The 53,886-nt window shown below is 69.0% G+C and carries 54 protein-coding genes and 1 tRNA gene (2 of these 55 running past the window's edge); 30 read left to right on the top strand and 25 right to left on the bottom strand.

What is annotated here, in order from left to right:
* From ACG04R_RS04555 to ACG04R_RS04545, 3 genes are all read left to right on the top strand, one after another.
* On the top strand, positions 1 to 501 hold the 3' portion of the coding sequence (locus tag ACG04R_RS04555; RefSeq protein ID WP_394407257.1) for a replication-associated recombination protein A. 807 nt of this gene lie to the left of the window's left edge; 501 of the gene's 1,308 nt are visible here — the last part of the coding sequence; its start codon lies beyond the left edge, outside the window; it ends in the stop codon at positions 499 to 501.
* Entirely contained in the window at positions 479 to 1,387 is a 909-nt protein-coding gene (locus tag ACG04R_RS04550; protein WP_394406717.1) for an amino acid ABC transporter substrate-binding protein, read from the top strand. Before ACG04R_RS04555 ends, ACG04R_RS04550 begins: the two co-directional genes overlap by 23 nt.
* Positions 1,388 to 1,452: 65 nt before the next feature.
* Positions 1,453 to 1,902, top strand: a complete 450-nt coding sequence (locus ACG04R_RS04545; protein ID WP_394406715.1) for a DUF6368 family protein — start codon at positions 1,453 to 1,455, stop codon at positions 1,900 to 1,902.
* A 43-nt stretch (positions 1,903 to 1,945) separates the two neighbouring features.
* Here the strand turns inward: ACG04R_RS04545 and ACG04R_RS04540 are convergent, their stop codons facing one another.
* Both ACG04R_RS04540 and ACG04R_RS04535 read right to left on the bottom strand, forming a co-directional pair.
* Entirely contained in the window at positions 1,946 to 3,286 is a 1,341-nt protein-coding gene (locus ACG04R_RS04540) for a sigma-54-dependent transcriptional regulator (RefSeq protein ID WP_394406713.1), read from the bottom strand.
* Positions 3,279 to 5,117, bottom strand: a complete 1,839-nt coding sequence (locus tag ACG04R_RS04535; protein WP_394406711.1) for a sensor histidine kinase — start codon at positions 5,115 to 5,117, stop codon at positions 3,279 to 3,281. Before ACG04R_RS04535 ends, ACG04R_RS04540 begins: the two co-directional genes overlap by 8 nt.
* A 302-nt stretch (positions 5,118 to 5,419) precedes the next feature.
* Here ACG04R_RS04535 and ACG04R_RS04530 point away from each other — a divergent pair, with 302 nt between their 5' ends.
* From ACG04R_RS04530 to ACG04R_RS04515, 4 genes are read left to right on the top strand one after another with little or no spacing between them, the layout of a single operon-like run.
* Positions 5,420 to 6,349 carry a branched-chain amino acid ABC transporter permease gene (locus tag ACG04R_RS04530; RefSeq protein WP_394406709.1) on the top strand — a complete coding sequence of 310 codons (930 nt, stop codon included), beginning with the start codon at positions 5,420 to 5,422 and terminating at the stop codon, positions 6,347 to 6,349.
* A 14-nt stretch (positions 6,350 to 6,363) separates the two neighbouring features.
* Positions 6,364 to 7,446, top strand: coding sequence for a branched-chain amino acid ABC transporter permease (locus tag ACG04R_RS04525; protein ID WP_394406707.1), 1,083 nt, complete (start codon positions 6,364 to 6,366; stop codon positions 7,444 to 7,446).
* 13 nt (positions 7,447 to 7,459) lie between these two features.
* Complete coding sequence (locus tag ACG04R_RS04520) at positions 7,460 to 8,245, top strand: ABC transporter ATP-binding protein (protein WP_394406705.1); 786 nt, start codon at positions 7,460 to 7,462, stop codon at positions 8,243 to 8,245.
* 14 nt (positions 8,246 to 8,259) lie between these two features.
* Positions 8,260 to 8,985 (top strand): ABC transporter ATP-binding protein, encoded by a 726-nt coding sequence (locus ACG04R_RS04515; protein WP_394406703.1) that lies wholly within the window; start codon positions 8,260 to 8,262, stop codon positions 8,983 to 8,985.
* Between the two features lie 46 nt (positions 8,986 to 9,031).
* Here ACG04R_RS04515 and ACG04R_RS04510 read toward each other — a convergent pair whose 3' ends face one another.
* The 3 genes from ACG04R_RS04510 to ACG04R_RS04500 form a co-directional block, all read right to left on the bottom strand.
* A complete protein-coding gene (locus ACG04R_RS04510) occupies positions 9,032 to 10,087 on the bottom strand; it encodes a Leu/Phe/Val dehydrogenase (protein ID WP_394406701.1) in 1,056 nt (351 codons plus the stop codon).
* A gap of 86 nt (positions 10,088 to 10,173) precedes the next feature.
* Positions 10,174 to 10,902 carry a 2OG-Fe dioxygenase family protein gene (locus ACG04R_RS04505; protein WP_394406699.1) on the bottom strand — a complete coding sequence of 243 codons (729 nt, stop codon included), beginning with the start codon at positions 10,900 to 10,902 and terminating at the stop codon, positions 10,174 to 10,176.
* 79 nt (positions 10,903 to 10,981) lie between these two features.
* A complete protein-coding gene (locus ACG04R_RS04500) occupies positions 10,982 to 12,010 on the bottom strand; it encodes a CDP-6-deoxy-delta-3,4-glucoseen reductase (protein ID WP_394406697.1) in 1,029 nt (342 codons plus the stop codon).
* A 63-nt stretch (positions 12,011 to 12,073) separates the two neighbouring features.
* Here ACG04R_RS04500 and ACG04R_RS04495 point away from each other — a divergent pair, with 63 nt between their 5' ends.
* Positions 12,074 to 12,934 (top strand): NAD-dependent epimerase/dehydratase family protein, encoded by an 861-nt coding sequence (locus ACG04R_RS04495; protein ID WP_394406695.1) that lies wholly within the window; start codon positions 12,074 to 12,076, stop codon positions 12,932 to 12,934.
* Positions 12,935 to 12,942: 8 nt separating this feature from the next.
* On the opposite strand, the gene ACG04R_RS04490 is transcribed toward ACG04R_RS04495, so the two are convergent.
* On the bottom strand, positions 12,943 to 13,533 hold the full coding sequence (locus ACG04R_RS04490) for a rhomboid family intramembrane serine protease (RefSeq protein ID WP_394406693.1): 591 nt from the start codon (positions 13,531 to 13,533) through the stop codon (positions 12,943 to 12,945).
* A gap of 93 nt (positions 13,534 to 13,626) precedes the next feature.
* Positions 13,627 to 13,711 (bottom strand) — tRNA-Leu (locus tag ACG04R_RS04485).
* Between the two features lie 94 nt (positions 13,712 to 13,805).
* On the opposite strand from ACG04R_RS04485, the gene cysM reads away from it, so the two are divergent.
* From cysM to ACG04R_RS04470, 3 genes are read left to right on the top strand one after another with little or no spacing between them, the layout of a single operon-like run.
* Entirely contained in the window at positions 13,806 to 14,702 is an 897-nt protein-coding gene (cysM, locus tag ACG04R_RS04480; protein ID WP_394406691.1) for a cysteine synthase CysM, read from the top strand.
* Complete coding sequence (locus ACG04R_RS04475; protein WP_394406689.1) at positions 14,699 to 15,241, top strand: NUDIX domain-containing protein; 543 nt, start codon at positions 14,699 to 14,701, stop codon at positions 15,239 to 15,241. The genes cysM and ACG04R_RS04475 overlap by 4 nt, the downstream gene beginning before the upstream one ends.
* Positions 15,242 to 15,245: 4 nt before the next feature.
* Complete coding sequence (locus ACG04R_RS04470) at positions 15,246 to 15,473, top strand: sulfurtransferase TusA family protein (protein WP_394406687.1); 228 nt, start codon at positions 15,246 to 15,248, stop codon at positions 15,471 to 15,473.
* On the opposite strand, the gene galU is transcribed toward ACG04R_RS04470, so the two are convergent.
* Entirely contained in the window at positions 15,474 to 16,367 is an 894-nt protein-coding gene (gene galU / locus ACG04R_RS04465; protein ID WP_394406685.1) for a UTP--glucose-1-phosphate uridylyltransferase GalU, read from the bottom strand.
* Positions 16,368 to 16,452: 85 nt separating this feature from the next.
* On the opposite strand from galU, the gene ACG04R_RS04460 reads away from it, so the two are divergent.
* Entirely contained in the window at positions 16,453 to 17,397 is a 945-nt protein-coding gene (locus ACG04R_RS04460) for an NAD(P)-dependent oxidoreductase (RefSeq protein ID WP_394406682.1), read from the top strand.
* Here the strand turns inward: ACG04R_RS04460 and ACG04R_RS04455 are convergent.
* Positions 17,394 to 20,207: a valine--tRNA ligase gene (locus ACG04R_RS04455; protein ID WP_394406680.1), complete on the bottom strand. Its 2,814-nt coding sequence runs from the start codon at positions 20,205 to 20,207 to the stop codon at positions 17,394 to 17,396. The two genes, ACG04R_RS04460 and ACG04R_RS04455, sit on opposite strands and share 4 nt — an antisense overlap.
* 190 nt (positions 20,208 to 20,397) lie before the next feature.
* Between ACG04R_RS04455 and ACG04R_RS04450 the strand changes: the two genes are divergently transcribed.
* Genes ACG04R_RS04450 through ACG04R_RS04435 form a run of 4 tightly spaced genes read left to right on the top strand, consistent with a single transcriptional unit; the run spans position 20,398 to position 22,928 of the window.
* The gene (locus ACG04R_RS04450) at positions 20,398 to 20,832 is read left to right on the top strand and encodes a Spy/CpxP family protein refolding chaperone (RefSeq protein ID WP_394406678.1); all 435 of its coding nucleotides are present in this window, start codon (positions 20,398 to 20,400) and stop codon (positions 20,830 to 20,832) included.
* Complete coding sequence (locus tag ACG04R_RS04445) at positions 20,829 to 21,125, top strand: ATP-binding protein (protein WP_394406676.1); 297 nt, start codon at positions 20,829 to 20,831, stop codon at positions 21,123 to 21,125. Before ACG04R_RS04450 ends, ACG04R_RS04445 begins: the two co-directional genes overlap by 4 nt.
* A gap of 7 nt (positions 21,126 to 21,132) precedes the next feature.
* On the top strand, positions 21,133 to 21,846 hold the full coding sequence (locus tag ACG04R_RS04440; RefSeq protein ID WP_394406674.1) for a response regulator transcription factor: 714 nt from the start codon (positions 21,133 to 21,135) through the stop codon (positions 21,844 to 21,846).
* On the top strand, positions 21,843 to 22,928 hold the full coding sequence (locus tag ACG04R_RS04435; RefSeq protein ID WP_394406673.1) for an ATP-binding protein: 1,086 nt from the start codon (positions 21,843 to 21,845) through the stop codon (positions 22,926 to 22,928). Before ACG04R_RS04440 ends, ACG04R_RS04435 begins: the two co-directional genes overlap by 4 nt.
* A gap of 3 nt (positions 22,929 to 22,931) precedes the next feature.
* On the opposite strand, the gene ACG04R_RS04430 is transcribed toward ACG04R_RS04435, so the two are convergent.
* From ACG04R_RS04430 to ACG04R_RS04420, 3 genes are all read right to left on the bottom strand, one after another.
* A complete protein-coding gene (locus ACG04R_RS04430; protein ID WP_394406671.1) occupies positions 22,932 to 23,678 on the bottom strand; it encodes a PEP-CTERM sorting domain-containing protein in 747 nt (248 codons plus the stop codon).
* A 212-nt stretch (positions 23,679 to 23,890) separates the two neighbouring features.
* Complete coding sequence (locus ACG04R_RS04425; RefSeq protein WP_394406669.1) at positions 23,891 to 24,868, bottom strand: GMP reductase; 978 nt, start codon at positions 24,866 to 24,868, stop codon at positions 23,891 to 23,893.
* Positions 24,869 to 25,089: 221 nt separating this feature from the next.
* Positions 25,090 to 26,397 (bottom strand): DUF3422 family protein, encoded by a 1,308-nt coding sequence (locus ACG04R_RS04420; RefSeq protein WP_394406667.1) that lies wholly within the window; start codon positions 26,395 to 26,397, stop codon positions 25,090 to 25,092.
* Positions 26,398 to 26,539: 142 nt separating this feature from the next.
* On the opposite strand from ACG04R_RS04420, the gene ACG04R_RS04415 reads away from it, so the two are divergent.
* Positions 26,540 to 27,673: a beta-ketoacyl-ACP synthase III gene (locus ACG04R_RS04415; protein WP_394406665.1), complete on the top strand. Its 1,134-nt coding sequence runs from the start codon at positions 26,540 to 26,542 to the stop codon at positions 27,671 to 27,673.
* 3 nt (positions 27,674 to 27,676) lie between these two features.
* Here ACG04R_RS04415 and ACG04R_RS04410 read toward each other — a convergent pair whose 3' ends face one another.
* The 3 genes from ACG04R_RS04410 to ACG04R_RS04400 all read right to left on the bottom strand — a co-directional run bounded on the left by ACG04R_RS04410 (position 27,677) and on the right by ACG04R_RS04400 (position 31,114).
* Positions 27,677 to 28,969 carry a carbohydrate porin gene (locus ACG04R_RS04410; RefSeq protein ID WP_394406663.1) on the bottom strand — a complete coding sequence of 431 codons (1,293 nt, stop codon included), beginning with the start codon at positions 28,967 to 28,969 and terminating at the stop codon, positions 27,677 to 27,679.
* A complete protein-coding gene (locus ACG04R_RS04405; RefSeq protein ID WP_394406661.1) occupies positions 28,966 to 30,375 on the bottom strand; it encodes a sensor histidine kinase in 1,410 nt (469 codons plus the stop codon). Before ACG04R_RS04405 ends, ACG04R_RS04410 begins: the two co-directional genes overlap by 4 nt.
* Positions 30,376 to 30,448: 73 nt before the next feature.
* Positions 30,449 to 31,114, bottom strand: coding sequence for a response regulator transcription factor (locus tag ACG04R_RS04400; RefSeq protein ID WP_394406659.1), 666 nt, complete (start codon positions 31,112 to 31,114; stop codon positions 30,449 to 30,451).
* Positions 31,115 to 31,221: 107 nt separating this feature from the next.
* On the opposite strand from ACG04R_RS04400, the gene ACG04R_RS04395 reads away from it, so the two are divergent.
* The 3 genes from ACG04R_RS04395 to ACG04R_RS04385 are packed head-to-tail and all read left to right on the top strand — an operon-like array spanning position 31,222 to position 36,769.
* Positions 31,222 to 32,478 (top strand): TolC family protein, encoded by a 1,257-nt coding sequence (locus ACG04R_RS04395; RefSeq protein ID WP_394406657.1) that lies wholly within the window; start codon positions 31,222 to 31,224, stop codon positions 32,476 to 32,478.
* Positions 32,475 to 33,698: an efflux RND transporter periplasmic adaptor subunit gene (locus ACG04R_RS04390; RefSeq protein WP_394406655.1), complete on the top strand. Its 1,224-nt coding sequence runs from the start codon at positions 32,475 to 32,477 to the stop codon at positions 33,696 to 33,698. Before ACG04R_RS04395 ends, ACG04R_RS04390 begins: the two co-directional genes overlap by 4 nt.
* Complete coding sequence (locus ACG04R_RS04385; RefSeq protein WP_394406653.1) at positions 33,695 to 36,769, top strand: efflux RND transporter permease subunit; 3,075 nt, start codon at positions 33,695 to 33,697, stop codon at positions 36,767 to 36,769. Before ACG04R_RS04390 ends, ACG04R_RS04385 begins: the two co-directional genes overlap by 4 nt.
* On the opposite strand, the gene ACG04R_RS04380 is transcribed toward ACG04R_RS04385, so the two are convergent.
* Positions 36,749 to 37,447 carry a hypothetical protein gene (locus ACG04R_RS04380; protein ID WP_394406652.1) on the bottom strand — a complete coding sequence of 233 codons (699 nt, stop codon included), beginning with the start codon at positions 37,445 to 37,447 and terminating at the stop codon, positions 36,749 to 36,751. The genes ACG04R_RS04385 and ACG04R_RS04380 overlap by 21 nt on opposite strands.
* A 42-nt stretch (positions 37,448 to 37,489) precedes the next feature.
* Here ACG04R_RS04380 and sbcB point away from each other — a divergent pair, with 42 nt between their 5' ends.
* From sbcB to ACG04R_RS04365, 3 genes are all read left to right on the top strand, one after another.
* A complete protein-coding gene (sbcB, locus tag ACG04R_RS04375; RefSeq protein WP_394406651.1) occupies positions 37,490 to 38,923 on the top strand; it encodes an exodeoxyribonuclease I in 1,434 nt (477 codons plus the stop codon).
* A gap of 84 nt (positions 38,924 to 39,007) precedes the next feature.
* On the top strand, positions 39,008 to 39,940 hold the full coding sequence (locus ACG04R_RS04370) for a GGDEF domain-containing protein (RefSeq protein WP_394406650.1): 933 nt from the start codon (positions 39,008 to 39,010) through the stop codon (positions 39,938 to 39,940).
* Between the two features lie 113 nt (positions 39,941 to 40,053).
* Positions 40,054 to 40,326, top strand: a complete 273-nt coding sequence (locus ACG04R_RS04365) for a flagellar basal body rod protein (RefSeq protein WP_394406649.1) — start codon at positions 40,054 to 40,056, stop codon at positions 40,324 to 40,326.
* Between the two features lie 57 nt (positions 40,327 to 40,383).
* Here the strand turns inward: ACG04R_RS04365 and ACG04R_RS04360 are convergent, their stop codons facing one another.
* Entirely contained in the window at positions 40,384 to 40,761 is a 378-nt protein-coding gene (locus tag ACG04R_RS04360; RefSeq protein WP_394406648.1) for a ribbon-helix-helix domain-containing protein, read from the bottom strand.
* A gap of 33 nt (positions 40,762 to 40,794) precedes the next feature.
* Positions 40,795 to 41,373, bottom strand: coding sequence for a DJ-1/PfpI family protein (locus ACG04R_RS04355; protein ID WP_394406647.1), 579 nt, complete (start codon positions 41,371 to 41,373; stop codon positions 40,795 to 40,797).
* 150 nt (positions 41,374 to 41,523) lie between these two features.
* Between ACG04R_RS04355 and ACG04R_RS04350 the strand changes: the two genes are divergently transcribed.
* From ACG04R_RS04350 to ACG04R_RS04340, 3 genes are read left to right on the top strand one after another with little or no spacing between them, the layout of a single operon-like run.
* Entirely contained in the window at positions 41,524 to 42,369 is an 846-nt protein-coding gene (locus tag ACG04R_RS04350) for a hypothetical protein (RefSeq protein ID WP_394406646.1), read from the top strand.
* Between the two features lie 49 nt (positions 42,370 to 42,418).
* Positions 42,419 to 42,988 (top strand): sigma-70 family RNA polymerase sigma factor, encoded by a 570-nt coding sequence (locus tag ACG04R_RS04345; RefSeq protein ID WP_394406645.1) that lies wholly within the window; start codon positions 42,419 to 42,421, stop codon positions 42,986 to 42,988.
* The gene (locus tag ACG04R_RS04340; protein ID WP_394406644.1) at positions 42,981 to 44,072 is read left to right on the top strand and encodes an ankyrin repeat domain-containing protein; all 1,092 of its coding nucleotides are present in this window, start codon (positions 42,981 to 42,983) and stop codon (positions 44,070 to 44,072) included. Before ACG04R_RS04345 ends, ACG04R_RS04340 begins: the two co-directional genes overlap by 8 nt.
* Before the next feature lie 53 nt (positions 44,073 to 44,125).
* Here ACG04R_RS04340 and ACG04R_RS04335 read toward each other — a convergent pair whose 3' ends face one another.
* The 7 genes from ACG04R_RS04335 to ACG04R_RS04305 all read right to left on the bottom strand — a co-directional run bounded on the left by ACG04R_RS04335 (position 44,126) and on the right by ACG04R_RS04305 (position 50,597).
* Positions 44,126 to 44,350 (bottom strand): hypothetical protein, encoded by a 225-nt coding sequence (locus ACG04R_RS04335; RefSeq protein ID WP_394406643.1) that lies wholly within the window; start codon positions 44,348 to 44,350, stop codon positions 44,126 to 44,128.
* A gap of 91 nt (positions 44,351 to 44,441) precedes the next feature.
* Positions 44,442 to 47,039: a bifunctional aconitate hydratase 2/2-methylisocitrate dehydratase gene (acnB, locus tag ACG04R_RS04330; protein ID WP_394406642.1), complete on the bottom strand. Its 2,598-nt coding sequence runs from the start codon at positions 47,037 to 47,039 to the stop codon at positions 44,442 to 44,444.
* A 32-nt stretch (positions 47,040 to 47,071) separates the two neighbouring features.
* Entirely contained in the window at positions 47,072 to 47,482 is a 411-nt protein-coding gene (locus ACG04R_RS04325) for a type II toxin-antitoxin system VapC family toxin (protein WP_394406641.1), read from the bottom strand.
* Positions 47,479 to 47,742, bottom strand: coding sequence for an AbrB/MazE/SpoVT family DNA-binding domain-containing protein (locus ACG04R_RS04320; RefSeq protein WP_394406640.1), 264 nt, complete (start codon positions 47,740 to 47,742; stop codon positions 47,479 to 47,481). Before ACG04R_RS04320 ends, ACG04R_RS04325 begins: the two co-directional genes overlap by 4 nt.
* A gap of 127 nt (positions 47,743 to 47,869) precedes the next feature.
* Positions 47,870 to 48,430 (bottom strand): hypothetical protein, encoded by a 561-nt coding sequence (locus ACG04R_RS04315; RefSeq protein WP_394406639.1) that lies wholly within the window; start codon positions 48,428 to 48,430, stop codon positions 47,870 to 47,872.
* Positions 48,431 to 48,552: 122 nt separating this feature from the next.
* Positions 48,553 to 49,554 (bottom strand): HpcH/HpaI aldolase/citrate lyase family protein, encoded by a 1,002-nt coding sequence (locus ACG04R_RS04310; protein ID WP_394406638.1) that lies wholly within the window; start codon positions 49,552 to 49,554, stop codon positions 48,553 to 48,555.
* A gap of 56 nt (positions 49,555 to 49,610) precedes the next feature.
* Positions 49,611 to 50,597: a malate dehydrogenase gene (locus tag ACG04R_RS04305; RefSeq protein ID WP_394406637.1), complete on the bottom strand. Its 987-nt coding sequence runs from the start codon at positions 50,595 to 50,597 to the stop codon at positions 49,611 to 49,613.
* An 89-nt stretch (positions 50,598 to 50,686) separates the two neighbouring features.
* Between ACG04R_RS04305 and ACG04R_RS04300 the strand changes: the two genes are divergently transcribed.
* The 4 genes from ACG04R_RS04300 to sdhA all read left to right on the top strand — a co-directional run.
* Positions 50,687 to 51,406 carry a GntR family transcriptional regulator gene (locus ACG04R_RS04300; protein WP_394406636.1) on the top strand — a complete coding sequence of 240 codons (720 nt, stop codon included), beginning with the start codon at positions 50,687 to 50,689 and terminating at the stop codon, positions 51,404 to 51,406.
* A 93-nt stretch (positions 51,407 to 51,499) separates the two neighbouring features.
* A complete protein-coding gene (gene sdhC / locus ACG04R_RS04295) occupies positions 51,500 to 51,928 on the top strand; it encodes a succinate dehydrogenase, cytochrome b556 subunit (RefSeq protein WP_394406635.1) in 429 nt (142 codons plus the stop codon).
* A gap of 22 nt (positions 51,929 to 51,950) precedes the next feature.
* Positions 51,951 to 52,310, top strand: coding sequence for a succinate dehydrogenase, hydrophobic membrane anchor protein (gene sdhD / locus ACG04R_RS04290; protein ID WP_394406634.1), 360 nt, complete (start codon positions 51,951 to 51,953; stop codon positions 52,308 to 52,310).
* Positions 52,310 to 53,886 carry the 5' portion of a succinate dehydrogenase flavoprotein subunit gene (gene sdhA, locus ACG04R_RS04285; protein WP_394406633.1) on the top strand. Its footprint extends 193 nt past the window's final position, so only the first 1,577 of its 1,770 coding nucleotides appear in the window; its start codon is at positions 52,310 to 52,312; the stop codon falls past the right edge of the window. Before sdhD ends, sdhA begins: the two co-directional genes overlap by 1 nt.

Raw genomic sequence — 53,886 nt, 5'->3', positions numbered from 1 at the left:
CGCATGCTGGATGGCGGCGTGGACGCGCGCTACATCTCGCGTCGGCTCATCCGCATGGCCAGCGAGGACATCGGCCTGGCCGACCCGCGCGCGCTGCGCATCACGCTGGATGCGGCCGAAACCTACGAACGGCTGGGTACGCCCGAAGGCGAGCTGGCGCTGGCCGAGGCCGTTGTCTACCTTGCCATCGCGCCCAAGTCCAACGCCGTCTACAAGGCCTTCAACTCAGTCCGCGCGTTCATCAAGCAGGACCAGTCCCGCCCGGTGCCCGTGCACCTGCGCAACGCGCCGACCAAGCTGATGAAGGAGCTGGGCTACGGCAAGGCCTACCGTTACGCGCACGACGAGCCCAATGCTTACGCGGCCGGCGAGCAGTACCTGCCCGACGGGCTGGAAGGCCAGCGCTGGTACGAGCCGGTGCCGCGCGGCATGGAGGTCAAGATTGCCGAGAAGCTGGCCTGGCTGCGCCAGTTGGACGATGAAGCGTCTGCTGAAGGCTAGCGCGGCGCTGGCGGCGCTGTGCATCGGCCTGGCGGTCCAGGCCGCCGACGGCCCTACGCTCACGCGTGTGCGGGAGACCGGCGTTATCGTCATCGGTTATCGGCCGGCGTCGCTGCCGTTCTCCTACCTCGACGCCCAGCTGCGCCCCACCGGGTACACGGTGGAGCTGTGCGACCGCATCGTCGACGCCGTGCGCCAGAAGCTGCAGCTGCCCGACCTCGAGGTGCGCCGCGTCGAGGTGGCGTCGGCTACGCGCATGCCGCTGGTCATCAACGGCACGCTGGACCTGGAGTGTGGCATCACGACGCACAACGCCGAGCGGGCGCGCAACCAGGCGTTCTCGCTGACCATCTTCGTCGCCGAGACGCGGCTGATGACGCGCGCATCCGAGCGCGTGCAAAGCCTGGCCGACCTGCGCGGCCAGCCGGTAGCCTCGACGATCGGCACCACCAGCATCCAGCATCTGGCCAAGGTGAACGAGCAGCAGGGCTTAGGCATCCGCATCCTCGGTGGGCTCGACGACCCCGAGGGCTTGCAACTCGTGCGCAGTGGCCGGGCGTCGGCCTTCCTGATGGACGACGTCATCCTGCGCGCCGTGCTGGCCCAGCAGGGGCCAGGCGCGGACGACTACCGCATCTCCGACACCGCACTGACCATCGAGCCCTACGCCATCGGCCTGCGCAAGAACGATCCGCAGTTCAAGGCGCTGGTGGACGGCGTGCTGGCCGGGCTCTACCGCAGCGGCGAGATCCACGCGATCTACCGCCGCTGGTTCGAGCAGCCACTGCCGTCGCAGGGGCTGAACCTGAAGCTGCCGATGAGCGCGGCGTTCAGGCGCGTGATCGCCAACCCGACGGACTCTCCCGATCCTGAGAAGTATCGTTAGCGATTCTTGGCGGCTTCGTCTGAATCTGAGGCCACGGGGCCGGCAACAAAAATCAGGATAGCTTGATGTCAGGGTCATCAACACAGGTGCTGCTTCCCGCTCGCTTGACCGAGCAACAGCGCTCTCAGCTCAACGTATTCGTGCGCAGTGCGTCAGGCGCCGCGGAGGTGGAATCGTTTTGGCTGCTGGGGCAACCTTACTCGCTGAGTATCGACGACCCCGGTGAAGAAGCGCTGCGCTTCAACCTGGCCGGCTGGGTCCCTGCACAGGCGATAACGATTTGCTGCCATTGCCGTGGCAAAGCCGGCGACTTGCTCCTGGCATTCATCGCCGCTCGGGTTGCAGAAATGTTCTCGGGCTTGATCGCTCTGGGCTCCCGACTGGAGTCGCACACCTCGAATCCGTCGGTTTTGACCGCTGATGGTCGATATCGCTCTGAAGAGCTTGGTGACGTGCTCACGCCCGCATGCATGAATTACTGGGCCGGCACTCCGGAGTTCAAGATGACCAACTGAACGCAGCTTTCGCCGCGATGTTGATCGTGTCCGCGGCGCGCCTCTATCTGAAGTTGTCCAACTGGATGCCGTGCCGGTTCAGCTTGTCATACAGCGTCTTCCTCGGCGTGCCCAGCAGCTCCATCGCGGCGGGCACCTTGCCGTGTGTGCGGCGCAGCGCCTGCTCGATGAGGGTCTTCTCGACAAGGTCCATCTGCCGCGCCAGATTCAATGAAGGCACGGCCTGCATCGCGGCCTGGGGGTCGAGGTCGTCAAGCGCCAGCACGAAGCGGTCGGCCGCGTTGCGGATCTCGCGCACGTTGCCGGGCCAGTCGTGCGCCATCAGCTCTCGCAGCTTGTCCGGCGTCAGCTCGGGCGACGCGCGCTCGTAGCGCACGCAGGCTTGGGCGACGAAGTGCTCGAACAGCAGCGGGATGTCCTCGCGGCGCTCGCGCAGCGGCGGCAGGGTGAGCGTGGCGATGTTGAGGCGGTAGTAGAGGTCGTTGCGGAACTCGTTGCGCTGGGCCTGCTCCCTCAGGTCGCCCTTGCTGGCGGCGATGAAGCGCACGTTGATCGGCACCTCGTCGTTGGACCCCAGCCGCTCGATGCGCCGTTCCTGCAGCACGCGCAGCAGCTTGATCTGCAGCGCGATGGGCATGGTCTCGATCTCGTCCAGCAGCAGCGTGCCGCCGTTGGCGTGTTCGATCTTGCCGATGCGGCGCTTGGCCGCGCTCGTGAACGATCCGGGCTCGTGGCCGAACAGCTCGCTCTCGAACAGCGCCTCGGGCAGGCCGCCGCAGTTGATGGCGACGAAATGGCGGTCGCGGCGCGGGCTCTGGTCGTGCAGGCAGCGGGCCACCAGCTCCTTGCCGGTGCCGGTCTCGCCGACGATGAGCACGTCGGCTGACGTGCCGGCCAGGTTCAGCACCTGGCGGCGCAGCTGCTGCATGGCCGGGCTCTGGCCCAGCAGTGCGGCCTCGATGCCGCTGGCGCTCTGCAGCTGCGCGCGCAGCTCATCGGCCGAGTGGCGCAGCGTGCGCAGGTCCAGTGCGCGCCGCGCGACGTCCACGAGGCGCTCGGGCGCGAACGGCTTCTCGATGAAGTCGTAGGCGCCGGCGCGCATGGCCTGTACGGCCATCGCCACGTCGCCATGGGCGGTGATGAGGATGGTCGGGATGCTGGAGTCGGTCGCCTGCACGTGCGCCTGCAGTGCGCGGCCGTCCATGCCGGGCAGGCGCACGTCGGTGATGAGGATGACCGGCGCACCGGGTTGCAGGTGGGGCAGGGCCTCCTCGGCGCTGCGGCAGGGGATGACGGCCAGGCCTTCCAGCTCCAGCGTCTGCGTGAGGCTGACTCGCACCGGCAGGTCGTCCTCCACGAACACGACCTTGTAGCCCTCAAACATCTCGGCTCTCCCAACTGTCGACGCTCAGGTCGAACTCGAAACTCATGCCTCGCTCCAGTCTGACGGCGCGCAGCGTGCCGCCGAACTCCTGGACGATCTTGGCTGAAATGACCAGGCCCAACCCCAGGCCTTCGCCGGCCGGCTTGGTCGTGAAGAAGGGCTCGAACAGGTGCGGCAGCTCGGCCTCGCCGACGCCCACGCCGCTGTCCTGCACCTGCACCAGCACGCGTTGCTCCGCATCCTGTGCGGCAACCCGCACGTGCAGGCGGCGCTCGTCGCCCGCCTGCATCGCGTCCATCGCGTTGCCGAACAGGTTGACCAGCACCTGCTCCAGCCGGTTGGCCTCGGCGCGCACACGCAGGCCCGCGGGGATGTCGACGTCGGTCTGCAGGTCCATCGCGCGGCTGCGGTGCTCCAGCAGCAGCAGTGCGTTGCGCACGCAGTCCAGCAGCGGCGTGCTGCCGGTGACCTGCTCGTCGGCCTTGCGCGCGAAGCTCTTCAGCTGGCGCGTGATCTGGCTCATGCGCTCCACCATGTCGTCCATCAGCTGCAGGTTGGTCGCGACGGCGTCCTGCCGGCCGTTCTCGAGCAGCCGCTGCGAGTTGCGGGCCAGCGCCCTCAGCGCGGTCAGCGGCTGGTTCACCTCGTGCGACAGCCCGGCCGACATCTGGCCCAGCACCGCCAGCTTGCTGGCCTGCAGCAGCTCGCCCTCGGTCTGCAGGCGCTGGGCGATCTGGGCCTTCAGCGCGTCGTTGGTCTGGCGCAGCTCGGCGGTGCGGCTGTCCACCAACTGCTCCAGCTGCGCGTGCGCCTGTTGCAGCTGCGTCTGCGCCTGTGTCAGCTGGCGCAATGCGCGGCGCCGTGACGAGAGGTAGAGGATGAGCAGGCCGATGCTGGCGCCGAAGGCCGCGCCGCCCCAGGCGGCGATCTGGGCGCGCTGCCGGACCTCGGTCAGGTCCGACAGCGCGATGAGCCGCAGGCCCAGTGGCACCAGTTGACGCTGCTGCGCGAGCATCGGTTTTGCACCGGGCAGCGGCAGCAGCACCTGCTGGCCCTGGTGTACCTCCAGCGACGCGGGAAGTTCCAGGTCGGCGCCTATGGCCTGCGGGTAGCGCGCGCTGGCCTGCAGCGCCTGGCGGCGCGACGGGTCGGCGTGGCCCAGGACGGTGTACTTCCAGGGTTGCACGGAACTCATGATGACGACGTCCTGGTCGTCAGCCACGAGGATGCGCTCGCCCTGTGAGCGCGCGCCCAGGTCCACCCAGGTGGCTTCCAGCGGCGCGAGATTGAAGCGCACGACGATGACGGCGGTCGTGCGGTTGGCCTGGCGCAGCACATGCAGCAGGTAGAAGTCGGTGCTGCCGGTGGTCGGGTCGGCGGCGAAGAAGTGCGTGCGGCCCTGGGCCTGCGCCTCGGCGAGACGGGGCGGTGGTGTCAGCGGCTCGCTGGCTGACAAGACCTGGCCCTGCGCATCGGCGACGAAGATCTGACTCGTGCCGGCGCGCACGTTGACGCGCGCCAGCATCTGGCTGGCGGCGTGGCGGGCCTCGGCGTCGGCGGGCGTCTGCATCAACGCCCGCAACGTCGGGTCGATGGCCAGCAGGCTGGGCAGCGACGCATGCCGGCCGAGTTCGGCGGAGAGATTGGAGGCGTAGAGCTCGAGGCGCTCCGTGCTCAGCGCGGACAGCTGGTCGCGGCCGCTGCGCTCACTGAGGCGGTGCGCCAGCACGAAGCCCAGCACCATCAGCGCCCCGGTCAGGAACAGATGAAAGCCCGGCCGGCTCAGCAGCCGGGGCAGGCGCAGGGCGCGGGGGCGGGAAGAAGCGGGCACAACCATGGCAGCGGGCGTGTAGTGTGCCCACGGCGCGTCGGCGTTGGCATGCCTCGCGGCGGTTTTTTGAGGCTTGGCGGAGAGTCGCCCGGTCGGCGTGCGGTTTGTGCGGATTTCCGCCCGGTTTTGCCAGCCCGACACTCGTGAAATCCGACCTTGACCCGTCCCGTGGGACGGATCGAACGGTCGACCCTTTCAGACGGTCGGTGAATACCCTTGAAACGGCTCGATTGGCATGAGGGTTGCGATTCGTCCCGGGTCGGTTGGCGCATGCTGCGCCCATCAAAAATTGAAGGCCTTCTATGGACTATGAGACGCTCATCCAGCAGATCATCAACGGCCTCGTGCTGGGGGCCATGTACGCCCTCGTCGCACTGGGCTACACGATGGTGTACGGCATCATCAACCTCATCAACTTCGCGCACGGAGAGATCCTGATGGTGGGCGCGATGATCAGCTGGACGCTGGTCACCGCGCTTGCCGACACCGGCCTGCCGGGCTGGCTGCTGATGGTGATCGGCCTGGCGGGCGCCGTCGTCGTCTGCTCGTTGCTGAACTTCGCCGTCGAGAAGATCGCCTACCGGCCGCTGCGCAACGCACCGCGCCTGGCGCCACTGATCACGGCCATGGGCATGTCGCTGCTGCTGCAGGTGCTGGCGATGATCATCTGGAAACCCAATCCCAAGCCCTTCCCGCTGCTGCTGCCGACCGAGCCATTCGACCTGGGCGGTCCGGTCATCACGGTCACGCAGTGCCTGATCCTGGGCCTCACGGTCTGCATCCTGGCCGCGCTGATGTACCTGGTGAACTACACGCGGCTGGGCCGCGCGATGCGCGCCACGGCCGAGAACCCGCGCGTGGCGGGCCTGATGGGCGTGAAGCCCGACTTCATCATCTCCACCACCTTCGTCATCGGCGCCGTGCTGGCCGCCGTGGCCGGCCTGATGTGGGCGGCCAACTACGGCACCGTGCAGCACACGATGGGCTTCATGCCCGGCCTGAAAGCCTTCACGGCCGCCGTGCTGGGTGGCATCGGCAACCTGGCCGGCGCCGTGGTGGGCGGGGTGCTGCTGGGCCTCATCGAGTCCATCGGCGCCGGCTACCTCGGTGACCTGACGGGCGGCGTGCTGGGCAGCAACTACGCCGACATCTTCGCCTTCATCGCCCTCATCCTCGTGCTGACGCTGCGTCCCTCGGGCCTGCTCGGCGAGCGTGTGGCCGACCGCGCCTGAACGGAGCTCCGGACATGCAAACCAAGAAACTCGTCACCTTCATCGCCTCCGCCGTCGCGCTGATCGCCGTACCGCTGCTCGCGCAGCAACTCGGCAACGGCCCGGTGCGCATCATCGACCTGGCGCTGCTCTACGTGCTGCTGGCGCTGGGGCTGAACATCGTCGTCGGCTACGCCGGCCTGCTTGACCTGGGCTACGTGGCGTTCTATGCGGTCGGCGCCTACATGTTCGGGCTGATGGCCAGCCCGCACCTGAGCCAGAACTTCGAGTCCTTCATGGCCGCCTTCCCCAACGGCCTGCACTCGCCGATCTGGCTGGTCATTCCCATGGGCGCGGGGCTTGCGGCGCTGTTCGGCGTCCTGCTGGGAGCGCCGACGCTGAAGCTGCGTGGCGACTACCTCGCCATCGTCACGCTGGGCTTCGGCGAAATCATCCGCGTGTTTCTGAACAACCTGGAGGACCCGATCAACCTGACCAACGGCCCGCGTGGCATCGGCCAGATCGACTCCTTCCACATCTTCGGCGTGGACCTGGGCAAGCCGCTGGAGATCGCGGGCTACACGATCCCGTCGGTGACGCTGTACTACTACCTTTTCCTGGCCCTGGTGGTCGCCAGCGTCGTCATCTGCTATCGCCTCGAGCAGTCACGCATCGGCCGCGCCTGGATGGCCATCCGCGAGGACGAGATCGCCGCCAAGGCCATGGGCATCAACACGCGCAACATGAAGCTGCTGGCCTTCGGCATGGGCGCCACTTTCGGCGGCGTGTCGGGCGCGATGTTCGCGAGCTTCCAGGGCTTTGTGTCGCCCGAGTCGTTCAGCCTGCAGGAGTCCATCATGATCGTCGCGATGGTCGTGCTGGGCGGCATCGGCCACATCCCCGGCGTCATCCTCGGCGCGCTGATGCTGGCGGCGCTGCCCGAGGTGCTGCGCTACCTTGCGGGCGACATCCAGAGCATGACCGACGGCCGCATCGACGCATCCATCCTGCGTCAGCTGCTGGTGGCCTCGGCCATGATCATCATCATGCTGGTGCGTCCGCGTGGCCTGTGGCCGGCGCCGGAGCATGGCAAGGCTGCCCCCGTGGCCACCAAGTGAGGAGGCGCACTCCATGAGCACCCACGACAACATCGTTCTCAACGTCAGCGGCGCGTCCAAGCGCTTCGGCGGCGTGCAGGCCCTGTCCGACGTCGGCATCCAGATCCAGCGCGGCCAGGTCTACGGCCTCATCGGCCCCAATGGCGCCGGCAAGACGACCTTCTTCAACGTCATCACAGGGCTGTACGTGCCCGACGGTGGCAACTTCTCGCTGGGCGGCACGCCCTACAAGCCGCAGGCCGTGCACCAGGTCGCCAAGGCGGGCATCGCGCGCACCTTCCAGAACATCCGCCTGTTCGCCGACATGACGGCGCTGGAGAACGTCATGGTCGGCCGCCACATCCGCACGCGGTCCGGCCTGTTCGGCGCCGTGTTCCGCACGCCGGCCTTCAAGGCCGAGGAAGCCGCCATCGCGGCGCGGGCGCAGGAGCTGCTGGACTACGTCGGCATCGGCCAGTACGCGGGGTTCAAGGCCCGCACGCTGAGCTACGGGGACCAGCGCCGCCTGGAGATCGCCCGCGCACTGGCGACCGACCCGCAGCTCATCGCGCTGGACGAGCCCGCCGCCGGCATGAACGCGACCGAGAAGGTCACGCTGCGCGAGCTGATCGACCGCATCCGCAACGACGGCCGCACCATCCTGCTCATCGAGCACGACGTGAAGCTGGTCATGGGCCTGTGCGACCGCGTGACGGTGCTGGACTACGGCAAACAGATCGCCGAAGGCACGCCGGCCGAGGTGCAGAGCAACGAGAAGGTGATCGAGGCCTACCTCGGCGCCGGCCACAAGGCTCATTGAGCAGGGCAAAGAACATGGCAGAAGCAAGCAAGCAAACCCTGCTCAAGGTCAGCGGCCTGAAGGTGGCTTATGGCGGCATCCAGGCCGTCAAGGGCGTCAGCTTCGAGGTGCGCGAGGGCGAACTGGTGTCGCTGATCGGCGCCAACGGCGCGGGCAAGACGACGACGCTGAAGGCCGTCACCGGCCTGCAGCCCGCCGCGGCCGGTGAGATCACCTACCTGGGCCAGTCCATCAAGGGCCAGGGTGCCTGGGACCTGGCCAAGAAGGGCCTGGTCATGGTGCCCGAGGGCCGCGGCACCTTCACGCGCATGACCATCGTCGAGAACCTGCAGATGGGCGCCTACAACCGCCGCGACGCGGAGGTGCCGGCCGATATCGACAAGGTCTTCGCGCTGTTCCCGCGCCTGAAGGAGCGCGCCAAGCAGCTGGCCGGCACGATGTCCGGCGGCGAGCAGCAGATGCTGGCCATGGGCCGAGCGCTGATGGCTCGCCCCAAGGTGCTGCTGCTGGACGAGCCGTCCATGGGCCTGTCGCCCATCATGGTGGACAAGATCTTCGAGGTCGTGAACGACATCCACCAGCAGGGCGTGACGGTGCTGCTCGTCGAGCAGAACGCCAGCCGCGCGTTGCAGCTTGCCAATCGCGGCTACGTGATGGAGTCCGGCGAGGTGACGATGGACGGGGAAGGGCAGGCCTTGCTCAACGACCCCAAGGTCCGGGCCGCCTATCTCGGCGAGTGAACAAAAAACGCCCGGCACTGCCGGGCGCTTCGTTTCAGATCTGGCTTCAGGCCGGCTTGACCAGCTTGCTGCGCGCCCAGTCGTCGGCGACGCGGGCGGGCGTCGAATCGGCCGTCTGTACGCGCTGCAGCAGCTCCTCGACGCGCTCGGCGATCCTGCTGACCTCGGCCATGACGGCGCCTTCCTCGCCCTCGCCGCGGTACTCGCGGGCGACGCTGATGATGCCGCCGGCATTCACCAGGTAGTCGGGCAGGTAGCAGATGCCACGGGCCTGCAGCGCATCGCCGTCGGTGGGCGTGGCGAGCTGGTTGTTGGCGGCGCCGGCGATCAACCGCGCGCGGATGTTCGGCACGGTCTTCTCGTTCAGCGATGCGCCCAGCGCGCAGGGCGCCAGCACATCGACCTCGGCGGCCAGGATCTCTGCCACATGCGCCGGCGTCGCACCGAACTGCACGACGGCGCGGGCGACCTTGTCGGCGTCGACGTCGGCCACGACGAGCCGCGCGCCTGCGGCATGCAGGAACTCGGCCAGGTGCCAGCCCACGGCGCCCAGGCCTTGCAGGGCCACGCGCACGCCTTCCAGCGACGAGCGGCCCAGCACCATGCGTGCACCGGCCTGAATGGAAACGAACACGCCCCAGGCCGTCTTGGGGCTGGGGTCGCCACCGAAGGCACCCTCGCGCGGGATGCCGCTGACGAAGGGCGTGACGGCCTGCATGCCGCGCATGTCGGCCGTCGTCGTGCCCACGTCCTCGGCGGTGATGTAGGCGCCACCCAGCGACTGCACGGCGCGGCCGAAGGCGGCAAAGAGGGCGGGGCGGTCGAAGGCGCCTGGCGGCTTCAGGATGACGGCCTTGCCGCCGCCGAAGGGCAGGTCGGCCAGCGCGTTCTTCAGGCTCATGCCTTGCGACAGGCGCAGCGCGTCGTTCAGCGCGTGGAGGTCGGAGTCGTAGTGCCAGAGGCGGCAGCCGCCGAAGGCGGGACCGCGCGCGGTGCTGTGGACGGCGAGGATGGCCTGCAGGCCGGTGGCCGGATCGGTGGCGAGCAGCACGCGCTCGTGGGCGGTCTGGTCGGGCAGGCCGAAGAGGGAGGTCGGGTTCATGCGTTCGGCGCTTTTGGCGCGGCAGTGATGGAAAAACGGCCACGCTTTTGGCGCGGCCGCTTGCCAGTGTATCGGTGTGCCGGCGCTCAGGGGCCCTGGAAGCCGCCCCGGCGGATGGTCAGCACCAACGTGTCGCGCCAACCGCGCTCGCCGGCGGTCAGCGGCTGGATGGGCGTGGTCTCGTGGATGACGCGCTCATCGTCCAGCAGCAGCAGCGTCCACGGCTCGGTCATCGTGAAGCGCTGGCCGGCCGGGCCGTCGGCCTCGAACACACGCGACTCGCCACCCTTGATCTGGTGGCGGGCCACCAGCAGCACGGCGACGAGATCCACGCCGTCGCGGTGGGCGCCTTCGGGCGTGGGGCGGCCGATGCCGTCGCTGGTGTCGATGCGGAAGGGGTGGGCTTCGATGAACCAGGGCTGCTCGCCCTTGAGCCCCGAGGCCGCGCGGGCCAGGCCCAGCAGCAAAGAGCGCCAGACGGGGGATTCGGCCATCTCCTGCGCCAGCGGCACGTACCAGCGCTGGATGCCGCCGTGCAGCGCGTTGTAGTCCACCGGCTGCCAGTGGGCACGGTGAGGCGCCAGCGTCAGCGTGTCGCCGTCGGCGACGAAGCAGCCGTGGCGGCGGAAGCGGTAGCGGCCGCCATCGCGCAGATAGCCGTCGGGCGGCAGGTCGTCCCAGCAGGGCTTGAGCGTGTCGAGCTCGGCGGCGGACACGCCCAGGGCACCGAGCGAAGACGGCGCCAGCACGGCCTCGCCATCACGCCTGAGGGCGCCGACAAGGTCGGCGGGATCGGTCCAGGGCGGCTCGAACATTTATTGAATCAGGTACTTGTAGTTGCGGCCCACATTCGCCCGGCGGCGAATATGACCCTTCACTGCAAACATGGCACCGCTACGCGCCGCCATGTTTGTCGGCTTCCGACGTGAATGCGTCGGCGTAGAACTCGCCTTCCGGCAGGCCGCACTGCGCGACGTAGTCCTTGTGCGCCGAGTCCACGACGATGGGTGCCCCGCAGGCGTAGACCTGGTGGCCGGACAGGTCCGGCAGGTCTTCCATGACGGCGCGGTGGACGAAGCCGGTGCGGCCGGTCCAGCCCGCGTCGGGCTCTGACAGCACGGGCACGTAGCGCAGCGTCGGCCATTCGGCGGCGACCTGCGCGGCCCAGTCGTTCAGGTACAGGTCGGCCTGCTTGCGGGCGCCCCAGTACAGCACCATCGGCCGCTTGGACTCGATGTGGCGGGCACGCTCGATGATGGCCTTGATGGGCGCGAAGCCGGTGCCGCTGGCCAGCAGCACGATGGGCTTCTCGCTGTCCTCGCGCAGGAAGAAGCTGCCGAACGGGCCTTCCATGCGCAGGATGTCCTTCTCCTTCAGCGCGCCGAAGACGTGGTCGGTGAACTTGCCGCCGGGCATGTGGCGGATGTGCAGCTCGATCTGGCCCGGCAGCGTGTGCGGCGCGTTGGCCATGGAGTAGCTGCGGCGCGAGCCGTCGCGCAGGATGAACTCGACGTACTGGCCGGCGCGGAACTGGAAGTTCTGGTTGGCGGCCAGCTGCATCGTCAGCACGGCCACGTCGGGCGCGGGCTTGAGCATCGCGGCGACGCGCGTCGGCAGCTTCAGCACCGGGAATTCACCCGCGCCGGGCACCGTGCGGGCCTCGATCGTGCAGTCGGTCTGGGGGCGGGCGCAGCAGGTCAGCACGAAGCCGGCGGCTTCCTCCTCGGCCGACAGGGCCTTGGGCTGGTGGTTGCCGTGGATGACGGCGCCTTCGAGCAGCTTGCTCTTGCAGGAGCCGCAGGCGCCATCCTTGCAGCCGTAGGGCAGGCCCACGCCGTTGCGGATGGCGGCGGCAAGCAGGGTGTCGTCGCCCTCGGTGGTGTAGACGCGGCCGGCGGGCTGGATGGTGATCTGGTGGGACATGGACGATGCAAAAAGCAGCGGCCCAGGGTGGGCCGTAGACTGGCTCGTATTTTGCCCGAGGCCATGAAACCCAGACTCCTGATCATCGGCTGCGGCGACGTGGGCTTGCGTTTGCTCAAGTTGCTGGCCGGCCGCTGGCGCGTGTTCGCGCTGACGTCCAGCCCCGGCCGCGCGCCGGCGCTGCGCGCGGCCGGCGCCGTGCCGCTGGTCGGCAACCTGGACGAGCCCGCCACGCTGGCGCGGCTGGCCGGCCTGGCCGACCGCGTGTTGCACCTGGCGCCGCCGGCCCGCGATGGCGACGCGGACGAGCGCACGCGCTGCCTGCTGGCCGCGCTGGCGCGCAAGCCGCCCGCGGCGCTGGTCTATGCCAGTACGACCGGCGTCTACGGTGACTGCGCCGGTGATTTCATCGACGAGACACGCGCGCTGAACCCCGCCACCGACCGCGCCCGCCGCCGTGTCGACGCCGAGGCCTGCTTGCGCGCCTTCGGCCGCCGCCATGGCACGCGCGTGAGCCTGCTACGCATCCCGGGCATCTATGCCCGCGACCGTGAAGGTGGCCACCCGCGCGAGCGATTGGCGAAGGGCACGCCGGTGTTGAGGTGGGAGGACGACGTCTTCACGAACCACATCCACGCCGACGACCTCGCCCATGCCTGCCTGCTGGCGCTGCTGCGCGGCCTGCCGCAGCGCGCCGTCAACGTCTGTGACGACAGCCAGTTGCTGATGGGTGACTACTTTGATCTCGCCGCCGACCTCGCCGGCCTGCCGCGGCCCGAGCGCATCACGCGCGAACAGGCCGCCGAGCGCATGAGCGCGATGCAGCTGAGCTTCTGGAGCGAGTCACGCCGGCTCGTCAACACGCGCCTCAAGCAGGAACTGCGACTGGCGCTGCGCTACCCGACGCCGCGCGAAGGGCTTTGAGGCAACGCTCAACGTCGGCGTGACGAGCGCCAGTGGCTGATCAGCAGCCACGCGCCCAGCATGCCGCCCAGATGGGCGAAGTGGGCGACGTTGGCGGGGCCGAACTCGAACAGCCGCGCGCCCATTGCCAGCTCCAGGCCGCCGAAGATGGCGACGAAGTACTTGGCCTTCATCGGGATGGGCGGGATCAGCGGAACGATGATGCGGTTGGGGAACAACATGCCGAACGACAGCAGCAGGCCGAACAGCGCGCCCGAGGCACCCAGCGTCGGCGAGTGCGATCCCGTCGCCCACGTGAACAGCAACTGCACAACGGCCGCGCTCAGCGTGCTGGCGATGAGGATCTGCGTGTAGCGCTTCGGACCCCAGACACGCTCCAACTCACCGCCGAACATCCACAGGCCCAGCATGTTGAAGGCCAGGTGCCACAGACCACCGTGCAGGAAGGCGTAGGTCAGCACCTGCCAGGGCATGAAGAATGGCGACGTCAGCGGCCACAGCTCGAACCAGGGCTCCAGGCCAGGGAACAGGTAGAAGAAGCAGAACGCACCGACGCAAGCCAACAAGAAGGCTTTGGTGACCGGAGGCAGAGGCGGCATGAGTCGCGGTGGGTCGCCCGGGGAGGGCGCCTGCACCGGGAAGGCCGGTGCTTACCGTTTTGAGTATGCCAGGGGATAGCGAGCTGTTTCTTCTGGTGCCTCGGGCCGGACTCGAACCGGCACACCTTGCGGCGGGGGATTTTGAGTCCCCTGCGTCTACCGATTTCGCCACCGAGGCCCGTCGGAAACAACTTTCTCGCTGTCGCAGCGAGGGGCTGGATTATGCACTCGTCAAGGCTCAGGTCTTGAGGTCGCTGCCACAATCGTTCGCCATGAACTATCCGACCCTCGAAGACGTCATCGGCGCGACGCCGCTCGTGCGCCTGCAGCGCCTGCTCGGCGCCGACGCGCGTGGCAACGTGATTCTGGCCAAGCTGGAGGGCAACAACCCCGCCGGTTCCGTGAAGGACCGGCCGGCCATCAGCATGATCAAGCGCGCCGAGGAGCGCGGCGAGATCAAGCCCGGCGACACGTTGATCGAGGCGACTTCGGGTAATACCGGCATCGCGCTGGCGATGGCGGCCGCCATCCGCGGCTACCGCATGGTGCTGATCATGCCGGAGGACCTGTCCATCGAGCGTGCGCAGACGATGAAGGCTTTCGGTGCCGAGCTGATCCTGACGCCCAAGACCGGAGGCATGGAGTACGCCCGCGACCTGGCCGAGCAGATGGTGCGCGAAGGCAAGGGCCGGGTGCTGGACCAGTTCGCCAACCCCGACAACCCGCGCGCCCACTACGAGACCACCGGCCCCGAGCTGTGGAAGGACACGGGCGGGCGCATCACGCACTTCGTCAGCGCCATGGGCACGACGGGCACGATCACCGGCGTGTCGCGCTTCCTGAAGGAGAAGAACCCGGCTGTGCGCATCGTCGGTGCGCAGCCGGCCGAGGGCTCCCGCATCCCCGGCATCCGCAAGTGGCCCGAGGCCTACATGCCCAAGATCTACGACCCGACGGGCATCGACGAGCTGGTGCTCGTCAGCCAGAGTGATGCCGAGGACATGGCACGCCGCCTCGCTCGCGAGGAAGGCCTGTTCGCCGGCATCTCGGCCGCGGGCGCCTGCTGGGTGGCGCTGCAGATCGCCAAGCAGGTCGAGAACGCGACCATCGCCTTCATCGTCTGCGACCGCGGCGACCGCTACCTGTCGACGGGCGTGTTCCCTGCATGAAGCCTTACCGCTTCTGTCCCGACTGCGCGAGCGAGCTGGCGCTGATCACGCTGGCCGAGGACGGTGGCGACAAGGAGCGGCTGCGCTGCGCTGCCTGTGGCTTCACGCACTGGAACAATCCGACGCCGGTGCTGGCCGCCGTCATCGAGTGCACCGATCGGCATGGTCACGTGCTGCTGGCACGCAACGCGGCCTGGCCGGGCCGGTTCTTCGGCCTGATCACCGGCTTCATGGAAGCTGGCGAATCGCCGGAAGAGGGTATCCGCCGCGAGATTGCGGAAGAGACGTCTCTGGAAGTCGACTCGTTGCAGCTGCTGGGCGTCTGGGATTTCCAGCGCATGAACCAGATCATCATTGCCTACCACGCAGCGGCGCGCGGAGACATCAGGCTGTCGCCCGAGCTGGTGGAATACAAGCTGATTCCGCCCGAGCAGGTGAAGTGCTGGCCGCAGGGCACGGGCCAGGCGCTGGCAACGTGGCTGCGCACCAAGGGCATCGAGCCGCAGTGGCTCGACCTCACGGACATGAAGCGAGAATGAGGCGATGGACGTCCAACGCGAGATCGACACCCGGGGGCTGAACTGCCCGCTGCCCATCCTGAAGGCCAAGAAGGCGTTGGCGGAGATGGCCAGCGGCGACCTGCTGAAGGTCGTCGCGACCGACCCGGGGTCGATGCGCGACTTCCAGGCCTTCGCGCGTCAGACGGGCAATGAACTGGTGCAGCAGCAGGCTGCCGGCACCGAGTTCATTCACGTGCTGCGCAGGCGCTGATCAGAGCGAGAGGCTCTGCAGGTATTCCTTGAAGCCCGCGCCAAGCTGCGGGTGGGCTAGAGCCAGTTCGACATTGGCCTGCAGGAAGCCTTCCTTGCTGCCGCAGTCATAGCGCTTGCCTTCGTAGCGGTAGGCGAACACCTTCTCGCGGCGCAGCAGGCCGGCGATGCCGTCGGTCAGCTGGATCTCGCCGCCCACGCCGCGTGGCTGGTTGGCGATCTCGTGGAAGACGCCGGGCGTCAGGATGTAGCGGCCGGCCACGCCCAGGCGCGACGGAGCGTCTTCAGGCGCGGGCTTCTCGACGATGCGGTTCACGTCCATCAGGTTGTCGTTGACCTGCGTGCCGGCGACGATGCCGTAGCGGCGCGTGTGCTCGGCCGGCACTTCCTGCACGGCCAGGATGGAGGCGCGCCAGTCGGCGAACTGCTCCACCATCTGCTTCAGGATGCCGCGGCCGGGCGTGGGGCCCACCATCAGGTCGTCCGCCAGCAGCACGGCGAAGGGCTCGTTGCCCACCAGACGCTGGCCGCACAGCACAGCGTGGCCCAGGCCCAGCGCCTGTGCCTGGCGCACGTAGATGCACTCCATGTCGTTGGGCTTGACGCTGCGCACGACGTCCAGCAGCTCCTGCTTGCCGGCCTGTTCCAGCGCGACCTCCAGCTCGAAGGTCATGTCGAAATGGTCTTCGATGGGGCGCTTGTGGCGGCCGGTGACGAAGATCATTTCGCGCACACCGGCCTCGTAGGCTTCCTCGACCGCGTACTGAATCAGCGGCTTGTCGACGACGGGCAGCATCTCCTTGGGCTGGGCCTTGGTGGCCGGCAGGAAACGCGTGCCGAGACCGGCAACCGGGAAGATGGCTTTGGTGATCGGTGATCGAGACGAAGAGGCCATGGGTACACTGGTTGACTAGGGTTGCCAAGGATTGTGTCACGCGGGTTGTGACGGTTTTGCCCCCTGAGTCGGCCACAAATAGAACATGACCGTCCTGATATTGGAGCCGTTGGAAGCCGATGTCGTGCAGTGGCTCGCCGAGCGACACGATGCACGTTTCGCGCCTGAACTGGTTGGCGACCCCGAAGGTCTGCTCGAGGCGTTGCAGGATTCGCGCGCCCTCATCGCGCCGCCCGAGGTGAGGGTGGACGCCGAGTTGCTACGCGGCGCGCGCACGCTGCGCGCCATCGGCCGCGCCAGCGGCGGCGCCGAGAACATCGACATGGAAGCCTGCCGGCGGCAACGCATTGAGGTCGTGCGCTCGCAGGCGTCGACGGCCAGCGCCGAGGCGGAGTTCGCCATCGGTGCGCTGCTGAGCCTGCTGCGCCGCGTGCCCGTCGAGGGCAGTGACGGCCTGAAGGTGGGCCGCGAGCTGGGCTGCTCGACCATCGGCCTGCTGGGCCTGACGCCGGCAGCCCAGGTGCTGACGCAGCTGCTGCAGGCTTTTGGTTCGCGCGTCGTCGGCTATGACCCCGCGGTGCACCCCAGCGATGCGACCTGGGCGCGCTGGGGCGTCGAGGCGGTCAGCCTGGCACAGCTGATGGAGCAGAGCGACGGCCTGGTGCTGCTGCTGCCTTATTTCGACCGCTACCGTGGCCTCGTCGGCGAGCGCCAGCTGGAGACGACGCGGCCGGGCCAGGTGCTGGTGGGGCTGAGCCAGTCGGGCATCGTCGACGAGCGGGCACTGGCGCAGGTGTTGCGCAGCGGCCGGATGCGGGCAGCGTGGTTCGACAGCCTGGAGCCGGGCTGGCTGGAGTCGGGCCGGCCGCTGCACGGCATGACCCATCTGCAGGTCACGCCGCGGCTGGCGGGCACGACCCGTGAATCCCGCGTGCGGGCGGCCTGGGCCGTGGCGCGCGGCATCGATCAGCTGCTGAGCCCGGCGGCAGGCGGCAAGAAGCCGCCGGCCAAGGCGTCGCTGGCGTACTAGGCCGGCAGGCGGGCCAACTGCTCGCGCAGGCGGGCGACCGTTTCCTTGAAGCCGGCCACGCGGGCGCGCTCCTGCTCGACGACGGCTGCCGGCGCGCGGGCGACGAAGCTCTCGTTGCCCAGCTTGGCTTCGGCCTTGGTGATCTCGCCTTCCAGGCGCGTGGCTTCCTTCGTCAGGCGCGCGCGCTCGGCTTCGACGTCGATCTCGACCTTCAGCGCCAGCTTGGCCGCACCGTGCACCAACACGGGCGACGTGGCGCTCTGCTTGGCGAACTCGGCCTCGTCGGCGATCAGCTCGACGGCGGACAGCTTGGCCAGCACCTTCAGCACGGCGGCGGCTTCGCTCAGGAAGGACAGGTCGCCGCCGACCAGCAGCGGCACGCGGTCGCTCGGGCTCAGGGCCATCTCGGCGCGCAGGCTGCGCGTCGTGCCGACGACCTCCTTCAGCTGCGCCACCCAGGCGTCGGCCGTGGCATCGATGCGCTCCGGCTGGGCGACGGGGTAGGGCGCCTGGCCGATGTAGTCCACCGTCTTGCGGCCGGCCACGGGGGCCACGGTCTGCCACAGCTCTTCGGTGATGAAGGGCGCGATCGGGTGCAGCAGGCGCAGCGTCGTCTCCAGCACGCGGATCAGCGTGCGGCGCGTGGCGCGCTGCTGGCTTTCGTCGCCGGTCTGGATCTGCACCTTGGCGATCTCCAGATACCAGTCGCAATACTCGTCCCAGACGAAGCTGTAGACGGCGTTGGCGACGTTGTCGAGGCGGTATTCGGCAAAGCCCTGCGCCACGGCGGCTTCCACCCGCTGCAGCTCGCTGGTGATCCAGCGGTCGGCCTGGCTGAACTTGTTGTAGCCGGGCGGGCAGTGGCCTTCTGCGTGCGCGAGGCCGCAGTCCTGGCCCTCGGTGTTCATCAACACGAAGCGCGTCGCGTTCCAGAGCTTGTTGCAGAAGTTGCGGTAGCCCTCGCAGCGCTTGGTGTCGAAGTTGATGTTGCGGCCCAGGCTGGCGTAGCTCGCCATCGTGAAGCGCAGCGCGTCGGCGCCGTAGGCCGGCATGCCGTCGGGGAACTCCTTCTTCACGCGGGCGGCGACCTTGGGTGCCGTCTCGGGCTTGCGCAGGCCGACAGTGGACTTGGCGGTCAGCGTCTCCAGGTCACAGCCCTGGATGAGGTCGACCGGGTCCAGCACATTGCCTTCGGACTTGCTCATCTTCTGGCCCTGCGAGTCACGCACGAGGCCGTGGATGTAGACGTCCTTGAACGGCACCTTGCCGGTGAAGTGCGTCGTCATCATGATCATCCGGGCGACCCAGAAGAAGATGATGTCGTAGCCCGTCACGAGCACGGACGACGGCAGGAACAGCTCCTGCTCCAGCGTCTTCTCGGGCCAGCCCAGCGTCGAGAACGGCACCAGCGCCGACGAGTACCAGGTGTCCAGCACGTCGGGGTCGCGGGTCAGCTCGCCGAGGTAGCCGGCGGCCTTGGCGCGGGCATGTGCTTCTTCCTCGCTGCGGGCGACAAACAGCTCGCCGCCCGTGCCGTACCAGGCCGGGATTTGGTGGCCCCACCACAGCTGGCGCGAGATGCACCAGTCCTGCAGGTTACCCATCCAGTGGTTGTAGGTGTTGACCCACTGCTCGGGGTGGAATTTCACGGCGCCGGTGTCGACGGCGGCGATGGCCTTGTCGGCGATGCTCTTGCCGTCGGCGCTGGGCTTGGTGACGGCGACGAACCACTGGTCCGTCAGCATCGGCTCGATGACCTGGCCGGTGCGCTCGCAGCGCGGTACCTGCAGCTTGTGCTTCTTGATCTCGACCATCAGGCCCAGGGCCTCCAGGTCGGCCACGATGCGCTTGCGGGCGACGAAACGGTCCAGCCCGCGGTAGGTCTCGGGTGCGTTGTCGTTGATCTTGGCCTGCAGATCCAGCACCGCGATCATCGGCAGCTTGTGGCGTTGGCCGACGGCGTAGTCGTTGGTGTCGTGGGCCGGCGTGACCTTGACGACGCCGGTGCCGAACTCGCGGTCCACGTAGTCGTCGGCAATCACCGGAATCTCGCGATCCGTCAGCGGCAGCTTGACCAGCTTGCCGATCAGCGCGGCGTAGCGCTCGTCCTCGGGGTGGACCATGACGGCCACGTCGCCCAGCATGGTCTCGGGCCGCGTCGTCGCGACGACCAGCGAGCCCGAACCGTCAGCCAGCGGATAGCGGATGTGCCACAGCGAGCCGTCTTCCTCTTCGGACGATACCTCCAGGTCCGACACGGCGGATTGCAGGATCGGGTCCCAGCTGACCAGGCGCTTGCCGCGGTAGATCAGGCCTTCCTCGTAGAGACGCACAAAGGTCTCGACGACGACGGTCGAGAGCTTCTCGTCCATCGTGAAGTACTCGTGGCCCCAGCTCACCGAGTCGCCCAGGCGGCGCATCTGGCTGGTGATGATGTTGCCGGACTCCTGTTTCCAGTCCCACACGCGGGCGACGAAGTTCTTGCGGCCCAGGTCATGGCGGCTCTGGCCGGCGGCCTGCAGCTGGCGCTCGACGACGATCTGCGTCGCGATGCCGGCGTGGTCGGTGCCCGGCACCCACAGCGTGTTGTCGCCCTTCATGCGGTGGTAGCGCGTCAGCGAGTCCATCACCGTCTGGTTGAAGGCGTGGCCCATGTGCAGCGTGCCGGTCACGTTGGGCGGCGGCAGCTGGATGCTGAAGGATGGCTTGGCCGGGTCCAGGGTCGGCGCGTACAGGCCGGCAGCCTCCCATTTCGGGCCCCAGTGGGCTTCCAGGGCGGCGGGTTCGAAGGACTTGGCAAGTTCGGTCACAGGGCGGTCTCGGCTGGCGCCCCGTGCAGAAACGGGGCTTGTCGTCAGGGGAGGAAGGGCGCGATTTTAAGGGTCGCCCCCGATACAAAACGAAACCCGGCGATACCGCGGCGAGATGCTCTGCGAAGGCGTGCCCGGAATGATGGCAGCCATCCCAACCACCGGGCCTAGAGCGCCCACGGAGCACCCCATGAACTTCTTTCGTCGCTGGCACGCCCATCACGAGTTTCACCACCACTTTGGCCACGGCCATCACGGCCGTGGCTTCGGCCGGCATGCTGATGGCTACGCCCAGCATCTCCTTGCCCGCGTCGGCGCCAAGCTGGACCTGGACGACGAGCAGCAACGCCGACTCGGCGTCTGGTTTGAGCAGCTCCAGCGCCAGCGCGAGGCGCTGAAGAGCGTCGCCCGCGGCCCGGAGCTGGCCAGCCTGATCGCCGGTGAGCAGTTCCCGCGCGAGTCGGCCCAGCAGATGCTGGACGCCCGGCTGGACGCGCTGCGCGCCGCCGGCCCCGGCCTTGTCGCGTCGTTCGCCGACTTCTTCGACTCGCTGGACGCCGAGCAGCGCCAGGTGCTGCGCTTCGTCATGCGCCGCTTCGGGCGCGGCCGCCGCGACGACGCATGATGGACGTGCACTGCGGCACACAGCCGCGCGGCCGCTTCATGCCGCACATTGACCGGAACCGCTGCGAGGGCAAGGGCGAGTGCCTGGCGGTCTGCCCGTTCAACGTCTTCAGCCTCGGCAAGTTGCCGCCCGAGGACCGCAAGGCCTTGAGCCTGTTCGGCAAGCTGCGCGGCATGGCTCATGGCTGGGAGCAGGCCTTCACGCCCAACGCGGATGCTTGCGAGGCCTGCGGGCATTGCGTGCGCGCCTGCCCGGAGCGTGCGATCACGCTGGTCCGCGTCATGCCGAAATAATCGCGACATGCACCGACTGCTGCTGATCGACGACGACGAGGCGCTGGCCGGCCCGTTGACCCAGTACCTGGCCCGCTTCGACCTGCAGCTGGACGCCGTCACGCGGCCCAGCGCAGCGCTGGCTCGGCTGGCCGTCGAGCGTTTCGACGCGCTCATCCTCGACGGCATGCTGCCCGAGATGGACGGCTTCGAGTTCTGCAGGCAGCTGCGCGCCGGCAACGACGCGTGGCGCGACATCCCGGTGCTGATGCTGACCGCTCGCGGCGACCTGACCGACCGCGTCGTCGGCCTGGAGCTGGGCGCCGACGACTACCTGCCCAAGCCCTTCGAGCCGCGGGAGCTGGCGGCGCGGCTGCAGACCATCCTGCGCCGCACGCGGCTCGCCCCGGTGGCTGCGCCCTCCACGGCCCAGCCGTCGGCGAGGCTCAACTTCGAGGGGCTGGAGATCGACACGGCGCGTCGCGAGGTGCGCTGCGCGACCGGCCTCGTCGAGCTGACCGGCACCGAATACGAACTGCTGCTGATGCTGGCCCGCGAGCCCGGCAGGGTGTTCTCGCGCGATGACATCCTGAACCGGCTGCGCGGCCAGGAGGCCGAGCTGTTCACGCGCGCCGTGGACATCCTCGTCAGCCGCCTGCGCCGAAAGCTGGAGCCGCTGGCGGCGCTGAAGACGCTGCGCAACGCGGGCTACTGCTTCGCCCTGCCGGAGCGCGCGGCTTGAGAAACCACCCCTACGACCACCGCTGGCGCGAGCGCTGGGACCGCAAGCAGAAGAAGCGCGAGCAGCGCCTGAAGCGCATGCGGCGCGATTGGAACTACCGCTGGCGCTTGCGGCACCGCTGGCACCAGCGCTGGCATCACCAGCAAAGGCGCTTCAAGCATTCGCTGGGTGCGCGGCTGATTGCCATCTTCGTCGTGCTGGCCTGCACGAGCAGCATCTTGCTGTGGGCGGCCATGCGCAGCCCCGACGTGCTGCTGTTGTGTGTGATCGGGCTGCTGGGGGTCATCGGGACAGCGTTCGGCCTGATCCGCCACATGGTGCGGCCGCTGCACGCGCTGGCGCTGGGGGCCGACGCCTTTCGCCGCGGCGAGTTCTCTCACCGCGTGCCGGTCATCCATGGCGACGAGATCGGCGACCTCGCCATGCGCTTCAACCAGATGGCCGCCGACATCCAGGCCATGCTGGACGGCAAGCGTGCATTGCTGCTGGCCATCAGCCACGAGCTGCGCAGTCCGCTGACGCGGGCGCGGCTGCATGCCGAGCTGGTGGGCGAGGGCGAATCGCGTGATGCGCTGCTGCTGGAGCTGGCGCAGATGCGCGACCTCATCACCGCGCTGCTGGAGAGCGAGCGGCTGGGCGGCGGGCACAGCGCGTTGCAGCTGTCCGACTGCGACCTCGCTGAACTCGCTCGCGAGCAGGCGCAGCCGGGCGTCGAGCTGCACATCGAACCCGACCTGCAGCCGCTGCGGCTCGATCGCCTGCGTGTGCAGCTGTGCCTGCGCAACCTCGTGCAGAACGCGCTGCGTCACAACGACGCGACGCGTGGCGCCGTGCAGCTCAGCCTGGCCCGCGATGGCAGCGGCGTGCGCCTGACGGTGCGCGACTTCGGGCCTGGCGTGCCGCCCGACGCCTTGCAGCAGCTGGGCCAGCCCTTCTACCGGCCCGATGCAGCCCGGACCCGCCACGACGGTGGTGTCGGGCTCGGCCTGTGCCTGTGCCGATTGGTGGCCGAAGCGCACGGCAGCCGGCTCGACATGCGCAATGCCGAGCCGGGTTTCGAGGTCTCGCTGACCTTGCGCTGAGATTCAGCGCGAAGCGCGGCGGCGGCGAGCCACCACGCCGATGGACGCCAGGCCCGCCAGCAGCAAGGCCGCACTCTGCGGTTCCGGCACGGCGCTCACCGTGCTCGTCACCTGGACTTGGGCGCCGGAGAACAGCAGGCCGTTCAAGGACGTGCCGCCGAGATTGGCGAGGGTTGCCTGCAGCCGCGTTGGTGCCACTGTGGGCTGGCCGCCGGAGCTGAAGGTCGCGCCCGAGTAACCGACCGTGGCGTAGTCCTGGGTTTCGAGCTCGATGTAGGCGTTGCTCCACGCACTTTCGCCCGCCGCTGCGGTGCCGGTGGCCGACGGCGCGTCCGCGGTGATGACCAGCAAGGTGTTGGCGGTCAGCGTGAAGGTCGCGAACTGGCCGGCGCTTGCGCTGCTCGACGAACCGGCGCCCGTGGCGTGGGCAGAGACGGAAGCCGACCATCCCGGCATGGCGAACAAGTCGCCCGAGGTGCTTTGAGCCGTCGCCCCATGGGTGCCGGAGGGGTCGGTCAGCGGGCCAAGGCTGGCGCCGAGCAAGCCGTTCGCGGCCAGATTGTTGGCGAACAGCGTGGTGGACCCGTTCTCGAATGTCACCGCGGCCGTGATTCCGTCCAGCGGGTCCAGGTCGATGACGCGGATGTGGACATTGGTGAGGGACGCGCTGGCGTCTGCCGCGTAGACGGTGTTGCCAGCCAGCAGGCCGATGGCCAACGCGGTGAGGGTGCGGCCGAAAGCGATTTTCACGAGGAACTCCCTGGGGTGTGAGGCTGGCGGCAGGCCAGACCTTCTGCGGGGTGCGAGTGTGTCAAGCTTTTGTGTTCCGGCCGCCGGCCTCACCCCGAATCGCGCGGGCGATGAAACGCCTGATTCGTTTGCGGCGAAGCGATGGACAGCGCGAGTTGCCGGCCCGCCAGAGATGCAGGCCGTGTTTCGTGCTCCATGCCCGCCCGCGGCCGTCACATGAACAGGTGCTCCCCCGCGTTCTCGCCGCCCAGGATCACGTAGTTCACCTTCTTCAGGTCGGCCAGCTGCGTGCCGCCCGCGTACGAAATCGAGCTCTGCAGGTCCTCCTGCATCTCGCGCAGCGTGTCGCCGAACCGGCCCTTGACCGGCTCCAGGATGCGCTTGCCCTCGACGTGGCGGTACTCGCCCTTGTTGAAGTCCGAGGCCGAGCCGTAGTACTCCTTGTAGCGCCGGCCGTCGACCTCGACCGTCGTGCCGGGCGATTCCTCGTGTCCGGCGAACAGCGAGCCGATCATGACCATGGAGGCGCCGAAGCGCACGCTCTTGGCGATGTCGCCGTGGTGGCGGATGCCGCCGTCGGCCACGATGGGCTTGGTGGCCACGCGCGAGCACCACTTCAGCGCCGACAGCTGCCAGCCGCCCGTGCCGAAGCCGGTCTTCAGCCGCGTGATGCAGACCTTGCCCGGGCCCACGCCGACCTTGGTGGCGTCTGCGCCCCAGTTCTCCAGGTCGATGACGCCCTCGGGCGTGCCGACGTTGCCGGCAATGACGAAGGCGTCGGGCAGCTTGTGCTTGATGTGGCCGATCATGCGCTGCACGCTCTCGGCATGGCCGTGGGCGATGTCGATGGTCAGGTAGTCGGCGCCGATGCCTTCGGCCGCGAGCTGGTCGACCAACTGGTAGTCGGCCGGCTTCACGCCGACGCTCAGGCTGACCAGCAAACCCTTGTCGCGCATGGACTTGGCGTAGGCCAGGCTGTCCAGGTCGAAGCGGTGCATCACGTAGAAGTAGCCCTCGCGGGCCAGCAGCTCGGTGATGGGCTCGTCGACGACGGTCTTCATGTTGGCCGGCACGACGGGCAGGCGGAATCGGTGCGGGCCGAACTGCACGGAGGTGTCGCAGTCGGAGCGGCTCTCCACGCGGCACTTGCGCGGCAGTAGCAGGATGTTGTCGTAGTCGAAGATTTCCATGTCAGTGGTGTTCACAGTTACGGCGCGCGTTAGGCAGTGCGCGACCTGGGCTGCGAGCGCTTGACTTGCTTCGGCATGAGGGCTGGCGCCCTCGACGGCCGGGGAGGCCGTCGCGTCGCAGGCTAACTTCGCTGGCGAAGTTAAGGCGCGACGCGCCGGGCCGAAGACAAAATTTGGGCCCGGTGATTGATTCTACGCGGCCCGTGCCGTCGCCGGTGCGCTCAGTGGCTGAAGAACTTGCGGTGGATGCGCCGCGTCGTCTGCCAGACGGCCAACAGCACGAGCGGGATGGCTGCGCCGATCGCCAGCTCCGGGCTGACCGGCAGCCAGCCCTCATGGTGCATCGCTTTGAAGCCGTAGGCCAGCAGGCTGACGACGTAGTAGGTGATGGCCGCGAGCGACAGGCCTTCCACGGTGGCCTGCATGCGCAGCTGGGTGCGCTGGCCTTCGCCGAGCTGGGCCAGCAACTGCTGGTTCTGCGCCTCGGTGGCGATGTCGACCCGCGTGCGCAGCAGCGCGCTGGCGCGCGTGATGCGTCGTGACAGGTTGGCCAGCCGCTGCTCCGTGGCGCCGACGGTGGCGATGGCCGGTGACAACCGGCGCTGCATGAACTCGCCCAGCGTCTGCGTGCCCGCCACCTTGCCCTCGTGCAACTCGTTCAGCCGCGTCTGGACGATGGCGTGGTAAGCCTGGGTTGCGCCGAAGCGGTACTGGTGCTCCGCGGTCGCGTGCTCGACGCGTGCGGCGGTCGAGATCAGGTCGTCCAGCAGTTCCTCCTCCGACGTGCCGCGCTGCTCCAGCCGCGCGGTGATGGCGGCCAGCGTCGCCTCCACCTCGGCCAGCGTCGCGCCCAGTGCCTTGGCCGCGGGCAGGCCGCGCAAGGCCATCAGCCGGTAGGTCTCCAGCTCCAGCAGACGCTGACAGATGCGGCCGGCGCGGGTCTCGGGCGTGCCGGGCTCGGCCAGCACGACGATGTGCTCGAAGCCGCTGGCGCGCAGCCGGAAGTCGGTCACCACCAGCGAATGCCCGCCCATCGTCGACGCGACCACGGCATGCGCGCCGAACCAGGCCTGGGCTTCGGCCAGCGCGCTGGGCGCGAAGGTCAGCAGCCGCTCGAGCATGACCAGCTTGATCGCCGCGAAGGTGCGCCCCGGGATGCGGGCCAGCCAGTCGCCTGGTACACGCGGCGCCAGGGAGTCCAGTGTCTGCGCGCTGGCCTCGGCGTCGGCCGGCAGTGCCTGCACGACCGAGTAGCGCGTGAACTCGGCGTGGCGCTCCCACTTCATCGAGAACTCGCCGCAGCGCAGGCGCAGGAAGTTGGCGTTCAGCGCGTCTTCGGGCAGATCCTGCTGGCCGGGCAGGCGGCGCAGGTGGGCGTGCTCGTCGGCACGGCTGACACCGTCGTTCAGCACCGCGATGTGGACGATGACGGCTGGCAGGCGGATGCGCGCCGGCGGTCGGGCGTGCACCTCGTTGTGCAGCGTCAGACGCAGCGCGTCGTCGGGAGGGAGCAGGCAGTCGTCGTTCATGGAACCCAGGCTAGTGCGTGGACCTGTTGATACTGCGGCAACGGGTCGCGTCGCCGCAGTATCAACAGGTCCCCGGTCGTCAAACTGGCTCGATAAAATTTCAGGCTTCGTACTTCAACAGGCGGCGGCTTCCGTCTTCAATATGCAAGCTTCATTCCCGCCCGTGGTCATCAGCGGCACCGGCCTGTACCAGCCCCCGCATGTCATCACCAACGCCGAGCTCGTCGAGGCCTTCAACGCCTACGCCGACCAGCAGAACGCGCTGCACGCCGACGCCATCGCGGCCGGCGAACGTTCCGCGTTGACACACTCCAGTGTCGAGTTCATCGAGAAGGCGTCGGGCATCAAGCAGCGCTACGTCATCGAGAAAGACGGCGTGCTGGACCCGGCGCGCATGTACCCGCGCTTCACGCCGCGCGGCGATGGCGAGCTGTCGCTGATGGCGGAGATCGCTGCCGACGCGGCTCGCAAGGCGCTGGCCCAGGCCGGCAAGACGGGCGCGGACATCGACGCCGTGCTGTGTTCGAGTGCCAACATGCAGCGCGCCTACCCGGCGATGGCTGTCGAGATCCAGCAGGCGCTCGGCGCGGGCGGCTACGGCTTCGACATGAACGTCGCCTGCTCGTCGGCCACGTTCGCGCTGGAGCAGGCCTTCAACGCGGTGCGCTCGGGCGCCTCGAAGTGCGTGCTCGTCGTGAACCCCGAGATCACGTCGGCCCACCTGGAATGGCGCGATCGCGACTGCCACTTCATCTTCGGCGACGTCTGCACGGCACTCATCGTCGAGCGCGCCGACACGGCGACCGGCCCGGACCAGTGGGAGATCCTCGGCACCCAACTCGCCACGCAGTTCAGCAGCAACATCCGCAACAACTTCGGCTTCATGAACCGCGCCGAGGACCGCGACCCGAACGCGCGCGACCTGACCTTCTACCAGGAGGGCCGCAAGGTCTTCAAGGAAGTGGTGCCCATGGCGGCCGCCCACATCGAGACCCACCTCGGCAAGCTGGGGCTGGAGCCCACGCAGGTCCGCCGCTACTGGCTGCACCAGGCCAACCAGGGCATGAACCAGCTCGTCATCAAGAAGCTCGTCGGCGCCGACGCCGGCAGCGAGATCGCGCCGTTGATCCTGGACGAGTACGCCAACACGGCGTCGGCTGGCTCCATCATCGCCTTCCACCACCACCGGGCTGATCTGAAGGCCGGCGACGCCGGCGTCATCTGCTCGTTCGGCGCCGGTTACTCGATCGGCAGCGTGGTCGTGAAGAAGCGCTGAACCTCAGAACTCGGCGTGCAGCCGCGCGCCGAGCACGGTGACCGGGCCGCGTTCGGCGTTGTAGGCCGGGTGCTGCAGCCGCTGCAGGTCCAGCGCAGCGGTCACGCCCGGCGCCAGCCGCATCGCGTAGTAAGCCTCGGCGATCTGCTCGCTGGCGTAGCGGTTCAGCCGGCCGTCGCCGATCAGTATGCCCAGGCCGCCGGCCGCGAAGTAGCGCTGTGCCGGGGCCGACAGCGAGTTCACCGCCAGCGCCACGCCCAGCGTGTGCCCGGGCTGCGCCCAGGCCGCGCCGTTCACCGACAGCCCCAGGCTCAGCGAGCGGTTGATGTCCGTGAAGTCGAAGGCCTCGGTGCGGCCGTCGTTGCGGCTGTAGCGCGCGAAGGCACCGACGTGCTCGGCCAGTTCCTGCTCGGCATTGATGCTCCAGCCCTGCTTGCCTGTCATGCGCCGCACGTTGCCGGTGTCGACGGGCATGCCGGCGGCCACCGCGTCGTCGTAGCGGCCCATGCGGGCGCGCGACGAGAACACCAGCACCCTGAGCTTGCCCGGCCGGCCGCCGAGCTGGTGTCGGTGTTCCGCCTCGGCCACCCACTGGTGCTGCGCGAAGCTGCTGTCCAGCCTCGTGCTGTTGGGCTCGCGTGACAGCGCGAACAGGCCCAGCCGGCCGCTCCAGTCGCCCTGGTTCCACTCGGCCGCCGCACCCTGGCTGTAGCCCCAGGAATCGGCCGCGTAGTCGAAGGCGCCGGCGTCGATGACCGCCCAGTTCAGGAAGTCGGCCCGCGGGTCGTGGGCGTAGGCGTTGGTGTCGAACACGTCGACGACCGAAAACTTGCCGACGGTGAGCGTCACGTTGTCGGCCGGTCGCGTGCCAGCCAGCTGGTTGGCGGCCGAGGGCTGGGCCTCGCCGGCCGCCTCGCCCAGCGCGAAGACCTGGCGCAGGAAGGCCCGCTGCAGCTTGCCGTAGGCCGAGTGATGGCCGACCTTGTAGGCCTCCCCGCTCGGGAATCCGGCCGCGCCCAGCGTGTCGCTGAGGCCGAAGCCGCGGTCGAACTCGGGGTTCAGGTAGAGCTCGCCGCCGGGCCACAGCTTCACGCCGATGTAGGCGGTGGCGTCCATCGTCGTCTTCGTGCCCTCGGAGGCTTTCAGGCTGTTGCTGCCCTCGTAGGGCGAGGTGAAGCTGCCATGGCGCTGCGCCACGACGGTGAACTGGCCGTGCAGGTTCCAGCGCTCGTCGTCTTCGGCGTGAGCGGTGAGGGCGAGCAGCAGCGGGGCGGACAGGAGGAGGCGTCGGATCATGGGGGCGGGAGTGTCCCAGATGCCAGTGACCGGAATGCGACGCTGGCGCACAGGCCACGTCCGTCGGGGCCGCTGTCCAGCTGCAGCTCGGCGTGCATCAGCGCCGCATAGCGTTGCACGATGGCCAGTCCGAGGCCGGCGCCCAGGCCCAGACGCGCGCCGTCGCTGCCCTGGCGCCAGCGGGCCTTCAGGGACTCGCGCTGGGCCGGGCCGATGCCCGGGCCGGCGTCGATGACGCTGAGACGCGTCCAGGCCGGGCCGCGCTGCAGTTCGAGCCGGATCGGTGCCGGCCCGCGGCCGTAGCGCAGCGCGTTGTCGAGCAGGTTGGCCAGCAGGCCTTCGACGAGGGCCGTGTCGGCCGACACCCAGGCGGGTTCATCCAGGCCGCTGGCCTCCAGTTCGGCGCCGGCCTTGTCGGCGCGCGGCAGCAGGTGGAGCAGTTGGTCGCGGGCCAGCGCGGCGAGGTCCAGGGCTTTCAGCGTGATGGCCGCGCCAGCCTCGTCGGCCAGTGCCAGTGCCAGCAGTTGATCGACCAGTCGGCTGGCGCGTTGCTGGCTCTGCAGCACCGACTGCAGCTGCTCGCGCCACTGCGCAGGGTCTCGCTGGGCGAGGCCGTATTCGGCCAGCGCGCGGATGCCGGCCAGCGGCGTGCGCAGCTCGTGCGCTACGTTGCCGGCAAACTCCCGTTGCGCGGCCACGCCCTGGGCCACGCGGCCGAGCAAGGCGTCGATGGCGGTGGCCAGGCCGTGCACGTCGCGCGAGGTGGCGTCGGCCAGCGCCTCGCGCGGCAGCGGCGACAGGTCGGCCGCGTCGCGCGACTCCACCACCTCCTGCAGCCTCGACAGGGGCTGCATGTCGCGGCGGACGATGCGGCGCACCCACAGCGTCAGCCCGAGCAGCAGCACGACCTGGGGCGCGGCCGAGAACAGCACCAGCTGCCGCAGCAGCGCGCTGCGGCTGGTTGTCGTCAGCGCGACGATGATCTGTACAGGCGCCGGCTGGCTGCGCTGCAGCACGATGGCGCGCAGGTTCTGGCCCTGATAGAGCAGGTCGGTGTAGTGCCATTCGCTATCGCTGCCGATGGGGCCGGCGCGCAGCCCCGCGTGGCCGGCCACCAGCCGGCCCCGGGCGTCGAGCACGGCGAAGTAGACCTGCTCGCTCTGGTCGTAGAGCACGGTGTGGATGTCCTCCGCGCTCATGTTCAGCGCCAGCCGGTCGCCCTGCAGCACGAGGTGGGCGGCGAGCAGATGCGCATCGTCGAGCATGGCGCGGTCGAAGGCGCGTTGCGTGAAGTACGAGGCGATGCCCAGCGCCAGCGCGGTGCCCAGGCCCCAGGTCAGCAGCAGGGGCAGCGTGACATGGCGCAGCAGCCGGGTGCGCAGCGACGTTCGCGGCGCCGTGCTCATCGGTGCACCCCTTGCGCTTCGCGCTGTCCAGCCGGGCGGGAGCGAGCGGCCTTGGGGCGGCCGGGCGACGCGCTCAAGCCTCGGCCTCGATCAGGTAGCCCAGGCCGCGCAGCGTGCGGATGCCCGCGCCGCTGCCCTGCAGCTTCTTGCGCAGCCGCGAGATGAAGGCCTCCAGCGCGTTGGCGGCCAGCAGATCGTCGAAGCCGGACAGCTTGTCGGCCAGCGCCGCCTTGCTGACGACGCGGCCGGGCGGCGTCAGCAGTTCGCACAGCACGGCGAACTCGCGCGCCGGCAACTGCAGTGGCTCGGCATCGAGGTACAGGCGCTGGGTGCGGCGATCCAGGCTGAGGCGGCCGATGCTGACGCGGTCGTCCAGGTCCAGCCGCCGCCGCACCAGCGCGCGCAGCCGCGCCTCCACCTCGGCCAGATCGAAAGGCTTGCCGAGATAGTCATCGGCGCCGGCGTCCAGTCCGGCAATGCGCTCCTCCGTGCGGTTGCGCGCCGTCAGGATCAGCACCGGCGTGCGGTCGCCGCGGCCGCGTGCGTCGCGCAGCAGCTGCAGGCCGCTGCCGTCGGGCAGGGTCAGGTCCAGCAGCACGGCGTCGAAGCCCTGCACGCGCCACAGCCAGCGGGCCTGTTCGGCCGTGGCGGCGTGGTCTACCTGATGGCCCTGGTCGGTCAGGCTGCGGCTGACGACGCTGGCCAGCGTGGCGTCGTCCTCGACGAGAAGAATGCGCATGAAGCGAAGGTATCGCACGAGGCTGTCGCCACGGTGTCGGCTGGTCAGGTTCCGGTCAGGCCGGGCGGGCGACAACCGGGGTCATGAGAAAGCACCTTCTTTCCTGCATGACCCTGCTGCTGGGGCTGCTCCTGACGCTGCGGCTGACGCATGCGCGTGCCGACACGGTGCCGCTGGGGCTGGCCGAGCTGCTGCGGGCCGCCGGCAGCAACTTCGACGTGGCGGTGGCCCGGTCCGGCCTGGATGCCGCGCGTGCCGACGTGCTGGCGGCCGACCACGCGCCGCTGCCGCAGCTGACGCTGAAGTCCAGCCAGATGGACCTGCAGCATGGCCTGGGCGGCGGCAATCTGTTCACCGACAAGCGCATCGACAAGTCGCTGGGCGTGGACTGGACCTGGGAGCGCGGCAACAAGCGCGCGCTGCGCACCGCCGCCGCACAGGCCGCCGCGCAGGCCGCCTCGGGGGACCTGGCCGACGTGCGCCGCCAGCAGCTCGGCCTGGCGCTGAGCGCCGGCGTGGACCTGGCCGCCGCGCAGCAGCGTGTCGACGAGGTGGGCCAGCTCAAGCGCAGCGCCGACGAGTTGCTGGCCGCGATGCGCACGCGCCACCGCGCGGGCGACATCTCGGCGCAGGACCTCGCCCGCGCCGAGATCGAGACCTCGCGTGCCGGCATCGACCTGGCAGGAGCCGAGGCTGACCGGCGCCGCGCCAGCCTCGCGCTGGCCCGTCTGGTGGGCCGCGGGCAGGACGACCTGGCCGTCGACGTCACGGTCTGGCCATCCGCCAAGGCCGCCGAGCCGCTGGACGAGGCGCAGCGCGCTGCCGCCGTGGCCCGCCGCGCCGATGTGCAGGCCGCCGAGGCCCGCGTGCAGGCCGCGCAGGCGACGCTCGACGGCGCGGTGGCCGGGCGCCAATCGGACCTGACCTGGGGTGTGTCTGTGGATCATTTCCCCGGCACCTCGAACAAGCTCGTCGAGTTGCGACTGCAGATGCCGCTGCAGATCGGCTACACGCAGCAGGGCGAGATCGGCCGCGCCCGCGCGCAGCTGCAGCAGGCCCAGGACCTGGCCGCCCGCGCGCGGCTGATGGCCGAGGCCGACCTCAACCAGGCTTGGCTGGACCTGCAGGCCAGCGGTGCGACGCTGGCTGTGCACCAGACCGAACTGATCCCCAAGGTCCGCCAGGTGCTGGCCCAGGCCGAGCTGGCCTACCAGAAGGGCGCGCTGCCGCTGACCGACCTCATCGACGCGCGCCGCAGCCTGCGAGCCGCCGTGCTGGACGCGCTGGCTGCGCGTGCCGACCACGCCCGCGCCGCTGGCGCCTGGGCGCTGCTGACCGACCCCGATTCCGCGAACCTGCCATGAACGCTTTCACCTCCCCGATGACCCGGGTCCTGCTGGCCGCCGCCATGGCGGCTATGACCGCCGGGCTGGCCGCCTGCAACGGCGAATCCACCGCCGCTCCCGCACCGGCCGAGGCCGTGCTGCAGGGCCAGCAGCTGATCTTCCCGGCCGGCCATCCGCAGCTGCGCCTGCTCCGCCTGGAGGCCGCCCGCCCGGGTGCCGCGGTGGATGTGCCACTGAGCGCCAAGCTGGTCTGGAACGAGGACCGTACGCAGCGCGTGTACCCGGCGTTTGCTGGCCGCGTGGACCGCATCGCCACGGACATCGGTCGCTCGGTCAAGCCCGGCCAGGTGCTGGCCGAGCTGGCGTCGCCCGACTTCGGCGCGGCCCAGGCGGACGCCGCGCGCGCCGAGGCCGACCACGCGCTGGCCGCCAAGCAGCTGGCGCGTCAGCGCGAGCTGCTGGCGGCGGGCATCGTCGCGCAGCGCGACTTCGAGCAGGCCCAGGCCGACGCGGCGCGCGCCGAGGCCGAACTGGCCCGGGCGCGGGCCCGCGTGCGCATGTACGGTGGTGCCGTCGGGCCAAACATGGGCGTGAACCAGCAGCTGTCCCTTCGCGCCGGCATCGCCGGCACGGTGGTGGAGCGCAACCTCAACCCCGGCCAGGAACTGCGCCCCGACCAGAGTGGCCCCGGCGTGCCGGCGCTGTTCGTCATCAGCGATCCCTCCACGCTGTGGGTGCAGATCGATGCGCGCGAGTCCGAGGTCGGCACGCTGCAGCCCGGCAGCGCCTTCGAGCTGGAGCTGGCGGCCTACCCGGGCCGTCGCTTCGAGGGCCGCGTGACGGCGCTGGCCGACGCCATCGACCCGTCGACGCGGACGATCAAGGTGCGCGGCACCGTGGCCAACGCCGACCGGCTGCTGAAGGCCGAGATGCTGGCCACGGCCCATGTGCAGCGCAGTGCGGGCGAGGGCGTCGTCGTGCCTGCCAGCGCGGTGCTGTTGCGCGGCGAGAAGCACTGGGTGTTCGTGTCGCCCAAGCCCGGCGTGTTCGAGCCACGCGAGGTGCAGACGGGCGCCACGGGCGCGCAGCAGGTGGTGCTGCGGCGCGGCCTGGAGGCGGGTGAGCAGATCGTCGTCGAGAACGCGCTGCTGCTGGACCGCCAACTGGCGGCGGCGCAGCTGAGCGCGCAGCCGGCGTCGGCGCCCGCGGCCGTCCCGGTCAAGGCGGGCCAGCCATGAGGCGCCTCGTCTCGCTGGCCCTGGGCCAGCCGGTGCTGGTCGTGCTGGCGGTGCTGCTGTTCGTCGGCGCCGGTGTGGTGGCCTTCCTGAACCTCTCGGTCGAGGCCTTCCCGGACGTGACCGACACCCAGGTCACTGTCATCGCGCTGCACCCCGGCCACGCGGCCGAGGAGGTGGAGAAGCAGGTCACGCTGCCCATCGAGGTGGCGCTGTCGGGCCTGCCGAACTCGTTGCGCGTGTTCTCGCACACGCAGTTCGGGCTGTCCTACACCGTCATCACCTACGACGACGCGGCGACCGTTCAGTCCGTGCGCCAAGAGGTGGCGGAGCGGCTGCGCGGCATCGACCTGCCGCCCGGCGTGACGGCCGACATCGCGCCCAACGCGACGCCGGTGGGCGAGATCCTGCGCTACCGCCTGAAGGGCGACGGCAAGGACACGACGGAGCTGCGCTCCATCGAGGACTGGGTCGTCGAGCGCGGCCTGCGCCAGGTACCGGGCGTGGCCGACGTGGTGGCCATGGGCGGCTACATCAAGCAGTACGAGGTGCAGCCCGATCTCGACAAGCTGCGCGCCTACGGCCTGACCTTCCAGAACCTGCTGGACGCGCTGGGCCGCGGCAATGCCAATGCGGGCGGCAGCTATGTCGCCCAGGGCGCGCAGCAGTACGCCATCCGCGGCATCGGCCTGCTGCGCTCGGCCGAGGACATCGGCCAGATCGTCGTCACGGCGCGCAACGGCACGCCGCTGCTGATCCGCGACATCGCACGCGTCGAGGTCGGCGCCGTGCCGCGCCTGGGCGTGGTGGGGCAGGACGGCGACGACGATGTCGTGACCGGCATCGTCGTCATGCGCAAGGGCGAGAACGCGAGCGTCGTGCTCAGGGGCGTGAAGGACAAGATCGCCGAGCTGAACGCGCGCGGCCTGCCGCCGGGCGTGCAGATCGTGCCGTTCTACGACCGCACCTGGCTGATGGGCAAGACGCTGTCCACCGTGTTCCGCAACCTCGTCGAGGGCGCGCTGCTGGTGTCGCTGGTGCTGTACCTGTTCCTGTCCAACCTGCGCGCCAGCCTGGCCGTGGTGGCCGTCATCCCGCTGGCGCTGCTGGCCACATTCCTGGGGCTGAAGATCCTCGGCGTGCCGGCCAACCTGCTGAGCCTGGGCGCGATGGACTTCGGCATCATCGTGGACGGCGCGGTCATCGTGGTCGAGAACATCATGCATCGCCTCGCCGAGCGCGGTGAAGGGCTGGACACGAAGAAGCGCCTGGGCCTGATTGCCAGCGCCACCGACGAGGTGGGCCGGCCGACGCTGTTCTCGATGCTCATCATCATCGCGGCCCACATTCCGATCTTCGCGCTGCAGCGCCACGAGGGCCGCATCTTCCAGCCGATGGCGCTGTCGGTCAGCATGGCGCTGCTGGGCTCGCTGGTGTTCTCGCTGACGCTGGTGCCGTTGCTGGCCTTCTGGATGCTGCGCCGGCGCCTGCCGCACGGCGACAACCGCCTCGTGCGCGGCGCCAAGGGGTTCTACGCCCCGGTGCTGGACTGGGCGCTGGCCCGGCCGCGCGCCGTCATGGTCATCGCGGGCCTGGCCTTCGTGCTGGCGCTGGGCGCGGCCTCGCGGCTGGGCTCGGAGTTCCTGCCGGAGCTGGACGAGGGCACGATTTGGGTGAACCTGCGGCTGCCGTCCAGCGTGTCGACGCAGGAGGCGACGCGCGTGCTGCGCCAGGTGCGGCAGGCGCTGCATACGGTGCCCGAAGTCAACACGGTGGTCTCCAAGACCGGCCAGCCCGAGGACGGCACCGACCCCAAGACCATCAGCATGGCCGAGATCTTCGTGGACCTGAAGCCGTCCGAGCAGTGGCGTGCCGGCAAGACCAAGGCCGACCTGATCGCCGAGATGGACGCGGCCGTGTCCGCCGTGCCGGGCATGGACCCGTCGTTCTCGCAGCCCATCCGCGACAACGTGCTGGAGTCCATCTCGCAGATCGACGGCCAGATCGTCATCAAGGCCTCGGGCGACGACCTGCAGGAGCTGAACCGGCTGATGCAGGCCATCCAGCGCGAGGTGAAGCAGGTGGAGGGCGTCTACCGGGCCGAGATCGACCGCGAGGGCGAGCTGCCGCAGCTGGTGGTGGACATCGACCGTGCCCGCGCCGCACGGCTGGGCCTGAACGTGGGCGACGTGCAGGACGTCATCGAGGCCGCGCTGGCCGGCAAGGCCGCCACCTACCTGTGGGAGGGCGAGCGCAAGTTCGCCGTCGCGGTGCGCCTGCCCGAGGCCAAGCGAGCCATCGCCGAGCTGCCGCGCACGCTGATCTCGGTGCCGGGCGGCGGCACGGTGCCGATGTCCGAGGTGACGACCATCCGCGAGACCACCGGCGCAATGAACATCGCCCGCGAGGGTGGCCGGCGCACGATGGCGGTGGGCATCTTCATCAAGGGCCGTGACATGGGCTCGGTCGTGGCCGACATGAAGACGCGCATCGCCCAGGCCGTGCCGCTGCCGGCGGGCTACGAGTTGCACTGGTCGGGCGAGTTCGAGAACCAGGAACGCGCGATGAAGCGCCTGGCCGTCGTCGTGCCGATCTCGCTGCTGCTGATCTTCGTGCTGCTGTTCAACGCGTTCAACGACTTCCGCATGGCGACGCTGATCCTGCTGAACGTGCCGCTCGCGCTGGTGGGCGGGTTCGTCGCGCTGTGGACGCTGGACATCCCGCTGTCGGTGTCGGCGGCCATCGGCTTCATCGCGCTGTCGGGGCAGGCGGTGCTGAACGGCGTCGTCATGCTCAGCGTCTTCCAGCAACTGCGCCACGCCGGCGCCAGCGTGCGTGCGGCAGCGCGGGAAGGCTCGATGCAGCGCCTGCGCACGGTGCTGATGACGGCGCTGCTGGCGGCGCTGGGCCTGCTGCCGATGGCGCTGTCGCACGAGATCGGCGCCGAGACGCAGCGGCCGCTGGCCATCGTCGTCATCGGCGGCCTGGTGACGGCGACGCTGCTGACGCTGGTGGTGCTGCCGACGCTGTACGTGCTCTGGTTCGGCCGCGGCTCAGAACCGCAGGCCGACTGACAGCCGGTCGGCGTCCAACCCCGAGAAGTTCTGCTTGGGGTCGTGCGCCAGCCGCAGGAACCAGGCCGGCCAGTCCAGCGTCGCGCTCCAACCCCAGGCACGCACGTCGCCGTCGTCGCCCAGGCCGGTCTTGTGCATCAGGTCCAGCGTCAGCCGCAGGTCATCGGCCAGCGGCCAGCGGCCGAAGAAGTGCAGGTCGCGCTGGTGGGTGTGCAGTCGGTCGTCGGCGATCAGCGTGACGGACAGCGTGCGCCCGCCGTCGCCATGCCAGCCGGCGCCGACGGTGATGGCGTCGTTCGGGTCCCAGTTGAGGTTGTAGTAGGGCTTGAGGTTGGTGCGCCCCCAGCCCACCAGGCCGAACCAGGTGCTGCCCCACTGCAGGTTGACGCTGCCGCCCAGGAAACCGCGCGAGGCGGCCTGCAGCGAGGGCTGCAGCGCGAGGTTCTCGGCCAGGTCGAACGAGGTGTCGAAGCCGGTACGGGTCTGGCTGCCAAACGCGCGGTCGCGGTAGACGCCCAGCCAGACGTTGGTGTCGCCGGCGCGGCGGCGCACGTTGAGGTCCTGGCCGTTGTAGCCGGCGCTGTAGTGGTACTGGCCGGCGGTCAGCTTGTATTCGGGGGCGTCGTCGGCCTGGGCGGCGGTGGCCAGACAGGCCAGTCCGAGGAGGTAGGGCTTCATGCGGCGCAGGATAGCCAGCGCACCTTGCGGTATGGTGTCCGGATGAGTGATCTGAGCTTCTTCTGGCACGACTACGAGACCTTCGGCCGCGTGCCGCGCCGGGACCGTCCGGCCCAGTTCGCCGGCCTGCGCACCGATGCCGAACTCAACGAGATCGGCGAGCCGCTGATGCTGTATTGCCAGCCGGCCCCCGACTACCTGCCCGACCCCGAGTCCTGCCTGCTGACGGGCATCCTGCCGCAGCACTGCCTGCAGCAGGGCGTGCCGGAGCACGAGTTCGCCTCGGCCATCGAGACCGTGCTGGCGCTGCCCGGCACCGTGGGCGTTGGCTACAACTCCATCCGCTTCGACGACGAGGTGACCCGCCATCTGTTCTGGCGCAATCTCATCGACCCCTACGCCCGCGAGTGGCAGAACGGCTGCGGCCGCTGGGACCTGCTGGACATCGTGCGCTGCGCCTACGCGCTGCGGCCCGATGGCCTGGAGTGGCCCAAGCACGAGGATGGGCGCCCCAGCTTCAAGCTGGAGCACCTGACCGTCGCCAACGGCGTGTCCCACGAGGCGGCGCACGATGCGTTGTCCGACGTGCGCGCCACCGTCGCGCTGGCGCGCAAGCTGCGCCAGGCCCAGCCCAAGCTGTGGGACTTCTGCGTCAAGCTGCGTACCAAGCAAGCGGTGTGGGACGAGATCGGCGTGGGCAAGCCTTTCCTGCACGTCTCCGGCATGTACGGCCCGGAGCGCGGCTGCATCGCGATGGTGTGGCCACTGGCGCCGCACCCGACTAACAAGAACGAGCTGATCGTCTGGGATTGCTCGGTCTCGCCCGAGGAGCTGCTGACGCTGAACGCGGAGGCTATTCGCACGCGCATGTTCACGAAGCAGGGCGCGCTGCCAGAAGGCGTCACGCGCTTGCCGATCAAGACCATCCACGTCAACAAGAGCCCCATCGTCATCGGCAACCTGAAGACGCTGAGCCCCGCGATGGCCGAGCGCTGGGGGCACGATGTCGAGGCGCAGCTCGCCAACGCGAAGCTGCTGGCCGAGAAGGGCCGGCTGCTGGACGGGCTGTGGCTGGACGTCTTCCAGCGCGAGCCCTTCGCGCCGGCCGACGTCGACGAGGACCTCTACGGCGGCTTCATCGGCAACGAGGACCGCCGCGCGCTGAACCGCGTGCGCACGACCACGCCCGAGCAGCTCGCCGAGCGAGCCGCCCAGGGCAAGCTGGCCTTCCAGGACGGGCGGCTTGACGAGCTGGTGTTCCGCTGGCGCGCGCGCAACTTCCCGCAGAGCCTGTCGGCCGAGGAGGCCGAGCGCTGGCAGGGGCATCTGGCGGCGCGGCTGCATGAAGGCGAGGGCGGGGCGCAGACGCTGGCGGCCTTCATGGAACGCATCGACCAGCTGGGCGAGACGGTGGACGAGCGTGGCGAGGCGATCCTGTCGGCGCTGTACGACTACGCGGAACAGATCGCGCCGTAGGCGGTTTTCCCGTGATCTGCCGCATGGTCGAAAGCGGCCAGTCCTGCGATAGTCGGGACTAGAACGAAGATCCTGGAGACCCCCATGAGCAGCGCCCCCCCCGCCCCGACCGACGACATCACCGCAGCCCGGTTGCGGGCGTTGCTGGTGCGTGCACCGACCGCCATGGCCTTTGTTTCCGGCCAGCGCTTCGAGGTTGTCAGCGAGGAGTTCAACCACCTGTTCGGCTACGGCGACGACACCGACCTGGCCGGCCAGGGCACCCGTGGCGTCCACACCACCGACCTTGCCCACACGGCGTTGCAGGAGCGCACCGCCGCCGCTTTCGCGGCCGGCCGGCCGCTCGACGAAGAGATCGAGTACGTGAAGCGCGACGGTCACCGCTTCTGGGGCCGACTGCAGGCCACCCCGGTGCACTGGGACGCGCCGGCTGGCGAGGCGCTGTGGATCGTCGAGGACGTGACCACCGCACGTGCGCAGCGGCTGCAGCCGACCTGGACGGCCAAACACGACGCCGTCACCGAGCTGGCCAACCGTCGCGAGTTCGAGCGCCGCCTGGCCGAGCATGTGGGCAGCCGCCGCAACGAGCCGGTGTCCGTGCTGTGGCTGGACGTGGACCGCTTCGGCGATGTCGTCAAGGACATGGGCACCGAGGTGGGCGACCATTTCCTGTACGGCCTGGGGCAGATGCTGATCGGCAAGGTGCGCGCATCCGATCTCGTCGCGCGGCTCGAGGAAGACCATTTCGCCATCCTGCTGCCGGACTGCGACCAGCACTACGCGCAGATCATTGCCGAGAAGATCCGCGCCGCCGTGGCCGCCTATCGGCTGCGCTGGGGCCTGCACCGCACGCGCGTGAAGGCGTCGCTGGGCGTCGTGCAGATCCACGCCACGCTTGGCACCGTGGACGCCGTGCTGGGCGCCGGCGCGCTGGCCTGCACCGAGGCCAAGGCAGCCGGCGGCGACAGCGTCCGCGTGTTCGTCTCGGCGGGCGGCTACGAGGAACTGGCGGGCTGATTTCACGGTCGGCGGCATGGTGATCCCCGGGAATGCGGGGTTTTTCGCCATTTGTTCTAAAGTTCGGGTGAGCGTTGCCGATGTACGGATCAGCGCTGCCAAACTGAATACCGATGAACGTCCCGCTGTCCACCGCCCTGTCCGGCATCTCGTCCGCGAACGAGCGGCTGCGCGCGTCGGCGGCCAACATCGCGAACCTGGCGGCGAGCAACCAGAACCGTCCCAGCGTCGAGCCGACCAACGTCGACAAGACGCCTGAGCGCGAGATCAACCCGGCCAACGAGGTCGTGGAGCAGCAGTCGGCGGCCTATGCCTTCGTCGCAAACCTGAAGGTGCTGCAGACGCAGCTGAACACGACCGGCGCGCTGCTGGACATCAAGGCCTGATCCCTCCTCACCGAAAGCGCAAAGCGGCCTGAGGGTCGCTTTTTCGTTTCAGCGAGCTCAGGGCCTCTCGAGTCGCACCGGCGGCCGGGCCCAGCTGCCCGGCAAGTCGCGCAGCACGGCGCGCGCGTCCAGCGAGCGGATGGGTACCGCCAGGTCGGTGGGGATGCGCTGGTGCGCCAGCAGCGCCATGTAGCGCAGCGCCGACACACGCAGGAAGGACGCGAAGTTGCCGACCGCGCCGCGCGCCTGCACCAGTTCATCGTGCAGCTTTTCGATGAGCTGCACGACGCTCATGCCGTCACGCGCTGCGATCTCCTCCAGCACCTCCCAGTGCAGGTTTTCCAGCCGGATGCTGGTGATCACGCCGTGCAGACGCACCGAGCGTGTGCGCGACTCGTAGGACTCGGGGTTGGCGCTGACGAAGACCTCGCACATGGTTCACCTCCTGGCCGCATTCTGCGACAGGCGTCAGTGGCTGATGCGCGTGCCCAGCACGGCCAGGAACTGCGCGATCCAGGCTGGGTGGGCGGGCCAGGCGGGGGCCGTGACGAGGTTGCCGTCGGTGACCGCCTGGTCCACCGGGATGCTGGCGTAGCTCGCACCCGCCAGTTCCACCTCGGCCGCGCAGGCCGGGTAGGCCGAGACCTTCCGGCCGCGGATGACGCCGGCCGCCGCCAGCAGCTGCGCACCGTGGCAGATCGCGGCAATCGGCTTGCCGGCCTTGGCGAAGTGCTGCACCAGCGGCAGCACGCCGGCCACGGTGCGCAGGTATTCGGGCGCGCGGCCACCGGGGATGACGATGCCGTCGTAGTCGGCGGGCTGCACGGCGTCGAAGCTGGCGTTCAGCGTGAAGCGGTGGCCCGGCTTCTCGGAGTAGGTCTGAGCGCCCTCGAAGTCGTGGATGGCGGTCAGCACGAAGTCGCCGGCCTGCTTGCCGGGGCAGACGGCATCGACCTGATGCCCGACGGCCAGCAAGGCCTGGAAGGGCACCATGATTTCGTAGTCTTCGACGTAGTCGCCCGCCAGCAGCAACAGCTTCTTGCCCATGCTTGTCTCCTTGTGAGTGGAGGCTCGATTCTGGGAAGGGCACGGGGAGGGTGGGTAACAGCCGGTTGTTCGTGGGGGGGCTGGCGTTTCACCCCGTTTTGCGCGCGGCTGCGTACAAGCAGACGTCCCTACTTCTGCGAAGGACTCGCCATGAGTTCACCGCGCCTTCCACGTCGCCGCACCGCGTTGCTTCAGCTTGCGGCGTTCGCCAGCCTGGCCGCCGTGCACGCGGGCTGCGCCGCGTCGCCGCAGCGGGCCCTGCTGGACATGCAGCTGATCGACCGCGACAGCGGTGCCGTCATCAGCCAGTACGCCAGCCGCGGGCACCGTTTCAGCCCCGGCCTGCCAGGCTCGCGTTACGCCGTGCGGCTCAGCAACAACAGCCGTGAGCGTTTGCTGGTGGTGTTGTCGGTGGATGGCGTCAACGCGATCACCGGCGACACGGCGAACTGGGCTCAGTCCGGCTATGTGCTGAGCCCCGGCGAGAGCAGCGACATCACCGGCTGGCGCAAGAGCGACGAGCGCATCGCGGCGTTCGAGTTCACGTCGCTGGGGGATTCCTATGCCGCACGCACCGGGCGGCCGGCCAACGTGGGCGTGATCGGCGCGGCCGTGTTTCGTGAGACGCCGCCTGCGGTTTACGAGAGCCGGGTGGCGCCGCCCGTCGCGGACCTGCCTGCCGCGCCTGGCCCTTCGAGCCGCCTGAACGGCGCGACGGCCGACGCGGCTCAGGCCGTGCGTGAAAGTGCTGGGCCCGCCGAGGCCGAGCGCTCGGCCCGCGCCAAGCTGGGCACGGGGCATGGCGCCTCGGAGTGGTCGCCCATCCAGCACACCACGTTCCAGCGTCGCACGAGCCAGCCCGAGCAGGTGTTGGAGATCCAGTACGACAGCCAGGCCAACCTGATTGCCGCCGGCATCATGCCGCGGCCCCTGGCCGGCTTGCCGAGTGCCTTTCCCGGCGGCCGCTATGTGCCAGACCCGCCGGCGCGCTGGTGAGGGGCGCTGCGTGCTTGATCTGATCGGGCCGGCGTAGCATCCGCGCCGCATGGCCGTCAGCGAACCGAACGATGAAGACCTTATCGCCAGCTATCTACGTGGCGACATGGGTGCGTTCGACCGCCTCTACCGCCGCCACGACCGCAAGACCTTCGCCTTCGTGCGGCAGATGCTGCACCCGACGGACCGTGCGACGGTGGAAGACCTGCACCAGGAAGGCTGGCTCGCCGTGGCGGCCAAGGCCGCCAGCTTCGCGCCGGGCAAGGCGAGGTTCTCGACCTGGCTCTACACCGTGATGCGCAACCAGGTGCTGGACCATCTGCGGGCGCGCCAGTCGCGGCCGGTGGGGGACGACGACGCCGATCCGGACGGCCTGGCCTCGTGCGTGGCCGCGCCCGAGCAGGCACTGGCCGAGAAGCGTCTCGTGCTGGCGGTGGAGCGCGAACTGCTGGCCTTGTCGGTCGAGCAGCGCGAGGCCTTCCTGCTCTTCACCGTGGTCGAACTGAGCCTGGCCGAGATTGCCGACGTGACGCAGGCCCACCCCGAAACCGCCAAGACACGGCTGCGCTATGCGCGCGAGTCATTGCGGCACCGATTGAGCGAGTGGCGCGATGGCTGAGTTCGACCCCACCCGCCCGCACGACGCGACCGAGGCCGCGTACCGCGACGCCTTGCTCGCCGACGAGGCAGGTCGCAAGCAGCGCCGCGCACGCTTGATGGCGGCCTTGCCGCGGCCCGAGGTTGCTGCACCCGTGCCGGTGGCCCCGGGCCAGTTGGCCTGGCGTTGGTCGCCTTACGCGCTGAGCTTGCTCGCGATGGGGCTGCTGCTGGCGGTCGTGCTGGCCTTGAAGGGGCCGCCGCACGAGTCGAAGCCGGACGCTGGCCCGCGCCTGGCGGCCAGCCCGGCCGCTTCGACCGCAGCCGTCGTGGCCGAGGCGGACCGGGGGGCGGAAGCTGCGCCCGCCAGGACGCCACCGCCTGTTGCAGGCAAGGCCGTGCCGCCGAGGATGCGCGCCCGGGAGCCCTTGGTGGTGGCTGCTGCGCCGTCGCCCGTTGCCGACAAGGCCGTGCCACCGAAGCTGCGCGCCATGGAGCCTGTGGTGGTGGCGGACGCTTCACCGCCTTCGCCTTCTCCAGCACGCGAAAGCGAAGCGGCCCCGGTGGCGATTCCGCCGCCCGCGGCGGTCATCGCGGCTGCGCCCCCGCCGCCAGCACCGGCACCGGCACCTGCCAAACCGACACCTCCGGCTGCGCCGGTGGCGGCAGCTTTGCCTGCCCCCCCGGTGCTGGCTGGGGCGATCCCGCCGTCGGCCTCCAACGACGCCGACGTGCTGGCGCGCGTCGAGGTCAGTGGCGTGCGTGCGAAGGCGTCGTCAGTGGTCAGCAGCTTGGCGGCTTCAGGCGCTGGCGAGCTTCGGGCTGTCAGAGTGCCTTCGGCCGCCGACGCCGCGCTGCTGAAGGCCGTCCTGCAGCCGGACCCGGAGGCGGTGCGGGCAGCCTTGCGGGCGGGAGCGTCGGTCCACCAGCGGGACGCGCTGGGCCGCACGATGCTGATGCTCGCAGCGCGCGCCGGTGCACGGGAAGTGGTGGACGTGCTGCTCGCTTCGGGCGCTCGGCTGACGGATCGTGATGCGCAGGGATGGACGGCCGCCGACCATGCGCGGGACCGTGGCCACGACGAGTTGGCCGAGCGCCTGCGCTGACCCGTTCAACAGCCGCCCGTCGGCCGCGTCACCATCGAGATTCGCGAGTCGCGTCAGGCCTCCAGCCGGAAGCTGGCGACGGCGCGGGTCAGCTGTTCGGCCTGCAGGCGCAGGCTCTCGGCTGTCGCCGTGCTTTCCTCGGCCAGCGAGGCGTTGCGCTGGGTCATGTCGTCGAGCTGGCCCATGGACTGGTGGATCGCGACGATGCCGCGGTCCTGCTCGCGGGAGCTCAGGCTGATCTGCCCGGCCATGGCCGACACGCGGACGATCTCGCCCATCACGGCGCCGGTGCTGCGTGCCAGTTCGATGCTGTCCTGCGCGCCAAAAAAGAGGCCCGCCAGGGGCGGGCCGTCGTGACGCGGGCAGCCGTCAGCAGGTGGCGGCAGCCGACTTGGCGGTCTCCGCATACTCCTCGATCTGGTCGAAGTTCAGGTACTTGTAGACGCTGGCGGTGTCCTTGTTGATGATGCCCATCGCCTCGTGGTACTCCTGCACCGTCGGGATCTTGCCCAGCTTGGACGCGATGGCGGCCAGCTCGGCCGAGGCCAGGAACACATTGGTGTTCTTGCCCAGGCGGTTGGGGAAGTTGCGGGTGGAGGTGGACACGACGGTCGCACCTTCACGCACCTGCGCCTGGTTGCCCATGCACAGACTGCAACCCGGCATTTCGGTGCGCGCACCGGCGGTGCCGAAGGCGGCGTAATGGCCTTCCTTGATCAGCTCGCTCTGGTCCATCTTGGTCGGCGGGGCGACCCACAGCTTGACCGGGATGTCGCGCTGGCCGCCCAGCAGCTTGGCCGCGGCGCGGAAGTGGCCGATGTTGGTCATGCACGAGCCGATGAAGGCCTCGTCGATCTTGGTGCCGGCCACGTCGGACAGCGTCTTGGCGTCGTCCGGATCGTTGGGGCAGCAGAGGATGGGCTCCTTGATGTCGGCCAGATCGATCTCGATGACGGCCGCGTACTCGGCGTCCTTGTCGGCTTCCAGCAGCTCGGGCTTGGCGAGCCAGGCTTCGACCTTCTCGATGCGGCGTTGCAGCGTCTTCGCGTCGGCGTAGCCGTCGGCGATCATGTTCTTCATCAGCACGACGTTGCTGGTGAGGTATTCCTTGATCGGCTCGGGGTTGAGCTTGATCGTGCAGCCGGCGGCCGAGCGCTCGGCGGAGGCGTCGCTCAGCTCGAAGGCCTGTTCGACCTTCAGGTCAGGCAAGCCTTCGATCTCGAGGATGCGGCCCGAGAACACGTTCTTCTTGCCGGCCTTGGCAACAGTCAACAGGCCTGCCTTGATGGCGTACAGCGGAATGGCGTGCACGAGGTCGCGCAGCGTCACGCCGGGCTGCATTTCGCCCTTGAAGCGGACGAGCACGGACTCGGGCATGTCCAGCGGCATCACGCCGGTGGCGGCGCCGAAGGCGACCAGGCCGGAGCCGGCCGGGAAGGAGATGCCGATGGGGAAGCGGGTGTGCGAGTCGCCGCCGGTGCCGACCGTGTCGGGCAGCAGCAGGCGGTTCAGCCAGCTGTGGATGACGCCGTCACCCGGGCGCAGGGCCACGCCGCCGCGGTTGCTGATGAAGGCGGGCAGCTCGCGGTGGGTCTTCACGTCCACGGGCTTCGGATAGGCCGCCGTGTGGCAGAAGGACTGCATGACCAGGTCGGCCGAGAAGCCCAGGCAGGCCAGGTCCTTCAGCTCGTCGCGGGTCATCGGGCCGGTCGTGTCCTGCGAGCCGACGGTGGTCATCTTGGGCTCGCAGTAGGTGCCCGGGCGCACGCCATGGCCTTCCGGCAGGCCGACGGCGCGGCCCACCATCTTCTGGGCCAGCGTGAAGCCGGCCTTGGACTCGGCCGGTGCCTGCGGCAGGCGGAACTGCGTGGAGGCGGGCAGGCCCAGGAACTCACGTGCCTTGGCGGTCAGCGAGCGGCCGATGATGAGGTTGATGCGACCGCCGGCGCGCACTTCGTCGAACAGCACGTCGCTCTTAAGCTTGAACTCGGCGACGGTCTTGCCGTTCTTCACCAGCTTGCCGTCGTAGGGCAGCACGTCGATGACGTCGCCCATCTCCAGCTTGGACACGTCGACTTCGATCGGCAGCGAGCCGGAGTCTTCCTGCGTGTTGAAGAAGATGGGGGCGATCTTGCCGCCCAGCGTCACGCCGCCGAAGCGCTTGTTCGGCACGAAGGGGATGTCCTGGCCCGTGGCCCAGATGACGCTGTTGGTGGCGGATTTGCGCGAGGAGCCGGTGCCGACGACATCGCCGACATAGGCCACCAGATGACCCTTCTTCTTCAGGTCCTCGATGAACTGCATCGGGCCGCGCTTGCCGTCTTCCTCGGGCTTGAAGGCCGCGTCGGAGCGCGTGTTCTTCAGCATCGCCAGGTAGTGCAGCGGGATGTCCGGACGGCTCCACGCGTCGGGAGCGGGCGACAGGTCGTCGGTGTTGGTCTCGCCAGGCACCTTGAAGACGGTGACCGTGATCTTCTTCTCGACCTCGGGGCGGCTCGTGAACCACTCAGCGTCGGCCCAGCTCTGCATCACGGCCTTGGCGTGTGCGTTGCCGGCCTTGGCCTTGGTGGCGACGTCGTTGAAGTAGTCGAACATCAGCAGCGTCTTCTTCAGCGCGGCGGCGGCCACGCTGGCGACTTCGGCGTCATCCAGCAGCTCGATCAGCGGATGCACGTTGTAGCCGCCCACCATGGTGCCCAGCAGCTCGGTGGCCTTGGCCTTGGAGATCAGGCCGACCTGGATGTCGCCGTGTGCGACGGCGGCCAGGAAGCTGGCCTTGACCTTGGCGGCGTCGTCCACGCCCGGGGGCACGCGGTGGGTCAGCAGGTCCAGCAGGAAGGCGTCCTCACCGGCCGGCGGGTTCTTGATCAGCTCGATCAGCTCGGCCACCTGCTTGGCGTCGAGGGGCAGGGGCGGGATGCCGAGGGCAGCGCGTTCGGCGGCGTGTTGGCGGTAGGCGGTGAGCATGGGGGACTCCTGAGACGGGGGGACGAAAGAAATCAGGCCTTGGGCGCGATGACGCGCAGGCCCTTGAAGTAATCACGGAAGAAACCGGCGTCGCGGGTGATCAGGCCCTGGCATTGCAGCAGGGCGTGGGCGCCGATGAGGAAGTCGGGGACGGTGCGCTTGGCACCGGCGTTGGCGGGCAGGCGCTGCCGGTAGCGACGCTGCATCTCGCCCGCGCGCAGCGCCGAGCGGATTTCCAGCGGGGAGAAGCCGATGCCGATGGCCTCCAGCGTCTCCAGCACGATGTCGCTGTGGCCGAGCCCGGCCACGACCTCGCTGACGACCACGTCGCAGGCAACGACCGGGCCCGTGGACAGCGCATTGCGCAGCAACTGCTCGGCCTCGTCCGCGGACGGGCCGTCGCCGATGTAGTCGACGAGGATGGACGTGTCGACCGCGATCATGCGGTCTCGTCGGATGGCGGCGGGTAGGGGTCGCCAGGTGCGCGGCCACGCAGCTCGCGCATGACGTCGTCGGTCGTGGTGCCTTCGGGCAACTTGATGCGGCCGCGCATCTTGGACAGGGCGTCGCCCACGTCCTTGCGCAGGATGATGCGGCCACCGTCCAGCTCGACCTTGAGCGTGGTGCCCTTGGTCAGGCCGAGGGCGTCTCGGACGGCTTTGGGCAGCGTGATCTGCCCGCGTTCGGCAACGGTGGCTTCCATGGCGCCTCCAGCGGCTGAGTGCCGTGGAGGCGGCAGCTCAGGTATGCATCAGAAAGTATGCATTCATTCTACATACCTGAGGGGCGGGCTTCAAGGCGCCCGATGCACCGATGGCTTGCCAGATGACTTACTTGGCGGCCGGCGTGATGCCCAGGCCGTTGCGGGCGGTGGCGGCAGCGTCGGCCTCGGGATTGGCCAGGCGGGCTGCCTTGGCTTCGGCGATGAGGCGGGCTTGCTCGGGGTGGATGCAGTCGTCCAGCAGGCGCTGGCCGATCTTGGTGTCCAGCAGCATGGACTTGTTGGCGATCTGGATCATCAGCGTGCGACCCGTGACGTCTTCCAGGCGCAGCGCACCAGTGGACGACAGCACGGGCTTCATCGTCAGGTGCATCTTCTGCCAGTCGATGGTGACGTAGCCGGGCACCTTGGGGTGCTTTTCGATGCGCACGGTCTGCTTGAACTCGCACGCGTAGTCGCCGAGGTAGGTGCGCTCGGACGCGGCGAGCTGGGCCTCGTCGGCCTCGGTCAGCACGGGCTCGGCCGGCGGGGGCGGCGCCTTCTTCGCGGGCGCGTGCTTGGCGGCGACGTGCTTGGCGGCCGGCTTGGCCGCGGGCGTCTGGGCCAGGGCGGGGAGGGCGGCGCAGAGGATCAGCGCAGCGGCGCTGTGGCGGATCAGGGGGAACTGCATCGGTGGTCTCGGAAGAGAAAAGATGGAGGGGAAGGCGGCGCATCATGGCCGCAAATGCACCGCTCAGGGGTGAACAGATGTAGGTATTGTCCGACGTGAACTACGGCACGCCGGTTGGCGCTTTACCCGATGGCTGGTTGGAAGAACGCCGACCGTGCCTCTTCGGGCAGTGGGCGGCCGGTGCGCTCGGCGCGTTCCAGCACGGTCCAGAAGTAGCGATAGCTGGCGCGGTCGTGCAGGCGGTCATGGAAGGAGATAGGCGCCCACTGTGCCGCCTGTGCGGCCAGCAGCAGCTCGGCAGCCTCCTCGATCTCGTCGGCAGCCGGCGCGAAGGCGTCGACGATGGGGCGGATCTGGTCCGGGTGGATGCTCCACATACGGGTGTAGCCGAACTCGCGCGCGGCGCGGCGGGCGGCGGCGGCCAGCCGCCCGCCATCGCGGAACTCGGTGACGACGCAGTGCGACGGCGTCTTGCCGAAGGCGTGGGCCGCCGCGGCGATCTCCAGCTTGGCGCGCACGACCAACGGGTGCTCGAACTGCCCTGGCAGCTCCATCGCCGTCTTCGGAATCGCGCCACCATGCGCGGAGACGAAGTCCATCAGGCCGAAGGACAGTGACTCGATGCGCGGGTGCGCGGCGATGCGGAACACCTCGCGCAGCGCGCCGTGCGTCTCGATGAGCACCTGCAGCGGTAGCTTCGGCGCGCCGTGGCGATCACAGGCGGCGTCGATGGCGGCGGCGGCGCGGTCGACGTCATCGAAGCTGTCGGGCTTGGGGATCATCAGGTAGGCCAGCCGCGCACCGGCCCGGGCGATCAGCGTGTCGACATCGGCCTCGAAGACCGCGTGGCCGAACGGATGCACGCGCGCGCCGACGCGGCCGAAGCGGTTGGCTGAGCTGGTGGCCAGCTCGGCAATCAGCAGTGCGTGCTCGGCCTCGCCGCCGACGGGGGCGCCGTCCTCGGCGTCCAGCGTGATGTCGAACACGGGGCCCAGCTCGGCCTGCAGCGCGAGGCTCTTGCGCATGCGCGCCTCGACGCCGCAGTAGTGGTCGACGACGGGCAGCGAGGGGGGGGCGGCTTCATGGCCGAACAGGGCCAGGCGAGGGTGCAGGAGGTCGGTCATCGGCAATGAAAAAGGGCCGGCAAGCCGGCCCTTCTCGGGTGGGGCGTTGGGCCCGATTACAGCAGGTGCTTGACGCCGTCCTGCTCGTCCGTCAGTTCCTTCAGCGTCTTGTTGATGCACTCCTGCGAGAAGGCGTCGATCTCGATGCCTTGCACGATCTTGTACTCGCCGCCTTCGCAGGTGACGGGGTAGCCGAACATGACGTCCTTGGGGATGCCGTATTCGCCGTTGGACGGGATGCCCATCGTGACCCACTTGCCATTGGTGCCCAGGGCCCAGTCGCGCATGTGGTCGATGGCGGCGTTGGCGGCCGAGGCGGCCGAAGACAGGCCGCGGGCGGCGATGATGGCCGCGCCACGCTTGCCGACGGTGGGCAGGAACGTCTCACGGTTCCAGGTCTCGTCGTTGATCAGCGCCTTGACCGACTGGCCGTCGACCGTGGCGTTGCGGTAGTCGGCGTACATCGTCGGCGAGTGGTTGCCCCACACGGCCAGCTTCTCGATGGAGGCGACGGCCTTGCCGGTCTTGGCGGCCAGTTGGCTGGCGGCGCGGTTGTGGTCCAGGCGCAGCATGGCGGTGAAGTTCTTGGCCGGCAGGTCCGGGGCCGACTTCATGGCGATGTAGGCATTGGTGTTGGCGGGGTTGCCGACGACCAGCACCTTGACGTTGCGCGAGGCGACGGCGTTCAGGGCCTTGCCCTGGGTCGTGAAGATGGCGCCGTTGACGGCCAGCAGCTCGGCGCGCTCCATGCCGGGGCCGCGGGGACGCGAGCCGACGAGCAGGGCGTAGTCGGTGTCCTTGAAGGCGGTCATCGGGTCGCTGTGCGCTTCGACGCCGGCCAGCAGCGGGAAGGCGCAGTCTTCCAATTCCATGATCACGCCCTTCAGCGCGTTCTGAGCCTTCTCGTCGGGGATTTCCAACAGTTGAAGGATGACGGGCTGGTCCTTGCCCAGCATTTCGCCAGAGGCGATGCGGAACAGCAGGGCGTAGCCAATCTGGCCGGCAGCGCCGGTAACGGCGACGCGAACGGGTTTCTTGCTCATGGAAGTCTCCGAAGGGGCAGTTGAAAAAGCTGGGCTAAACCAGTCAAGTGTACGGGCATACCCTGTGCTGCAATGCGGCCATGCCCCCAATGAAGCCAAGGTCGCCTGCCCCGCTCTATGAGCAGATCCGCCAGCTGATCGTCGCGGCGCTGGCCGCGGGCGAGTGGCGGCCCGGCGACGCGCTGCCCAGCGAGGTCGCGCTAGCGGCGCGTTTCGGCGCAAGCGCCGGCACCGTGCGGCGGGCGCTGGACGAGCTGACGGCCGCGAACATCGTCGAGCGCCGCCAGGGCAGCGGGACCTTCGTGGCCACCCATGCCGAGCCGCGTCAACAGTTCCGCTTCCTGCGCCTCGTGGCGGACGACGAGGCGCGTGGCTTCACGCGCGAGCTGCTCGGCTGTCGCCGCCTGCGCGCGTCTGCCGACATCGCCCGTGCGCTGGGGCTGCTGACGTCGGAGCCCGTTATTGAAATCCGCCGGCTGTTGCATCGGCGTGACCGACCCGTCGTGCTTGATGAACTCTGGCTTCCCGAGCGGCACTTCGAGGGGCTCAGCGCGGAATTGATCGAGCAACATCCCGCCCCGCTGTATGCGCTGTTCGAGGCGCATTTCGGCGTGCACATGGTTCGCGCCGAGGAGAAGCTGCGCGCCGTCGCGGCCACGCCGGAAGCCGCCCTGCTGCTGCAGGTTCCTGAGGGCGAGCCGTTGCTCAGCGTCGAGCGGCTGGCCTACACCTACGGCGACCGCCCGGTGGAGCTCCGGCGTGGGCTCTATCACACCAGCTCCGACCACTACCGCAACGAGTTGAATTGAAGCTGACGATGGCGCAGTGCAGCATGACGCCGCGTCGGGTCAAGGGTTGGCCCTAGAATCGTTTGGTTTCACCCCGATTACGCAGGCCCGACCATGACGGACAGCGCAAAGACAAGACCCGTATACACAAATATTCACGTCACGCAGATCGTCAAGTACCGTCTGCCGCCGGCCGGCATCGTCTCCATCCTGCATCGCGTCAGCGGCCTGCTGATGTTCGTGCTGCTGCCCTTCGTGGTGTGGATGTTGGATTCGAGCCTCGGCTCCGAAATTTCCTACGACGGCTTCACCAACGTCTTCGCGGCGGGTGTGGCAGGCCTGCCGGCCTGGGTTCTCAAGCTCGTCGTGCTGGGCCTGCTGTGGGCCTACCTGCACCACTTCATCGCCGGCGTGCGCCACCTGTGGATGGATGCGACGCACAGCGTCAGCAAGGCCCAGGGTCACAACTCGGCGATCGTCACGCTGGTCCTGAGCATCGCGCTGACGCTGGTGCTGGGTGCCAAGCTGTTCGGCCTGTACTGACCTACCGAGAAGGACAACAACAATGAGCACTTTCGGCTCCAAGCGCCTCGTCGTCGGCGCGCACTACGGCCTGCGCGACTGGCTCGCCCAGCGCGTCACCGCCGTGCTGATGGCCTTGTTCACCATCGCCGTGCTGGTTCGCTTCCTGATGCCTGGCGAGCTGGGTTACGACCACTGGGCCGGCGTGTTCGCGCCCCAGTGGATGAAGGTTCTGACCTTCGTCGCCATCGTCGCGCTGGCGTATCACGCCTGGGTGGGCGTGCGTGACATCTGGATGGACTACGTGAAGCCGGTCGGCATCCGACTGGCCCTGCAAGTGTTTTCGATCGTGTGGCTGCTCGGCTGTGCCGGCTGGGCAATCCAGGTGCTGTGGAGACTGTGATGACGGCAAAGATTTCGACCCGCAAGTTCGATGTGGTCATCGTCGGGGCCGGTGGCTCCGGCATGCGCGCATCCCTGCAGCTGTCGCTGGCCGGCCTGAATGTGGCTGTGCTGTCCAAGGTCTTCCCGACCCGCTCGCACACCGTCGCCGCGCAGGGTGGCATCGGCGCGTCCCTGGGCAACATGTCCGAGGACAACTGGCACTACCACTTCTACGACACCATCAAGGGCTCGGACTGGCTGGGTGACCAGGACGCCATCGAGTTCATGTGCCGCGAGGCGCCCAAGGTCGTCTACGAGCTTGAGCACTTCGGCATGCCGTTCGACCGCAACGCGGACGGCACCATCTACCAGCGCCCGTTCGGCGGCCACACCGCCAACTACGGCGAGAAGCCCGTGCAGCGCGCCTGCGCCGCGGCTGACCGCACCGGCCACGCGCTGCTGCACACGCTGTATCAGCAGAACGTCAAGGCCCGCACGAACTTCTTCGTCGAGTGGATGGCGCTGGACATCATCCGCGACGCCGAAGGCGATGCCGTCGGCGTGACCGCGCTGGAGATGGAGACCGGCGAGGTCCACATCCTGCACGCCAAGACCGTGCTGCTGGCCACAGGCGGCGCCGGCCGCATCTTCGCGGCCAGCACCAACGCCTTCATCAACACCGGTGACGGCCTGGGCATGGCGGCGCGCGCCGGCATTCCGCTGGAAGACATGGAGTTCTGGCAGTTCCACCCCACCGGCGTGGCCGGCGCGGGCGTGCTGCTGACCGAAGGCTGCCGCGGCGAAGGCGCCATCCTGCGCAACGCCAACGGCGAGCGCTTCATGGAACGCTATGCGCCGACGCTGAAGGACCTGGCGCCGCGCGACTTCGTGTCCCGCTCGATGGACCAGGAGATCAAGGAAGGTCGCGGCTGCGGTCCCAACAAGGACTACGTGCTGCTGGACATGACCCACCTCGGCGCCGACACCATCGCCAAGCGCCTGCCGTCGGTGCTGGAGATCGGCCACAACTTTGCCAACGTCGACATCACGAAGGAGCCGATTCCTGTCGTGCCGACCATCCACTACCAGATGGGTGGCATTCCGACGAACGTGCACGGCCAGGTCGTCATTCCGAAGAACGGCAAGTACAACGACATCATCAACGGCCTCTACGCCGTGGGCGAGTGCTCGTGCGTGTCGGTGCACGGCGCCAACCGCCTGGGCACCAACTCGCTGCTGGACCTGATCGTGTTCGGTCGCGCCGCGGGCAACCACATCGTCGACTTCAACCTGAAGACGAAGTCGCACAAGGACCTGCCCAAGGACGCAGCCGACAAGACGCTGGCCCGCCTGGCGCGCCTGGAGTCGTCCACCAGCGGCGAGTACGCGCAGAACGTCGCCAACGACATCCGCTCGACGATGCAGAAGCATGCCGGCGTGTTCCGCACGCAGGCGTCCATGGACGAAGGCGTCACGAAGATCAAGGAAGTCGCCGCCCGCGTGGGTGGCATCGGCCTGAAGGACAAGTCCAAGGTCTTCAACACCGAGCGCGTCGAGGCGCTGGAAGTCGAGAACCTCATCGAAGCCGCCAAGGC

This window comes from Pelomonas candidula, assembly GCF_043555985.1.
GTDB classification, from domain to species: domain Bacteria; phylum Pseudomonadota; class Gammaproteobacteria; order Burkholderiales; family Burkholderiaceae_C; genus Pelomonas; species Pelomonas candidula.
This window is presented reverse-complemented; position numbering and strand designations above follow the sequence as displayed.

Bases quoted from the DNA above. Each gene is read 5' to 3' on its own strand.
- cysM (WP_394406691.1), top strand. From the start codon at position 13,806: ATGAACTATCCGACCCTCGAAGACGTCATCGGCGCGACGCCGCTCGTG.
- ACG04R_RS04310 (WP_394406638.1), bottom strand. From the start codon at position 49,554: ATGACCGACCTCCTGCACCCTCGCCTGGCCCTGTTCGGCCATGAAGCC.
- ACG04R_RS04325 (WP_394406641.1), bottom strand. From the start codon at position 47,482: ATGATCGCGGTCGACACGTCCATCCTCGTCGACTACATCGGCGACGGC.
- ACG04R_RS04440 (WP_394406674.1), top strand. From the start codon at position 21,133: ATGCACCGACTGCTGCTGATCGACGACGACGAGGCGCTGGCCGGCCCG.
- ACG04R_RS04360 (WP_394406648.1), bottom strand. From the start codon at position 40,761: ATGTGCGAGGTCTTCGTCAGCGCCAACCCCGAGTCCTACGAGTCGCGC.
- ACG04R_RS04385 (WP_394406653.1), top strand. From the start codon at position 33,695: ATGAGGCGCCTCGTCTCGCTGGCCCTGGGCCAGCCGGTGCTGGTCGTG.
- ACG04R_RS04505 (WP_394406699.1), bottom strand. From the start codon at position 10,902: ATGTTCGAGCCGCCCTGGACCGATCCCGCCGACCTTGTCGGCGCCCTC.
- ACG04R_RS04530 (WP_394406709.1), top strand. From the start codon at position 5,420: ATGGACTATGAGACGCTCATCCAGCAGATCATCAACGGCCTCGTGCTG.
- ACG04R_RS04390 (WP_394406655.1), top strand. From the start codon at position 32,475: ATGAACGCTTTCACCTCCCCGATGACCCGGGTCCTGCTGGCCGCCGCC.
- ACG04R_RS04320 (WP_394406640.1), bottom strand. From the start codon at position 47,742: ATGGAAGCCACCGTTGCCGAACGCGGGCAGATCACGCTGCCCAAAGCC.
- ACG04R_RS04400 (WP_394406659.1), bottom strand. From the start codon at position 31,114: ATGCGCATTCTTCTCGTCGAGGACGACGCCACGCTGGCCAGCGTCGTC.
- ACG04R_RS04520 (WP_394406705.1), top strand. From the start codon at position 7,460: ATGAGCACCCACGACAACATCGTTCTCAACGTCAGCGGCGCGTCCAAG.
- acnB (WP_394406642.1), bottom strand. From the start codon at position 47,039: ATGCTCACCGCCTACCGCCAACACGCCGCCGAACGCGCTGCCCTCGGC.
- ACG04R_RS04420 (WP_394406667.1), bottom strand. From the start codon at position 26,397: ATGAACGACGACTGCCTGCTCCCTCCCGACGACGCGCTGCGTCTGACG.
- ACG04R_RS04425 (WP_394406669.1), bottom strand. From the start codon at position 24,868: ATGGAAATCTTCGACTACGACAACATCCTGCTACTGCCGCGCAAGTGC.
- ACG04R_RS04510 (WP_394406701.1), bottom strand. From the start codon at position 10,087: ATGAACCCGACCTCCCTCTTCGGCCTGCCCGACCAGACCGCCCACGAG.
- ACG04R_RS04305 (WP_394406637.1), bottom strand. From the start codon at position 50,597: ATGAGCAAGAAACCCGTTCGCGTCGCCGTTACCGGCGCTGCCGGCCAG.
- ACG04R_RS04395 (WP_394406657.1), top strand. From the start codon at position 31,222: ATGACCCTGCTGCTGGGGCTGCTCCTGACGCTGCGGCTGACGCATGCG.
- ACG04R_RS04405 (WP_394406661.1), bottom strand. From the start codon at position 30,375: ATGAGCACGGCGCCGCGAACGTCGCTGCGCACCCGGCTGCTGCGCCAT.
- ACG04R_RS04450 (WP_394406678.1), top strand. From the start codon at position 20,398: ATGAACTTCTTTCGTCGCTGGCACGCCCATCACGAGTTTCACCACCAC.
- ACG04R_RS04515 (WP_394406703.1), top strand. From the start codon at position 8,260: ATGGCAGAAGCAAGCAAGCAAACCCTGCTCAAGGTCAGCGGCCTGAAG.
- ACG04R_RS04410 (WP_394406663.1), bottom strand. From the start codon at position 28,969: ATGATCCGACGCCTCCTCCTGTCCGCCCCGCTGCTGCTCGCCCTCACC.
- ACG04R_RS04340 (WP_394406644.1), top strand. From the start codon at position 42,981: ATGGCTGAGTTCGACCCCACCCGCCCGCACGACGCGACCGAGGCCGCG.
- ACG04R_RS04540 (WP_394406713.1), bottom strand. From the start codon at position 3,286: ATGTTTGAGGGCTACAAGGTCGTGTTCGTGGAGGACGACCTGCCGGTG.
- ACG04R_RS04475 (WP_394406689.1), top strand. From the start codon at position 14,699: ATGAAGCCTTACCGCTTCTGTCCCGACTGCGCGAGCGAGCTGGCGCTG.
- ACG04R_RS04550 (WP_394406717.1), top strand. From the start codon at position 479: ATGAAGCGTCTGCTGAAGGCTAGCGCGGCGCTGGCGGCGCTGTGCATC.
- ACG04R_RS04350 (WP_394406646.1), top strand. From the start codon at position 41,524: ATGAGTTCACCGCGCCTTCCACGTCGCCGCACCGCGTTGCTTCAGCTT.
- ACG04R_RS04500 (WP_394406697.1), bottom strand. From the start codon at position 12,010: ATGTCCCACCAGATCACCATCCAGCCCGCCGGCCGCGTCTACACCACC.
- ACG04R_RS04525 (WP_394406707.1), top strand. From the start codon at position 6,364: ATGCAAACCAAGAAACTCGTCACCTTCATCGCCTCCGCCGTCGCGCTG.
- ACG04R_RS04495 (WP_394406695.1), top strand. From the start codon at position 12,074: ATGAAACCCAGACTCCTGATCATCGGCTGCGGCGACGTGGGCTTGCGT.
- ACG04R_RS04355 (WP_394406647.1), bottom strand. From the start codon at position 41,373: ATGGGCAAGAAGCTGTTGCTGCTGGCGGGCGACTACGTCGAAGACTAC.
- ACG04R_RS04490 (WP_394406693.1), bottom strand. From the start codon at position 13,533: ATGCCGCCTCTGCCTCCGGTCACCAAAGCCTTCTTGTTGGCTTGCGTC.
- sbcB (WP_394406651.1), top strand. From the start codon at position 37,490: ATGAGTGATCTGAGCTTCTTCTGGCACGACTACGAGACCTTCGGCCGC.
- ACG04R_RS04335 (WP_394406643.1), bottom strand. From the start codon at position 44,350: ATGGGCGAGATCGTCCGCGTGTCGGCCATGGCCGGGCAGATCAGCCTG.
- galU (WP_394406685.1), bottom strand. From the start codon at position 16,367: ATGGCCTCTTCGTCTCGATCACCGATCACCAAAGCCATCTTCCCGGTT.
- ACG04R_RS04545 (WP_394406715.1), top strand. From the start codon at position 1,453: ATGTCAGGGTCATCAACACAGGTGCTGCTTCCCGCTCGCTTGACCGAG.
- ACG04R_RS04300 (WP_394406636.1), top strand. From the start codon at position 50,687: ATGAAGCCAAGGTCGCCTGCCCCGCTCTATGAGCAGATCCGCCAGCTG.
- ACG04R_RS04460 (WP_394406682.1), top strand. From the start codon at position 16,453: ATGACCGTCCTGATATTGGAGCCGTTGGAAGCCGATGTCGTGCAGTGG.
- ACG04R_RS04345 (WP_394406645.1), top strand. From the start codon at position 42,419: ATGGCCGTCAGCGAACCGAACGATGAAGACCTTATCGCCAGCTATCTA.
- ACG04R_RS04380 (WP_394406652.1), bottom strand. From the start codon at position 37,447: ATGAAGCCCTACCTCCTCGGACTGGCCTGTCTGGCCACCGCCGCCCAG.
- ACG04R_RS04470 (WP_394406687.1), top strand. From the start codon at position 15,246: ATGGACGTCCAACGCGAGATCGACACCCGGGGGCTGAACTGCCCGCTG.
- ACG04R_RS04370 (WP_394406650.1), top strand. From the start codon at position 39,008: ATGAGCAGCGCCCCCCCCGCCCCGACCGACGACATCACCGCAGCCCGG.
- ACG04R_RS04415 (WP_394406665.1), top strand. From the start codon at position 26,540: ATGCAAGCTTCATTCCCGCCCGTGGTCATCAGCGGCACCGGCCTGTAC.
- sdhC (WP_394406635.1), top strand. From the start codon at position 51,500: ATGACGGACAGCGCAAAGACAAGACCCGTATACACAAATATTCACGTC.
- ACG04R_RS04445 (WP_394406676.1), top strand. From the start codon at position 20,829: ATGATGGACGTGCACTGCGGCACACAGCCGCGCGGCCGCTTCATGCCG.
- ACG04R_RS04315 (WP_394406639.1), bottom strand. From the start codon at position 48,430: ATGCAGTTCCCCCTGATCCGCCACAGCGCCGCTGCGCTGATCCTCTGC.
- ACG04R_RS04365 (WP_394406649.1), top strand. From the start codon at position 40,054: ATGAACGTCCCGCTGTCCACCGCCCTGTCCGGCATCTCGTCCGCGAAC.
- sdhD (WP_394406634.1), top strand. From the start codon at position 51,951: ATGAGCACTTTCGGCTCCAAGCGCCTCGTCGTCGGCGCGCACTACGGC.